The sequence below is a fragment of the Agathobaculum sp. Marseille-P7918 genome (assembly GCF_964248325.1).
GTDB lineage: Bacteria > Bacillota > Clostridia > Oscillospirales > Butyricicoccaceae > Agathobaculum.
Genome location: NZ_CAXTXI010000003.1, coordinates 56,504 through 114,174 on the forward strand (window position 1 = coordinate 56,504; position 57,671 = coordinate 114,174).

Here is a 57,671-nt window from a genome sequence, read left to right on the forward strand (position 1 = left end):
GGGGATGGTCTGCGTGCTGCCATCGGGCTGGATACGATTGACGGTTTCCGGCCGCAAATCGACCGCCTGCATGATCTGACGGCGCGAACGCTCGACCGCACGGTCCTCAAAATATTCGCCGATACGGTAGAACAGCATAACGCCGACTGCCTCGTCGGATGCGCCGATGGCCCATGCGCCGATGGTTGCCAGTGACATCAAAAAGTTTTCGTCAAAGATTCGGCCTTTGCCGATATTGCGCACAGCGGTCAGCAGCACGCGCCAGCCGAGCAGCAAATATGCTGCCAGCATAGCGACGACCTGCGGCACACCGTTCAGCACTAATTCGCCAAGCAGGAACAGTCCTGCGCCGATGAGCAGTTCGGCCAGCGTATGGCCGCCGGTTTCCTCTTCCTCCTCCTCAGGCGCGATGACCTTGGTCGCACTTTCGATGGAGGTGCAGATTTCACGGATGCGGGGCAGCAACGCGTCCGGATTGTCACCGGTCACGCGCAGCTGGCGGGTCTCAAACACCAGAGTGCAGTCGTGCACACCGTCCAGACGGCTGATTTGGTGCTGCATTTCAGCAGCGCAGTGCGCGCAGCCGAGGTTTTGCAATGTATACACGCGCTGCTTGCCGTGCTTGTGGAAAGCATGCGCTTCGGGATGGTGTTCGTGATGCTCCTGATGATGATGCTCGTACCCGCAGCCGCAGGCATCATCGTGATGGTGGTGCTCGTGCCCACAGTCACAGGCATCATCGTGGTGATGATGCTCGTGCCCACAGTCGCAGGCATCATCGTGGTGATGATGCTCATGCCCACAGTCGCAGGCGTCACCGTGATGGTGATGCTCGTGCCCGCAGTCGCAGGCATCATCGTGGTGGTGATGGTGCTCTTGTCCGCAATTACAAGCAATAGAGTGGGGATGCTCTATATAATTTTCAGTATTTTCTGCATGCGTGTGGGAGCGTAGAGTGCTTTTGGTTGCAGATGCAGCTCCGCAGGATTCTTCGAATGCCATAAAGACGGCCTCCTAATCTATATATGAATGATTGCTCATATGTTCATATATTCATATTATGACATGGCAGGAGGTTTGTCAATATGGGATGCGCAAAAAAATACACAAAAGAAAAGACCGTCATTTGACGGTCTTTGATGCAATTTGAAAGCAAACTCAGGCGGCGCTTTTATCCGGCAGCTGCGCTAAAATAATAGCGGCAAACATCAGTACGCAGCCCAGAATCTCTCGGCCGGACAATGTTTGGTGCAGGATAATCCAACCGGCAAGCACGGAGATAACCGACTCCAGGCTCATAATCAGCGAGGCCACGGTCGGGTTCATGCCCTTTTGCCCAATGATTTGCAGGGTATACGCTGCGCCGGAGGACAATGCGCCTGCGTACAGCACAGGCTTCCACGCGGCGAGCAGCGCACTCAGACTGGGTTGCTCAAAGAGCAGCATACCCGCGCCTGCAATCACAGCACAGACAAAAAACTGAATGCAGGACATTTTCACGCTGTCGGTCAGAGGAGAAAAATGGTCGATGACCATGATATGTACCGAAAACAGGATGGCACAGATAAAGGTGAGGAGGTCGCCGCGGTTCACGCTCAACCCGTCGGTCAGACAGAGGAAATACAGGCCGACGATTGCCAGCGCCACACCGCACCAGACCAGTCTGCCGCATTTGCGCCCGAACAGAAGGCCGAGCAGCGGTACAATCAGGATATAGCAGGCGGTCAGAAAACCGGATTTGCCGACTGTAGTGTACAGCAGGCCGATCTGCTGAAAAATACTCGCAAAGCACAGCGCCGTGCCGCAGCACACACCGCCAAGCACCAGCGTTTTGCGTGCGCGCCGTTTTTCTTCGGCGTTTTCGTGCGTATGGCTTGGACCGCTTTGATGCAGGATGACGACGACGGGCAGCAGAACAATACCGCCGATTACACTGCGCGCAAACAGAAAGGTGAATGGGCCGACATAGTCCATGCCGACGCTCTGCGCCACGAACGCCACGCCCCAGATGGCGGCGGTGAGCAGAAGAATCAGGGAGTTTCGGATTTTCAAGGCGAAACACTCCTTTTACAGAGGATTTGCACATTGCATAAAAAAACGAACCGCTTCAGGCGGTTCGCTTTTTGTGGAGCTGCTGACCGGATTTGAACCGGTGACCTCATCCTTACCAAGGATGCACTCTACCTACTGAGCTACAGCAGCAAGGTGGCAGGGGCAGTAGGGATCGAACCCACGGCACTCGGTTTTGGAGACCGATGCTCTACCAGCTGAGCTATACCCCTGTATGGCTCCTCAAGTTGGACTCGAACCAACGACCCTGCGGTTAACAGCCGCATGCTCTACCAACTGAGCTATTGAGGAATGTAAAAAGTGCTGGTATCAAACTGCAAGCATCTATTGCAGTTAGCCTAAACATTATAGCGCGCGAAGTGAAAAGTTGTCAAGAGAAAAATCAAAGAAAAAACGGAAAAATTCGTAAAAACCGTTGGCCCGTCTGCGGCGGACGCATGAAGACGTCCGTCGCAGACGGCAAGGGGGGTCATTCGGCCAAACGGTAAATAGCAAGGATGGCGTCTTTATCGAGCGGTGTATAGCTCTTGACCGGACCTTTTACGGTGCGAACGGTGTTGTTTGCAAGCGTTTCATAATCCGCAGGCTTGATGCCGAGCTGCGACAGGTGTACCGGCATGCCGATTTCCTCGAAAAAGCGCTTCATGGTCAGAATACCCTCGCGCGCGGTGCGCTCCGGGCAGGCAAAGTCCATTTCTACGCCGAACACGCGGTTTGCCAGCTGCGCGAAGCGCGGGATATCGTTTTTCATTTCGTACATCGCCCACGCCGGGAACAGAACGGAAAGACCTGCGCCGTGTGCGATCTCGTCGCGGAAGGCGCTCAGCTCATGCTCAAGCTTGTGCACCGGGAACAGGCGTGCGCGGCCGCAGCCGGTGTAATCGTTATGCGATACACTGCCCGCCCACATAAGAGTGGCGCGCGCTTCATAGTCGTTGGGGTTTGCGATGGCGCGGCGGCCTGCGTCGCGCGTTGCGATCATCAGACCCTCAGCAAGACGGTCGGTGATGTCGCTTTCGCCGCCTTCGGGGGTGAGATAGCGCTCGAGCGTGTGCATCAGGATATCCACGATGCCGCAGCCGGTCTGGAATTTGGACACGGAAAATGTGTTTTCCGGATTGAGAAAGCTGATGCGCGGACGGTTGGTCTGGCTGGTGATGCCGCGCTTTTCGCGGGTTTCCTCGTTGGTCAGCACGCATGAGTTGCTGCTTTCCGAACCGGAGGCGGCAAGCGTCAGCACGGTAGCGACAGGCAGGGTCTTGTCGGGTGCGGTGCCGGTCGAGGCAAATTCCCATGGGTCGCGCCCCGTGGCAACACCCATGCCGATACCCTTGGCCGAGTCGATTACCGAACCGCCGCCGACGGCAAGGATAAAGTCGATCCCCTCCCGCTGGCACAGTGCGATGCCCTTGCGCACCATGGATACCTTGGGATTGGGCTCGACGCCGCCCAACTCAATGAACGACAAGCCAGCATGGAACAGGCTCTGCTCCACGCGGTCGAGCAGGCCGGATGAGCGCGCGCTCGACCCTCCGAAATGCACCAACACGCGGTGCGCGCCGATTTCCTTGAGTTTCGGGCCGATTTGCTCTTCAATACCACGGCCAAAGATGATTTCGGTTGTTGTGTGGATGGTAAAATTCAGCATAGCGGCGACATCCTGCCCTTCTTTTTGAAATGAGTTAACTCTATTATACCTGTGCCCTTGCAAAAAGTCAAAAAATTAGATAGAATAATAAAACAGATATTAAGGAAAATTTGGTATTCGGTAGAAAGAGGGCCTGTCTCTTTGTTATATGATTATTCCGCTCCACAGTGGCTGCTGATTTTTTATCTGTATTGCTTTCTGGGCTGGTGCTTTGAATCCACAGTTGTATCCGTGCAGCAGCGTCGGTTTGTCAACCGCGGCTTTCTGCGGGGGCCGATGCTGCCGATCTACGGCTTTGGGGCGACGATTCTGCTGCATGTTTCGCTGCCGCTGTATGACCGGCCGGTGGAATTGTTTTTTGCCAGCATGCTGGCGGCAACGGTGTTTGAGTATGTCGTCGGCGTGGTGATGGAAAAACTGTTTAAGGTCAAATACTGGGACTACTCCACCCACCGGTTTCAGTTTCAGGGGCGCATCTGCTTGCAATCCTCCCTGTGCTGGGGCTTTTTGGGGCTGATCCTCGCGCGGGCGATTCATCCGCCGGTGGAAACCATTGTGGTGGCGCTGCCGTTCGGGCTGCTGATTGTCGTGGATGTGCTGCTTTCGGCGATGTTTGTCAGCGACGTTGCGGTATCCGTGCGCACGGCGCTCGATTTGGCCCGCATGCTGGAGGAACTGGACAAGCTGCGCGAACAGAGCGCGGAGCTGCGCCGGCAGCTTTCCGAGACCGCTTTGGTGCAGCTGACCCGGCTGTCCTACCGCGTGGACGAAGCGCGCGGCGAATGGTCGGAGAAGATGGACGATGCCCGCGAGCAGCTTTCCGAACGGATGGGTGGTGCGCGTGAGCAGATTTCCGAGCGGGTGGATGGCGCACGCGAACAGCTTGCTGATGCGAAGGAGCAGATTCTGGCACGGCTGGACGAGCTGCAAAACCGCTTTGATGAGCAGGCGGCGGGGCTTGGCCGCATCCGCAAGAGCATGCTGCGCGGCAACCCGACGGCCCGGTCGGCGCGGTATGACGCGGTGCTGCAGCGCCTGAAAAAGCGGATTGATACGCGTCGTCATGATTAAAACTACGCAAAATGCACAAAATGATGCAAAATGACGGTATTATATGCGCGCGTTTCGTCAGTTTTTCGCTTGCTAAAATGCGCGTTTCAGGTGTATATTAGTAGTACCCGGAGAACCTATCGTTTTAGTGGTGTATCCGTGATTTGTGTATCCCCTTTTTGGAGAGAAAGGCTTGAGATAAAATGAAAAGATTTGTTTATGCGGACAATGCGGCAACGACTCCGCTGTCCGAAACTGCATTTAACGCAATGAAGCCGTGGCTGACCGAGTTTTACGGCAACCCGTCCTCGCTGTACCGTATCGGCCGCGAGGCCAAGATGGCGCTTAACGAGGCGCGTACGACGGTCGGCAAGTGCCTGAACGCGGCCGCACCGGTCAACGAAGCGAACGATTACGCCCCGGGCGAAATTATCTTCACCGGCGGCGGATCACAGGCGGACAACCTCGCTATTCGCGGCTTTATGCACGGTCCGACGGCGAAGGGCCGCAAGCATCTGATTACCTCGAAGATTGAGCATCACGCGGTGCTGTACACCTGCGAAGCGCTGGAAAGAGAAGGCTTCCGCGTCACTTATCTGGATGTGGATAAGGAAGGCCATGTGGACCTCGAGCAGCTCAAGCGGGAGCTGAGCGAGGATACCGCGCTGGTATCTGTCATGGCGGCGAATAACGAAATCGGCACCATTCAGCCGCTGAAGGAGATTGCGGCGCTTGCCCATTCGGTCGGTGCAAAGTTCCACACGGATGCGGTGCAGGCAGTCGGCCATATGCACATCGATGTGCAGGAAATGGGCATTGATATGCTGTCGCTGTCCGGGCATAAGTTCCGCGGTCCGCGCGGCGTCGGTGCGCTGTATCTGAAGAAGGGCATTGCACTGGAACCGCTGGTGTACGGCGGCGGACAGGAGCGCGGTCTGTGCTCTGGTACCGAGAACACCGCGGGCTGCATTGGCCTTGCGGCGGCGATGAAGGAAGCCGTTGAGGGTCTGGATGAGAAGATGGGCTATGTAAAGCGTCTGACGGACAAGCTGGTCAAGGGTGTGATGGACAACATTCCCTATACGCACTTTACCGGCGATCCGGAAAATCGTCTGCCGGGCACAGCGTCGTTCGTGTTCGAGGCGATTGAGGGCGAGGGCCTGATTTTGATGCTGGACAACATGGGCATCTGCGGCTCGACCGGCTCGGCCTGCTCGACCGGTTCGCTCGACCCGTCTCACGTGCTCATGGCCATCGGCCTGCCGCACGAGATTGCGCACGGTTCGCTGCGCTTGACGCTGGGTGAGCAGAACACCGAAGAGGATGTGGATTACATCATCGAGACGGTGACGCAGGTGGTATCCACGCTGCGTTCGATGAGCCCGGTATGGGAGAACGGCAAGCCAAACTTGACCGCAGCAAGTGAGCTGCATGAACATCACTAAGATAGATTCAACCGAAAAAGGAGATTTTTTCTATGCAATACAGCGAAAAGGTACTCGACCACTTCACCCATCCGCGTAACGTGGGCGAGATTGAGGACGCCAACGGCGTCGGCGAAGTCGGCAACGCCAAGTGCGGCGATATCATGAAGATTTACCTCAAGGTATCGGACGACGGTGTCATTGAGGATGTGAAGTTTAAGACCTTCGGCTGCGGCGCGGCAATTGCGACCAGCTCGATGGCGACCGAGATGGTCAAGGGCAAGACGCTCGAAGAGGCGCTCAAGCTGACTAACAAGGCGGTTGCCGAGGCGCTGGACGGTCTACCGCCGGTCAAGATGCACTGCTCGGTGCTTGCGGAAGAGGCGCTGCGTTCGGCTATCGCGGACTATTACAAGCGTCTGGGCAAGGACCCCACCGAGATTCTCGGCTGTGACATGGATTGCGCCGCTTGCCATCACGAGCATGACGAACACGCGCATTAAGCGGTAAATAGATGCATACAATGAGGGCAGATTGCAAAATCTGCCCTCAGTTTGTCAAAATATTTCGTGCGAAGCGCGGGTTTGGTTAGAAAATAGCAGTATACTGCTGTTTTCATTAAAAGGTCCGGCTTTGCCGGGCGTTTTGATACGTGAATCCATTCGAACGGAAACGTGTTTCCGTTCGACAGCAGGGCAGATTGCAAAATCTGCCCTTTTGGCGTGTCTGAAGGAGGGTGACAGCCTGCCATGACGGAGATTACAAAAAGTATAACATTCTTGAATGAATACAAAATGTTGAAGGATGCGGTGCAGCAGGGCAAAACGCCGCTGCTTGCGGTCGGCCTGTCCGCCATCCACAAGGCGCATCTCGCGGCGGCGCTTGGGCTGGACACCGGCCGTCCAGTGTGCGTGCTGACCGATGACGATACGGCGGCGGCGCGTTTTGCGCTCGACCTGCAGGCTTTTGCCGAGCGCGAGGTGCTGACCCTGCCCGCACGCGAGCTGGTTATGGCGGATGTGGTGGGCGTGTCGCGCGGATATGAGCAAAAACGCCTTGCCGTGTTGGATGCACTGCCGGGTGCAGCTTTTTCGGTTGCATCTGTGCAGGCGGCTTTGCAGCGCACGCTGCCGCCCGACGCGCTGCAAAGCGCCGTGGTGCAGCTTGCCACTGGACAGACTGTGCCGCTGGAAACCCTGACGCAGCAGCTCACCCGTGCGGGTTACGAACGCTGCGTGCAGGTCGAAGGCATGGGGCAGTTCTCGGTGCGCGGCGGCATTTTGGACGTGTTTCCGCCGCAGTCGGCAAACCCGTATCGCGTGGAGTTCTGGGACGACGAAATCGATTCGATTGCGACCTTTGATGTTGGCAGTCAGCGACGGCTGGAAACTGCCGAAACACTGCGCTGCCTGCCGTGTATGGAAACACTGCCGCATCTTGCGCCGGGCGGTGCGAAAGGGCTGGCAAAGGCGGTGCGCGGCCTGCTTTCCACGCGTAAAAAGAAGCATCCCGACCTCGCGGCCCATATCGAGCGCGATGCGGAGCGGCTGGAGGAGACCGGTGCGCTGCCCGCGGCGGACAAATACCTGCCGCTGGTATATCCGGAGCTGGCAACCGCGCTTGATTATCTGCCGGAACATGCCATTGTGCTCATTGAGGATACCCCGCGCCTGCGCGATGCCGCGCGCGATTTTGCTGCCCGCATTGCGGACGACGTGACCGCACTGCTTGAGCGCGGTGAGATTGCACCCGGGCTGGACGGCTATGCGCTTGACTTCGCCGCGCTTGCCCGCACGCCGCATACGATTTTGCGGCTGGACAGCTTTTTGAACAATATTCCGGAGCTGGCCCCGCAGCATTTGGAGAACTTTGTCGCAAATCAGATGAACGCCTACGGCGGCAATCTGGATATGGCGGCAGCCGATATCCACGGTTATACCCAGCAGGGACGTGCGGTGGCCGTGCTGTGCGGCAGTGCGCTGCGCTGCCGCAATATGTGTGATGCATTGACTGAAGCCGGCTTGACGGCAACGGTCAGCGACCTGCTGCCCAAGGGCGGGCAGGTTTGTGTGATGGAGGGTACGCTGTCCGCGGGCTTCGAGTATCCCGACCTTGGTCTGGTGGTCATCACCGAGGGGCAGGTGCTGGCGCGGCGCAAAAAGACGCAGGTCAAAAAGTCGAGCCGCGACCGCGTCAAGTCGTTCACTGACCTGACACCGGGCGATTTGGTCGTGCACGAGCACCACGGCATCGGCCGCTTTGTCGGCATGGAGCGCATGACCGTGGACGGTGCGGAGCGCGATTTCATCAAGATTGCCTTTGCGGGCACGGATTTCCTGTATGTCCCAGCGACCAGTCTTGATTTGATTTCCAAGTACATCGGCGGCGGCGAGCCAGAAAAGGTGCGGCTCAACAAGCTCGGCGGCGCGGACTGGTCGCGCTCCAAGGCGCGGGCCAAGGCAGCGGCTAAGGAACTGGCGGAAGGGCTGATTAAGCTGTACGCGGAGCGCGCCAAGGTCAAGGGCTTTGCCTTCCCGCAGGACGACGCATGGCAGCGCGAGTTTGAGGAAGCCTTTCCTTATGAGGAAACCGATGACCAGCTGCGCTGCATTGCGGAAATCAAGATGGACATGGAATCCGACCGGCCGATGGACCGTCTGCTGTGCGGCGACGTGGGCTTCGGCAAGACCGAGGTTGCGCTGCGCGCGGTGATGAAGTGCGTGCTGGCGGGCAAACAGGCCGCCATCCTCGTACCGACCACTGTGCTGGCACGTCAGCATTACCTGACCGCCTTGCAGCGATTCCAGGGGCATCCGGTGACCATTGAGCTGCTGACACGCTATAAAACCGGGTCGGAGCAGACTCAGCTGCTCAAAAAGCTGGAGGCCGGTTCGGTCGATATCGTAATCGGTACGCATAAGCTGTTCAATAAAAAAATTAAATTTAAGGATTTGGGGCTGCTCGTCGTGGACGAGGAGCAGCGCTTCGGCGTATCCCACAAGGAGACGCTCAAGGAGCTGTCGAAGAATGTAGACGTGCTGACGCTGTCGGCCACGCCCATCCCGCGCACGCTTAACATGGCACTGTCCGGCATCCGGGACATGTCCTCGATTGAAGAGCCGCCGCTCGACCGTCATCCGGTGCAGACCTTCGTGCTGGAGCAAAACGACGGCGTACTGCTGGACGCGATTCGTCGTGAGCTTGCGCGCGGCGGGCAGGTGTACTACCTGCACAACCGCGTGGAATCCATCGCGCGGTGCGCCAATCTGCTCCAGCAGCGCTTGCCGGATGCGCGCATCGGTATCGTGCATGGCAAGATGACGCAAAAAGAAATCGCCGCCGCGATGAATGCCATGGCGGACGGCGAGACCGATATTCTGGTCTGCACGACCATCATCGAGACGGGCATCGATATTCCAAACGCCAACACACTCATCATCGAAAACGCGGACAATATGGGCCTTGCCCAGCTGCACCAGATTCGCGGGCGCGTCGGCCGGTCGAGCCGCCATGCCTATGCTTATCTGTGCTACCGGCGCGGCAAGGCACTCTCCGAGATTGCGCAGAAGCGTCTTTCGGCCATCCGCGAGTTCGCGGCGTTCGGCTCAGGCTTTAAGATTGCCATGCGTGACCTTGAGATTCGCGGCGCGGGCAACGTGCTCGGTCCTGAGCAGTCCGGCCACATGATGAGCGTCGGCTATGACCTGTATCTCAAGCTGCTCGAAGAGGCTGTGCAGGAGGAGAAGGGCGAAACACCCAAGCCGCGCGTGGATTGCGCGGCCGAGCTGCTGCTGTCGGCCAATCTGCCGTCGGACTATGTTCCGGATGCTGGTCAGCGTGTGGATTTGTACCGCCGTATTGCGCTCATCCGTACGGAGGAGCAGAAGAGTGATATGCTCGACGAGCTGATTGACCGCTTTGGTGAGCCGCCCCGCGAGGCGGTGGCGCTACTGGATATTGCGTTGCTGCGCAGCCGTGCGAGCGAGCAGGGGATTTCGGAAATCAAGGAGCAGGACGGCCGTCTGCTGCTCACCTTTGCGCAGACCGATTTTGCGCGCCTGTCCGCCCTGTGCGGGGACGAGTCGTTCCGCGGGCGGCTGCTGCTCAATGCGGGCTCAACGCCGTATCTGTCTCTGCGGCTGAACAAGGGCGAAGCGCCGCTTTCTATGGCGGAAACGCTGGTCGGCAAGTACGCACAGACCGCGTAACACAAAAAACACCCGATGGAACATGGTTTCCATCGGGTGTTGTATATTTTCAGCCGGCCCGGTTTATGGCGTCCAAGATGTCTGCCATCGTTTGGTTGAGTTCGTCCACACCGAGACCATAGCGTTTGCCGGAGAAGTAATAGGCCGTGTCGGAGGTGGCGCGGTACTTGACCCACTCTGTGATATCCACCGAATCCATGCCAACCGGGAAATCATAGGAAAGCCGCGACATAGAAAGCGTGTCTTGGGAGGCATCACGAATGGATGCGCTCATACAGGGAAGCACTGGTGTGATGTACATATCTCCCACTTTTCTTGCACCGCCCGCCAGCCAGCGGTCAGTCTCGGTCAGCGCACCCATATCGACGAGGTCCTGTAAAAAGGACTGGTATTCGTCATAGCTCATGTCGTCCGTGTCGTATTTTTCGCTGAGTTCCTTGAGCTGTTCATCGGTCAGTGCATCCAGACCCGCAGACGGCTCGCGCTGCTCCAGCTGCTCGAGCTTATTTTTTGTAAAGGCTGCAAATTCATCCTTATACTCGTCTTTGAGCGTCGCCATCGGCAATTTGTTGCCGTTTTCCATCGTATGCTCCGTGACATTGAACCAGTTGCTTTGGAAACCTCCGATTGTCATGAAATCTCTTCCTTCCTTTGGTGATTGTAAAAGGCAAAATGTCATATACTATACATATCGGCCGCAAAGTGTTGAGAGATAACAGGTGAGTAGAGCAGCGGCTTGACTTTTACACGGATTGTTGCTATACTGGCACTGTAATATAGAAACGTATGCAAAGACGCGGGAAAAGTAACCGTTTTTCCGGTGCGCGAAAGAGAGAAGCCCCTCGGCTGAAAGGGCTTTGCGCGCGGTACGGCGAAGTGCGCCCGCCGAGCATCGGGGTCAAACGCCCCGCGGGACGCACCCGTTATCCTGCATCCGAGTGAAAAACAGGAGTGGAACCGCGACATGAGTGCCGCCTCTTTGAGAAAAAGAGGCGGCTGTATTTTTTGTAAAATTATCCCGATAAGGAGAGTGTCATATGAAACTGTTCAACACCCTGACCCGCCAGAAGGAGGAGTTCGTCCCGATTACGCCGGGCGAGGTCAAAATGTATTCCTGCGGTCCGACCGTGTATAACTATTTCCACGTCGGCAACGCGCGCCCGTTTATTGTGTTCGACCTGCTGCGCCGCTACTTTGAGTATCGCGGCTATAAGGTGCAGTTTGTGCAGAATTTCACCGACATTGACGACAAGGTGATCAACAAGGCCAACGAAGAGGGCGTGGACTTCAACGTCATCGCCGACCGCTATATCAAGGAGTATTACACGGATGCGGAGGGTCTTGGCATCGGTAAGGCAACCGTGCATCCCCGTGCGACCGAGACGATGGACGCAATCATTGACATCGTGCAGAAGCTGCTCGACAACGGCCATGCCTATCTTGCACCGAACGGCGACGTATACTTCCGCACCAAATCCGACCCGGATTACGGCAAGCTGTGCCATCAGCCGATGGAAGAGCTGCAGGCGGGCGCGCGCATCAGCGTAGGCGAGCAGAAGGAGGACCCGATGGACTTTGCGGTCTGGAAGGCGGCGAAGCCGGGCGAGCCTGCATGGGATACGCCGTGGGGCAGTAAGGGACGTCCGGGCTGGCATATCGAGTGCTCCGCAATGGTCAACAAGTACCTCGGCCCCACCATCGACATTCACTCCGGCGGCCTTGACTTGATTTTCCCGCATCACGAGAACGAAATTGCCCAGTCCGAGTGCGCTAACGGCTGTGCCTTCGCGCATTACTGGCTGCACAACGGCTTTTTGACCATCGATAACGAGAAAATGTCCAAATCCAAGGGCAATTTCTTCATGGTGCGCGACGCGGCAAAGCAGTTCGGCTATGAAACCATCCGCATGTTCATGCTGTCCGCGCATTACCGCACGCCGCTCAACTACTCGGCCGAGTCGCTTGAGATGAACAAGGCGTCGCTGGCGCGCCTGTACGAGGCACGGAATAACATGGAGTTCCGCATCGAAAAGGCCGAGGGCGACGCGATGACCGCGGAAGAGGCGACCAAGATGGAAGCGCTTGCGGCATACAAGCAGAAGTTTATCGACGCGATGGACGACGACCTTAACACGGCGGACGCGCTTTCTGCAATCTTTGAGCTGACGCGCGAAATCAATGCGTGGATGGGCGCGCATCAGGACGCAAGCAAGGCGTTCCTGACCGCGGCGCACGACCTGTTCATGGAGCTGACCGGCGTTTTGAATCTCGTTCAGAAGCGTGATGATGCAGTGGATCCGGACGCAGAGAAGATCGAAGCGCTGATTGCGCAGCGCGCAGCGGCCAAGAAGGAGAAGAACTTCGCGGAAGCCGACCGCATCCGTGACGAGTTGGCTGCGATGGGCGTGACCATCAAGGATACTCGCCAGGGCACCCAGTGGAGCCGCGCATAAAACGAAAAATGAACGGCCACCCTGAGAAGAATGTTCTCTGGGTGGCCGTATTGCTTTGCCGGGGTTATCACGCGCCGGTGATGCGGGCGATGTGAAGCGTGAGGTACAGCAGCTCGTTTTTGCCGGCATCAAAGCCGTATTCCTGTAAAATTGCGTCGCAAATCGTCTGCGCACAGGCGAAGGCATCCGGGTATTTGTCCTGTACCGGAGGAAGAAGGTCGGCATCGCAGTCGCCGTAGCTCTGTCCTGCGGCGATACGGCGCGCCAAAAACTTCAGATGCGCTACAAACCGGTAAAAATCAGGCGAATCGCGGTCAGGCTCTACGCCGCATTGCTCCTGCACCAACCCGAATACCCGCTGCATCAGGCAGGTCATGTCGTAAACCTCGGGAAATTCACCGCCTCCCTCCGCGTTGACAAAGTGCATGGCGATAAAGCCTGCCTCATCCTCGCCAAAGTCGATGCCGGTTTCCTCCCGAATCAGGTCAACGGCGGCACAGCCAGCCCGGTATTCCTCCGGATAAAACTGCCGAATATCCCACAAAAGCGGGTTTGACAGCTCGATACCCTGTTTATGCCGCTCAAGTGCGGCTGAAATGTGGTCGGGCAGGGTAACATAAATACTGTCCGACAAGGTTGCGCCCAGTGTGCGCTTGGCATGGTCGATAATGCGCTCACTGAGCAAAAAATGCGGCAGGGGAATACTGGTCAGCAGCTGCTGGAAACGGTCGGACAGCTGTCCGGCATGCAGCGTGAAACGCTTTTCGATCAGATGGACGGGGGCGCTGTCGCCGGGGTGACGGCCAAAGCCCAGTCCGCGTCCCATCAGCACGGTTTCCTCGCCGGTTTCATCCAGTGCAATGACTACGTTGTTGTTCAGCACTTTTTCAATCTGCATGCCTTCACCTCCTTGTCAGCCACAGCCTGTATTCTTCGCCGGGAAACAGAGAAACTCTTCGAAACGTAGTCGCGGTGCTTTTCACTGATTCCAACGAATCAACGCACGTTTTCGGTGTCTGCGTTATGTCTGCCGTTCGTGCTTCCTTTCCGTATATTGAAACAAGTATACCATGTATTCGGCGCAGCGGTCAACGATACGCGGAACGGCACGCTAAAAAAACGCAAAGATTTGTTTTCGCTTGTCAGGGATATTGCTTTTTTGTTGCTAAAACGCTATAATCGCTATGTATATTATGTACCCTGTAAAAAGAGAGATCGGAGGCGCACCATGCGCATCATTATTGTAGGCTGCGGTAAGGTTGGTTCGGCATTGGCGGAACAGCTTTCCGCAGAAGGACACGACCTGACCCTCATCGACCTGTCCGAGCGTCGGCTCACCGAGCTGACCAACACGCTGGATTTAACTTCGGTTACCGGCAGCGGAACGAGCTATCACGTATTGGAGGAGGCGGGCGTGCGGGAAACCGACCTGTTGATCGCAGTCACTACGCATGACGAGATCAACCTTCTTTCCTGCCTGATTGCCAGCAAGGCGGCGGGCTGTCACACCATCGCGCGTGTGCGCGACCCGGAATATGTGTCGGAGGTCGGTTTTATTCGGGATGAGCTGGGCTTGTCCATGGTTATCAACCCGGAAATGTCCACAGCGCGTGTGGTTTCACGCCTGATTCGTTTCCCGTCGGCTATCGGCGTGAGCACCTTTGCGAAGGGGCGCATTGAGCTGCTCGATATCCGTATCCCCGACGGCTCCCGTTTGAACGGCATGGCGGTTTGTGAAGTCAATCCGTTGCTTCGCACCAATGCGCTGCTCTGCATGGTGCGCCGCGAGGGACAGACGTTCATTCCGAAGGGCGATTTTATTCTGCGTACGGATGACGACGTTACTGTGATCGTTCCGCCGAGCGAGCAGGCGGACTTTTTCCGCCAGATTGGTGTGGCGAACGACCATATTCGTTCGGCAATGCTGATTGGCGGTGGAAAAATCTCGTATTTCCTTGCGAAAATGCTGATTGATACCGGTATTTCGGTCAAAATCATTGAAAATCGTCTGGAGCGCTGCGAAGCCCTGTCTGAGATGCTGCCGGGTGCAACCATTATTCATGGTGACGGCACGGACCGCGATTTGCTCGATGAGGAAGGCCTGGCCAGCTGTGAGGCGTTTGCCGCACTGACCGGTATGGACGAGGAGAATATCCTGCTTGCGCTGCACGCAGGGCGGCATTCCAAGGCCAAGCTGTTCACCAAGGTCAACCGCGTGAACTTTGAAGAGGTTATTGAAAGTCTGCCCATCGGCACCGTGATTCGCCCTAAGCAGACAACGGCCGAACTGATTGGCCAGTATACCCGCGCGATGCAGAACTCCATGGGATCGAATGTGGAAACGCTGCACCAACTGGGCGGTGCGGAAGCGCTTGAATTCCGTGTAGCGGCGCATGATTTGATTGGCGTACCGCTGCAGGATATGCCCATCCGGCCGGATGTGCTGCTGTGCTGTATCAACCGCAAGGGACGCCGCATCATTCCGCGCGGCCGTGATGTGCTCCGGGAGGGCGATACGGTGATCGTGGTATCCACCCGGCGCGGCATGAATGATCTGCAGGATATTTTCCAGCCGGAGGCGGCGGAGGATACAGAGCGATGAACCATGCTATGGTACGCTACCTGATCGGCTGGATGCTGGGCGTGGAATCACTGTTCCTGCTCCTTCCCATGCTGACCGCCATCCTGTACCGCGAACCCGTTGTGATGGCTTATTTTGCGACTGCTGTGATTTGTCTGATGTTTTCCGCTTTGTTTTGTCACAAGCGGCCGGAAAACACCCGCTTTTACGCCCGTGAGGGCTTTGTCACCGTGGCGCTGTGCTGGATTGTGCTGGCGCTGACCGGCGCGCTGCCGTTTATGTTCAGCGGAGAAATTCCGTTTGTGGTGGATGCGCTGTTTGAAACGGTTTCCGGCTTTACCACCACCGGCGCCACCATCCTGAGCGATGTGGAAGCGCTTTCACATGCCTCGCTGCTTTGGCGCAGCCTGACCCATTGGGTCGGCGGCATGGGCGTGCTGGTGTTCATGCTGATTGTACTGCCGCTGGCCGGCGGGCAGACCATCCACTTGATGCGTGCGGAAAGCCCCGGTCCGTCGGTCAATAAGCTCTCACCGCATCTCCGTGATACCGCTATGTATCTGTACGGCATCTATTTCGGCATGACCGTGCTGGAAATTGTACTGCTGATGCTGGGAGGCATGCCGCTGTTCGACGCGGCCTGCACCTCGATGGCAACTGCAGGCACAGGTGGTTTCGGTATCTGGAACAGCTCGATTGCGTACTACGACAGCTATTATCTGCAAGGCGTTGTCACGATTTTCATGATTCTGTTCGGCATTAACTTCAGTGTTTATTTTCTGCTGCTTATGCGGCGCTGGAAGAATGCCTTTCGTATCGAAGAGGTACGCGTCTATCTGGGCGTGATCATTGCCTCCTCGGTGCTGATTGCCATCAATGTCCGGCCGATGTTTTCGAGCTTCTTCCAAAGTTTCCATCATGCCGCCTTCCAGGTGGCATCCATCATCACCACCACCGGTTTTTCTACGGTGGACTTTAACCAGTGGCCGGCATTCAGCAAGGCGCTGCTGGTGCTTTTGATGTTCATCGGTGCGTGCGCCGGTTCGACCGGCGGCGGCATGAAATGTTCGCGTATTCTGCTGATGTGCAAGAGCATTCGCAAGGAAATGCAGTTTCTCATCCATCCGCGCGCGGTGCGTGTCAACAAGATGGATGGCCGCCGCGTGCAGCATGAGGTCATGCGCTCGGTCAACGTGTTTATGATCGCCTATCTGCTGCTGTTTATCCTGTCGGTGCTGCTGCTGTCGATTACCAACGAAGAACTGATTACCAACTTCACTGCGGTTGCGGCGACGCTCAACAACGTCGGCCCGGGTCTGGAGTTGGTTGGTCCGGCGGCAAACTTTGGATTTTTCTCGCCCTTCAGCAAGATTGTTCTGATGTTCGATATGCTTGCGGGCCGTCTGGAAGTGTTCCCGATGCTGCTGCTGTTCGCCCCGGCGACATGGCGCAGAGAAAAGTAAACGATTCAACTGCAATATTACGCAAAAAGAGGGAAACCGATTGGTTTCCCTCTTTTTATGGCATTTTTTACTGGACAATTTCTTTGGCAGCAGCCACCAGCGCCTCTACCTTGGCGGCGGCATCTGCCTTGCTGTCGCCCTTGGCCATGATATAGACCTTGACCTTGGGCTCGGTGCCGGACGGACGGATGATGAACGTCGTGCCGCCCTCCAGCTCGTAGTACATGACATTCTGGCCTTTCAGCTCCATCTGTTCGACCTTGCCGTCTGCCATGCAGGTGCGTGTACCGGGCATATAGTCGCGGGTGTACTCGACCTTATCCGCGCCAACCATCGTCAGCGGCTTGTCGCGCAGTTCGGCCATCAGCTCTTTCATGCGCTGCAGGCCGGATACGCCGGGCATGGTGATCGAAACAGTCTGCTCGCAATAATAGCCGTACTTCTCGTACATCTCTTCCATTGCGTCGTACAGCGTTTTGCCCTGCGTGCGGTAGTAGGCCGCCATCTCTGCGATCAGCATAGAAGCGGTGACCGCATCTTTGTCGCGCGCATAATCGCCGCACAGGTAGCCATAGGACTCCTCGAAGGCGAAGATGTATTCATGCGAGCCGGTCGTTTCAAACTGCTTGATTTTTTCTGCCAGGAACTTGAAGCCGGTGAACGTATCAAAGCAGTCTACGCCGTTTTTGTTCGCAGCTGCGCGTGCCATTTCGGTGGTGACAATGCTCTTGAGCACCGCCGGATGCGCGGGCATGGTGCCCGTCAGCTTCTTGGCGGTGATGATATAGTCGGTCAGCAGCACGCCCACCTGATTGCCCGACAGGGTGACGTAGTCGCCGGTCTTGTCCTTGAGGACGATGCCGGTGCGGTCGGCGTCCGGGTCGGTGCCGATGATGAGGTCTACGTCGTTCTGCTTTGCCAGCTCGATGGCGAGATTGAAGCCCTCCTTGTACTCCGGGTTCGGATTTTTTACGGTCGGAAAGTCGCCGTCGATTTTCATCTGCTCAGGTTCGCAGATGATGTGCTTGTAGCCCAGACGGCGCAGAATTTCGGGTACCAGACGGTAGCCCGCGCCGTGGAACGGGGTGTAGACCAGCTTAAACTCGTCCGCAACCTGCTTGACACAGTCCGGATTGACCGCAACCTTGATGACTTCGCCGAGATATGCCTCGTCGGTTTCACGGCTCAGAATGCGGATCATGCCGTCCGCAACCGCCTTGTCATAGTCCATGGTCTTAACGCCGGTAAAGATATCGGTCGCCGCCATCTCCTTGGCAACTACATCGGCCTCAGCGGGCGGCAGCTGCGCGCCGTCCTCCCAATAGACCTTATAGCCGTTGTATTCCTTGGGGTTGTGGGACGCGGTGATGTTGATACCGGCAATGCAGCCGTAGTGGCGAATGGAAAAAGACAGCTCAGGGGTGGGGCGCAGCTCATCGAACAGCAGCGCCTTGATGCCGTTTGCCGCGAGGATGCAGGCGGACTGCTTGGCAAACTCGGGCGAGAAGTGGCGGCTGTCATAGGCAATGGCAACGCCGCGGTCCATCGCAGCCTGTCCGTTCGAGACAACGAGCTTGGCAAGACCCTGGGCAGCCTGTCCGACTGTGAAGCGGTTCATGCGGTTCAGTCCGATACCCAGCACGCCGCGCAGACCCGCGGTGCCAAATGACAGGGGCGCGAAAAAGCGGCTTTCGATTTCTTCGCTGTTATTCTCTACTGCGCGCAGCTCTGCGCGCTCCTCTTCTGAAAGCGCTTCGCTGTCCAGCCAGCGCTTGTATTCCGACATATAATCCATTGGAATTCACCTCATCCTGTTATTTGGCTAAAGCCACTATCTAAATTATATAATATCTGTCTGTCAATGCAAGGGGTTTTGCGCGAATTCGTACATATTACGATGCACTCCGGTATCTTTTCACAAATAAAATATTATTTTTTTGTGCATTTTATTCTTACAGGTTTTGCAGCAGCGCACGGCCAAACTGATAAAATTATTGCCCGGCTTTTGTGCAGAATGCCGTGGCCGATGGATTTCCATGCTTGTACTATGCGGGAAAATGCGGTATACTTCATTTATATGAAATTGACAGATAGAGGGGTTATTCTATGAAGCTGAAAACCCGGCTGGCCGTTGCGGTATGCAAGGCCTCGGGCGCGGTTTTGCGCAAACTCGGGCGCGGCGGTACCAATCTGCCCGGCAAGCTGGCGCTTAAAATCGACAAAAATATCCTCGGGGAGCTGTCGCGCGGTGTCAAGGTCACAGTCGTGACCGGTACCAACGGCAAAACCACAACCTCGCGCATGATTGAGCAGGCGTTTGCCGATGCGGGACTGAAATACTTTTCCAACAAGTCGGGCGCAAATCTGCTGACCGGTATCATTGCGGTGTTCGCGCAGCATTGCACGATTTCAGGCAAATGCCCGTATACGCACGCGCTGATTGAGTGCGACGAGGCAGCATTCCGTAAAACAAGCGAGTTTTTGCCGGTTGAGTGTCTTGTTGTCAACAACATTTTCCGCGACCAGCTCGACCGCTATGGCGAAATTACGCATACCTTAAACGCCATTCGCGAGGGCATCACCCATGTGCCGAACGCGAAGCTGTGCCTCAACGCGGACTGCTCGCTGACCGCCTCGCTTGCGGAGAAAATCCCCAACAAGGTTCTGTGGTTTGGCGTTAACGTTCCGATTTATGAAAATGCGGCGCATGAGCTGTCTGATGCGCCCTACTGCATTCACTGCAAGACCGAATATCAGTACGACTATATCACCTACGGCCATCTGGGTGGCTTCCGTTGCCCAAAGTGCGGCTATCATCGGCATGAGCCGGATGTGGCGGTGACGAAAATTCTGTCTTCGGGCGCGGATTCGTCCGATATTGAGCTGTCCATCTGCGGACGAGTACACGAGGTGCATGTCAATTTGCCGGGCGGCTACAACATCTATAACGCGGCGGCAGCGGCGGCAGTATCACATGTCGTCGGCATCGACGAGGAAACTGCGGTCAGCGCGCTCGGTCAGTTTGAGTGCGGCTTTGGCCGCGCCGAGCAGTTTACGCTGGGTAAGGCGCAGGCGCGCATGATGCTGGTGAAAAACCCGGCGGGCTTTAATCAGGTCATCAACCTTATCGCGCACGACAAGGGCACCTGTAAGCTGGCTTTTCTGCTCAATGACCGCTTTGCGGACGGCACGGACATCAGCTGGATTTGGGACGTGGATTTTGAGACGCTGGCGGAGCAGGAGGCGCGTTTTACGCGTATTTTGGTCTCAGGTGTGCGTGCAGATGATATGGCGCTGCGCCTAAAATACGCAGGCTTTACGACCGACCGCATTGAGGTGATCCGGGAGTACGATGCGCTGCTCGAGCAGGTCGGTGCGGATGAGACGCCCGCGTTCCTGATGCCGACCTATACGGCGATGTTTGATTTGCGCGGCGAGATTGCCAAGCACACCGATGTTAAGGCGTTTTACGAATAAGGGGGGGGAGGGGACGACATGCAACTGAATATCTGCCACCTGTACCCTGATATTCTGAATCTGTACGGCGACCGGGGCAACATCATTACCATGAAGCGGCGGCTGGAAGCCCGCGGCATTGGAGTCACGGTTGAAGAGTGCTCTATCGGCCAGCCGATCGACATTGACAAATATGATATCTTTTTCATCGGCGGCGGGCAGGACTTCGAGCAGGAGGTGCTGCTGCGCGACCTTGCATCGGGCAAGGGACGCGATATCTGTACGGCGGTTGAAGAGGGCAAGGTGTTTCTTGCCATCTGCGGCGGCTACCAGATGCTGGGTCAATACTACAAAACATGGGACGGCAACCAGCTGGACTTTATCGGCGCCATCAATGTGCATACGATTGGCGCAAAAGAGCGCATGATTGGCAACTATATGTACCGCACCACGCCTGAAAGCGGCGGTACTATTGTAGTTGGCTTTGAGAATCACTCGGGCAAGACCTATCTGGGTGAGGATGTGGCCCCGCTGGGCATGATGCTCAAGGGGTATGGCAACAACGGCGAGGACCAGACCGAGGGCGCGCGCTACAAAAACGTGTTTGCGACCTATTCGCACGGTTCGCTTTTGCCCAAGAATCCCGTGCTGTGCGACTTCATCCTGCACACTGCACTGCGTTACAAATATGGCAACGACGAACCGCTCACGCCGCTCGACGATACGCTGGAAAACCGCGCGCATGACTATATGGAGGAACGGCTGCGCCGGGGATAAGCCCTGCGCGCCGATTTCCCCGGGTGATATTGACTTTATTCGCCGCATATGGTATCATAGGCGGTAATAAGGGAGTAGTCGGCGCGGATTTGTTCCATCCCGCGCGGCAGGGCCAACATACTGAGGAGGACGTCCTCTGGTTCTGCATGAAATGACGAGACTTATCTGTTTTACGGCGGATGGGTCTCTTTTTTTATGCCCGTTCGGCGCTGCTAACGACAAGGAGGACAAGAAAAATGGGATTACTGGAGTTATTTATCATTGCCGTCGGGCTGTCGATGGATGCCTTTGCGGTTTCCATCTGCAAGGGTCTGAGCGTGCGCACGCTGCGCCCGCGGCATGCACTCATTACAGGTGCGTATTTCGGCGGGTTTCAGGCACTGATGCCGCTTGTGGGGTTTGTGTTGGGTGTGCGCTTCCAGACGCTGATTACCAGCGTGGACCACTGGATTGCGTTCGTGCTGCTGGCGCTTATCGGCGGCAATATGGTGCGCGAGTCGCGCGACACCGACGAGGAAAACCTCAGCGATTCGTTTTCCTTTGCCACGATGCTGCCGCTTGCGGTGGCGACCAGTATCGACGCATTGGCCGTCGGTGTGACATTTGCCTTTTTGCAGGTGGAGATTGTGCCTGCGGTCTGCTTCATCGGTGTGACGACCTTTGTACTCTCTTGCGTGGGCGTCAAGGTTGGGAATGTGTTCGGCGCAAAGTATAAGGCGCGTGCCGAGCTGTTTGGCGGCGTAGTACTCATTCTGATGGGTCTGAAAATTCTGCTGGAGCATCTGGGGTTGCTGGGCTGAGAATAAGGGAAAAGGACGCTGTGAAGCGTCCTTTTTTTGCGCCGTGAGGCGCACATGCAATGGATTTTCGGGCAATGCCGCCCGAAAATCATAAAAAGCCCGGCTAAGCCGGGCTTTTTATACAAGGAAGTGATTTTGTGTGCCGTATACGGCGCGCAAATATCACGCGGTTGGCTTTGTCCGGGCAGATGCCCGGCAAAGCTTTTCTCGTTTGAAAGCGTGCTTTCAAACGAAGAAATTAAAATGCAAAGTTGGTCTTGACGCGCCAGATGTTCTGCGCATACTCGGCAACCGAGCGGTCTGCCGCAAAACGGCCGGAATTAGCAATGTTCATCAGCGACATATAGTTCCAGTTCTCCGCATGGCGGTACATTTCGCTGACGCGCTCCTGCGCGATTGCGTAGGAGGAGAAGTCCTTCAGGCTCATGTAGCGGTCAGCCGGACCGCCGTTGCCGCCGTGCAGCAGCAGGTTAGCCAAATCGGTGTAGTCGACACCGTCACCAAAGCCGTGGATCATATGGTCAAGTACGCGCTTGATGACCGGATCGTTCTGGTAGATCAGCATCGGCTCGTAGTTGCCGGATGCCGCCAGCGCCTCTGCCTCGGGGGTCTCCATGCCGAAGATAAAAATGTTCTCACGGCCGACCGCCTCACAGATTTCAACGTTTGCGCCGTCCATCGTGCCGATGGTGAGCGCGCCGTTCATCATGAACTTCATGTTACCCGTACCGGATGCTTCCTTGCCTGCGATGGAGATCTGTTCGGAAACCTCGGCTGCCGGCATGATCATTTCGGCCAGAGATACCTTGTAGTCCTCGATGAACACGACCTTGAGTTTGTCGCCGATATCCGGATCGTTGTTGATCATATTGGCGATGGAGTTAATCAGGCGAATGGTCTTTTTCGCTACCGCATAGCCTGGCGCGGCCTTGGAGCCGAAGATGAAGGTGCGCGGCACGAAGTCCATGCTCGGATTATCCTTCAGCTTGTGGTACAGCGAAATGATATGCAGGATGTTGAGCATCTGACGCTTGTACTCGTGCAGACGCTTGACCTGTACGTCAAAGATCGAGTCCATGTTGACTTCGATATCGTTATGCGCCTTGATATAGTCAGCCAAACGCTGCTTGTTGTCGCGCTTGATTTCGCCCAGACGCTGGAGCAGCGCTTTGTCGTTGCCATAATTGGCAAGCACCTGCAATTCGGACGGATGCTTGCGATAGCCCTTGCCAATCTTGCTCTCAATCAGCTCGGCAAGCTCCGGGTTTGCCTCGCACAGCCAGCGGCGGTGTGCAATACCGTTGGTGACATTGCAGAACTTGGAGGAGTAAATCTTATAGAAATCGTTGAATACACGATCCTTGAGGATTTCAGAGTGCAGCGCGGAAACGCCGTTAATTGAGAACGAGCCGGCAATTGCCAGATGTGCCATGCGGACAATGTTATCCGCTACGATGGCCAGCTTAGAGATCTTCTGGAAATCGTTCGGGAAGTAGTTCCACAACTCCTTGCAGAAGCGCTCGTTGATCTCATAAATGATTTGCATGATACGGGGCATCAGCTCCTGCACCAGCGATACCGGCCAGCACTCGAGTGCTTCGGGCATAACCGTATGGTTGGTGTAGGCAACCGACTGACTGGTGATGTTCCATGCATTCTCCCAGCTCATGTCGTTCTCGTCCATCAGGATGCGCATGAGTTCGGGGATAACCAGCGTCGGGTGGGTATCATTGATATGCAGCACATGCTTGTGCGCGAAGTTTGCCAGCGTACCGTACTTGGCTTTGTGCTTGGCGCAGATATCCTGCAGGGTGGCAGACACAAGGAAATACTGCTGCTTGAGACGCAGGGACTGGCCCTCGCGGTGGTTATCTTCCGGATACAGTACCATCGAGATGGTTTCCGCCATGGCGTGTTTCTCGAGTGCCTTGAGGTATTCGCCCGAGGAGAACAGCTTCATGTCCAGTGCAATCGGGCTTTTGGCTTCCCACAAGCGCAGGCAGGCAATGTTGTTGGTGTCGTAGCCCGAAATCGGCATGTCGTACGGGACAGCCAGTACCGGCGTATAGTCATGATACTCGACAACCAGCTTGCCCTGGTCATTGAAATAGGTGTTGACCGTACCGCCGATTTTGACTTCGCGCGTATCGTCCATCGCGGGAATGTGCCAAACGTCGCCCGAAGCCAGCCAGGAGTCCGGCAGCTCGACCTGCTGACCGTCCTCGATCTTCTGCTTGAAGATACCGTGTTCATAACGGATGGAATAGCCGGTGCCGCGCACGCCGATGGTCGCCATGCCGTCCATATAGCAGGCTGCCAGACGGCCCAGACCGCCGTTACCCAGACCGGGGTCGGCTTCCTCTTCGAAAATATCGGCCATTTCATAGCCCATATCCTTCAGCGCCTCGGTCAGTGCGGGCAGAATGCCCAGATTGTAGGCGTTGTTGCGCAGGCTGCGGCCCACAAGAAATTCCATGCACAGATAGTGGACCTGTCGCTCTCCGTATTTTTCAACCTCGTTCTGGGTTTCAATCATATGCTCGGTGAGCGCGTCGCGCACGACGAGCGCGCATGCCTCATAAACCTGTTCCTTCGAGGCATCTGCAACCTCGCGGCCGAAGTGGCGCTGCAGCTTACCTGCAATAGCCTCCTTCAAAGCAGTCTTTGTGTACTGATTCTTTGACATGGTCTCTCTTGTCTCCTCACTTAATTTGCTGAATTGGTCTTACCAACCAAGGGCAGAATGATAAACCTCGATATATTTATCTGCCGAGCTGCCCCAGCTGAAATCACTTTGCATGCCCTGCAGCATTAGCTTTTTCCATGCGGGCTTGTTGTAGCGGAATACGCCGCAGGCTTCGCGGATGACGTGCAGCATGTCATGTGCATTATAGCTGGCAAAAGTAAAGCCGTTGCCCGTACCTGCGTAATCGACGAAGGCCTGTACCGTGTCCTTCAGGCCACCGGTTTCGCGGACAATCGGAATCGTGCCGTAGCGCAGCGCAATCATCTGCGCCAGACCGCACGGCTCGAATTTGGACGGCATCAGGAACATATCTGCGCCCGCGTAAATGCGGTTTGCCAGATCGCCCGAGAACATGATGGATGCCGAAATATTGTTCGGATAGCGGCGCTTGGCTTCGAGGAACATCTGCTCGTAGCGCCAGTCGCCCTTGCCCAGTACAATCAGACGCAGGTCGTCTGAAAGAATGTCGTGCAGCACGGCTTCAATCAAATCCAGGCCCTTCTGGTCGACAAAGCGGGTGACCATACCGATAACCGGCGTATTTTCGTCGCCCTCGATACCGCATAGCTTCAAAAGCTCGAGCTTGTTAACCTTTTTATCATCCGGATTATTCGGACCGTAGTTCTTGAAAATCTTGGGATCGGTCTGCGGATTGAAGGCGTCCATATCAATGCCGTTTAGGATGCCGTGCAGTTTGTAGCTGTTCATGCGCAGCACGGAATCGAGCCGGTAGCCATAGTATTCGGTCTGGATTTCATTTGCGTAGGTGGGTGAAACTGTAGTGACCGCGGTGGAGGCCACGATGGCGGCCTTCATCAGGTTGACGTCGCCGTCCATCGCCATAAAGCCTGAACGGAAATGCGCGTCGTCGATACCGAGCACATATTCGAGGATTTCACGGCCATAGCGACCTTGATACTGGATGTTATGGATGGTGAATACGGTCTTGATGTTCTCGTAGAACGGGCGGGAGGAGAACATCAGGTTATAGTAAACCGGTACGAGTGCGGTCTGCCAGTCGTTGCAGTTGATAACGTCCGGACGCCAGTCCAGATCGGGCAGCACCTCAAGCACCGCCTTGGAGTAGTAGGCAAAGCGTTCCGCATCGTCATACTCGCCGTAAACCTGGCCGCGGGAAAAATAATATTCGTTGTCGATGAAGTAATAGGTTACGCCGTCCGCTTCATAGCGGAAAATGCCGCAGTACTGGTTGCGCCAGCCCAGACGGACATAGGCATTCTTTAAGTAGTAGAATTTCTCGCGCCACTCCTGCCCGATAGCGGAATACAGCGGGCAGAATACGCGCACATCGTGTCCCTTTGCAGCAAGGGCCTTGGGCAGTGAGCCGGCAACGTCGCCCAGACCGCCGGTTTTGACGAACGGGGCACATTCGCTGGTAACATACATAATTTTCATAACAACCGAGCCTCCCCAGTAGGAGGCGCGGAAACAGAGCCTCCGCTTCCGCACCTGCATATCTTTATTATACTAGATTCTTCCTTCCTGCAAAATAGGGAATTTCCACGAACATCTCATGCTTTTAGTCCGTGTTTTTCGCTCATTTGCAGCGAATTTAACGTATTTTTATCAAACGGTTGCGTTTTTGGCGATCGTAATGGGGTAGTTCTCGTGGCCCATCATGGTGCGTCCGTCTCGAATGACAACGTTGCGGTCGGTGATGACATGGCGCAGCGATGCATCCGACAGGATACGACCGCCTTCCATGATGATGCAGTCGCAGATTTCCGCGCCCTTTTCGACGACGACATCGCGGAACAGCACACAGTTTTTCACCGTGCCCTCGATGCGGCAGCCGTCTGCGATAAGGCTGTCCTCCACAACGGCTTTGTCGCCGTAGTAGGCGGGTGCTTCGTCCTTGATACGGGTCAGAATCGGACGGGTGCGCAGGAATACTTCGTCGCGCACATCCTTGTCCAGCATATCCATATTGGAGCGGAAGTAATCGAAAGTATCCTCGATTTTGATGGCGTATTCGTTGAACAGGTAGCCTGCCACGGTACCGTCAATCAGTGCACGGGACAGGAATTCACGCTCGAAATGAATACAGTTGTGTGTGACGCAGTCGGACAGCATATGGATGAGGTACTGACGGCTCATGACATACACGCCCAGTGCAATGTGTTTGCATTTTCCCTCGTTGGAATCGCCGACACGGATGTCGACCGCTTCCTTCTTGCGGTTGAGCTCTACGTAAGTGGTGAACGGAGAGTCCTTCTGTTTCTTGGTGCAGACCATGGTCAGGTCGGCGCCGGACTTGACGTGGCGATCGATAACGTCGTCCAGCGGAATGTTGCCGACGATGTCGCCGTCCGCCACAACCACAAAATCCGCCTTGTTCTTCTGCAAAAAGTCGACCGCGCCGGCCAGTGCGTCGATTTTGCCGCGGTATTCGCCGGTTACGAGTGCAGACGCTTTCTTCGAGTAGGAGTACGGCGGCAGCAGCGTAACGCCGGAGTTCTTGCGGGACAGATCCCAGTCCTTGGCGTTGCCGATATGGTCGATAAGGGACTGGTATTTGTCCTTCATCAGCACGCCTACACGGTAAATGCCGCTGTTTACCATGTTCGACAGCATGAAGTCGATGATGCGGTAGCGTCCGCCCCACTGCACCGCGCCGACCGTGCGGTGCTCGGTGATCTCACGGAGATCGTTGTCGTTATCAAATGCGATGATGATGCCTAAAACACTGTTCATCAATTTCGCCCCCCTTACTTTACGTCCGGCAGGTCTTCGTCTGCCATTTCTTTTGCGGCCAGCTTCGCGCCGCGGCCGATGCGCACACCTTCCGCGACAACGGCCACGCCCCACTTATCCACGTCGCCGTCCGACGGGCTGCCGCCGACGACCGCATCCTTGGCGATGACGGCATTTTCCGCAATAATGGAGTAACGCACGGTAGCGCCTTCCTCGATGACCGCGCCCGGCATCAGGATGGAGTATTCCACCTTGGCACCCTTTCCGATCCGGACATCCGAGAACAGGACGGACTCGGAAACGTCGCCCGCGATCTCGCAGCCCTCGGAAAGCAGGGTGTGCTTGACCGACGCGCCCTTTGCGGTGAAGTGCGGGGGCGAACCGGTGGTGCGGCCGTAGATCTTCCAGCTGTCGTCCGACAGGTTCAGACCGGAGTTCGGGCTGAGCAGATCCATATTGGCCTCCCACAGGCTTTCGATTGTGCCGACATCCTTCCAGTAGCCCTCGAAACGGTAGGATACCAGCTTTTCGCCGTTGCTCAGCATTGCCGGGATGATGTCTTTGCCGAAGTCGTTGGAGGACTTGGAGTTATCTTCGTCGTCAATCAGGTACTGGCGCAGCTTCTTCCAGGAGAAGATGTAGATGCCCATGGATGCAAGCGTGGACTTCGGGTTCTTGGGCTTCTCTTCAAATTCGTAGATGGTGCCGTCTGGCTTGCAGTTCATAATGCCGAAACGGGATGCTTCCGTAAGCGGAACGTCCAGCACGGCGATGGTTGCGTCCGCACCGGTTTCCTTATGCTGCTGGAGCATTTTGTTATAGTTCATCTTGTAGATATGGTCGCCCGACAGAATCAGAACATATTCCGGGTCGTAATCGTCGATAAACTGGATGTTCTGATAAATGGCGTTAGCGGTTCCCTTGTACCACTCGGAGGTTTTGCCTTTCTGGTACGGCGGCAGGACGTATACGCCGCCGCGCAGGCGGTCGAGGTCCCAGGTCTGGCCCGAGCCGATATAAGCGTTGAGCACATGCGGCTCGTACTGAGTCAGTACGCCGACCGTGTCAATGCCGGAGTTGACGCAATTGGAAAGCGGGAAGTCGATGATGCGGTACTTGCCGCCGAACGGCACCGCGGGCTTGGCGACCTTTTTGGTCAGTACATAAAGGCGGCTGCCCTGACCGCCTGCGAGCAGCATGGCTACGCATTCTTTTTTCCGATACATTGATGAACTCTCCTTTTTGCCGTTTACGTATTTTTTACGCCGTTTTCGGCGTGTCCCCTTTTAAGAATCCTGCTTGCCGGCATCGCTTGCCTTGACCACCGCCTTTTCTCCGGTCTTGGTTACTGCTTTCGTGCCGGTTTTTGCGACCGCCTTTTCCCCGGTTTTGGCCACGGCCTTTGAACCGGTCTTGGCTACTGCGCGTGTTCCTGTTTTGGAAACGGCCTTGGAGGACGCGCGAGTCCCCTTGGCAGACTTGGCCGCTTTGGCGGCCGCTGCTTTTTTCGCGGCTTCGATTTCGGCCTTGGTGCGGCGCTTGGCACGCGGTTTGCCTTTGAAGAACAATACGCCGAAGCGCGGAATGTGAATGCTGATGGATTGCTCCTGCCCGTGCATGGGCTTTTTGCTGTCGGTCCTTACCTTGCCGTTTGCAATGCCGCTGCCGCCGAACTCGGCCTTATCCGAGGAGAATACCTCCTCATAGGTTCCGGCGAGCGGTACGCCGATGCGGTAATTTTCCTGTATCTCCGGAGAAAAGTTGACAACAACTACGATATCGCTGCCGTCCTTGGCGATGCGGCGGAAGGCAATGATGTTATTGCGGTTATCCTCGTGGCTGATCCACTCGAAGCCGCGCCAGTCGGTGTCCTGCTCCCACAGCTGCGGGGTTTCCAGATAGAAATGGTTGAGCGCCTTGACATAGGTCTGCATCTGCTTATGTGCGGGATAGTCGAGCAGCATCCAGTCCAGTCCGCGCTGGTAGGCCCATTCGGAGAACTGGGCGAACTCGCCGCCCATGAACAGCATCTTTTTGCCCGGATGGGCGGTCATGTAACCGTACAGTGCGCGCAGGCCGCCGAACTGATTTTCGTACGGAGGCGGCATCTTGGCGATCAGCGAACACTTGCCATGCACGACCTCGTCATGCGAAAGCGGAAGTATGTAATTTTCCGAGAATGCATACATGAACGAGAAGGTGATTTTGTCATGCATGTCCTTGCGGAAGAATGGGTCGGCCGAGCAGTAGCACAGCATATCGTTCATCCAGCCCATGTTCCACTTGAAGTTGAAGCCGAGACCGCCGTCGTAGCCGGGCTTGGTTACCATCGGCCATGCGGTGGATTCCTCCGCTATCATCATGACGTCCGGATGGTCGGTCAGGATATACTCGTTGAGCAGACGCAGAAAGTCGATTGCCTCAAGATTTTCGCGTCCGCCGTGGATATTGGGCCGCCATTCGTTCTGGCGGTTGTAGTCGAGGTAGAGCATGGAGGCGACCGCGTCCACGCGCAGTCCGTCCATATGGAACTTTTCAATCCAGAACATGGCCGACGAGAACAGCAGGTTGCGGGTTGAGGTTTTGCCGTAGTCGAATACGCGCGTACCCCATTCCTTATGCTCCATCTTGAGCGGGTCGGCATATTCGTAGAGGTAAGAACCGTCGAACTCGACCAGACCACAGCCGTCCTTGGGGAAGTGCGCGGGCACCCAGTCCATGATGACGCCGAGACCCGCCTGATGCGCCTTGTCGATGAAGTACATCAGGTCCTTGGGGGTACCGTAGCGGCTGGTTGCGGCAAAGTAACCGATGACCTGATAGCCCCACGAGCCGTCGAACGGATACTCGGTCAGCGGCATGACCTCGATGTGCGTGTAGCCCATTTCCTTGACATAGGGTACCAGCTCGTCCGCGAGCTGACGGTAGGAATAGAAGTTGCCGTCCTCGTGGATTTTCCACGAACCGAGATGGCATTCATAGATGTTGACCGGGTTGGAATAGGGCAGATGGCTCTTGCGCCAATCCAGCCACGATGCATCGTTCCATTCGTACCCCTCAATGTCATATACCTTGGAGGCGTTGCCGGGACGGGTTTCGCTGTGGAAGCCGTACGGGTCGGACTTGTCGAACACATCGCCCGATTTTGCCCATACGCTATACTTATATGCAGCGTATTCGGAAACATGCGGAATGAATTTTTCCCAGATGCCCTGCTCGTCCCGCGTCATGTAGTCCACATCGCGGTTCCAGCCGTTGAATTCGCCCATGACCGAAACCTTCTCTGCTTCGGGGGCATATACCCGGAACAGGTAACCGGGCTCGCCGTCCTGTTCAAAGGGATGGGCGCCCATATAATCAAAGGCGCGGCAGTCCCTGCCCGAATAGAAAAGCTGGCTGCGCTTTTCACAGGCCGGCGCTGCAGGTGTTTTCTTCATATCGCATCTCTCCCTTTTATACTTCTTACACTTCTAAACTGCCAAAATAAAGCGTCTTTGCGAAAATTTTCCAACTGTTTGTACATTTCGCCCTGATTAAGGCAGATACCTCTCACTTTAGTTAGATATAGTATACATCAAGGGGAAACAAAAGTCCAGCAATTTTACACAATTGCTGGACTTTTTTGATGAAAATTTTGTTTGGTTTCCACAGGGAATGACTGGAAATGTCGAGAAAACATACAAAATGTAGACTATTTGTTCAGAAAATATTTCGGCGAATCATATCGAGCGCAGTGGATGCCGCCTGCATGCGCACGCGGTCGCGGCCGTTGGTGGACTTCATCTTGCGGGTGAAGTGCTGGCCCTTACACCAGATGCTGATATACACCAGTCCAACCGGCTTGTCATCCGTGCCGCCGCCCGGTCCGGCTACGCCCGTAATGCCCACGCCGACATCTGCGCCGAGCGCCTTCGCCACGCCCTCGGCCATCTGCTCGGCTACCTCGGGCGATACCGCGCCGACCGTGTCGAGCGTCTCTTTTTTCACGCCCAGCACCTTCATTTTCACTTCGTTGGCGTACGAGCATATGCCGCCCAGGTAGTAATCCGAGCAGCCGGGTACATCGGTGATGCGCTTGCTCAGCAGGCCGCCCGTGCAGCTCTCCGCCACAGCGAGGGTCATGCCGCGCGCGCGAAGTCCGTCGCCCACGACCTGCTCCAGCGAGTCCACGTCCACGCCGTACACGTCATCGCCCAGCAGGCCGCAGATTTTCTCCACGACCGGCTCAAGCAGCTTTTCGCACTCCTCCGGGGTGTCCGCTTTGGCGGTCACGCGCGCAAAGCACTCCGAGGTTTTGGCGTAGGGCGCGATGGTCGGATTGGTGCTTTCCGCCATCATATCGTGCAGAATGGTTTCCATGTTGCTTTCGCCCAGACCGAACACGCGGACGTTGCGCGAGACGATGCAGCCGCCCGCGAGCTTATAGAGATAGGGCATCGCACATTCCTTCCACATCGGATTGCACTCGCGCGGCGGGCCGGGCAGCATGAGAACGTGCTTGCCGTAGGCTTCAAACGCACAGCCGGGCGCAGTGCCCCATTCGTTGACAAATACCGTGCAGCCTTCGGGCAGCCACGCCTGCTTTTCGTTGTTTGGGGTCATTTCGCGGCCGATGGTCTGGAAAAAGCCCTTGATACGGTCGAGCGAGGGCTGATGCAGCGCCATTTTGCGGCCGAACACGGTCGCAAGCGTCTCCTTGGTCAGGTCGTCGAGCGTGGGGCCAAGGCCGCCGGTCGTGATGATGATGTCCGCACGGTCGCGCGCGGTTTCGATGACGTGGCGCAGGCGGGCTGGGTTGTCACCCACGACGGTCTGGTAAAATACGTTGATGCCAAGCTCGCTCAGGCCCTGCGAGATGACCTGCGCATCCGTGTTGACAATGTCGCCCAGCAGGATTTCGGTGCCGACGGCAATGAGTTCTGCGTTCATAATTGCGTTCCTCCCAATGGTTTAATTGCTTGGCTGCCCTGACAGCCCCTTGGGGCGGCAGCGGTCTTGTCTGTTCGCGGGCGCAGCCGGGCGGTTTGTGGAAACCGTCACACGCTTTTGCGCGCGCAGCGCGCCCTTATTTGCGGCAGCAAATTGGGTGTTTCGGTGCATTCGTGCGGTGGCGGCACATACCCAAAGGGAAAGGGGATGATTCGCAAGAAGGGGGAAAACCGCAGGTTGTCGCCTTCTTGTGCGCCTGCCGCGCGTAGCGGCGCCGTTCCCGTCGCCCGCAGGCGGCGTTAGCTTAGTGTTTATGGTAAGTGAATAATCTCTACGCCCGCGACAGCCTCATCGACCAGCGCATCCACATCCAGATGGCTCTCCGCTTCGAGGATTTTGGGCATTTTGGGCTTGGTGTTCGGGTGCTTGGGGGTGAACACCGTGCAGCAGTCCTCGTAGGGCAGAATAGAGGTTTCAAATGTGTCGATTTTACGGGCGATGGTGACAATTTCCTCCTTGTCCATGCCGATGCACGGCCGGAAGATGGGCAGCTCGCATACCGCGCCGGTCACGCCCATGGCGGGCATGGTCTGGCTGGCGACCTGACCGAGCGATTCGCCGGTAATCAGCGCGCCGCAGCCGTATTCTACCGCTACGCGCTCGGCAATGCGCATCATAAAACGCCGCATGATGAGCGTGAACAGCTCTTCGTGGCACTTTTCGCGGATTTCCTCCTGAATCTTGGTGAACGGCACGACCATGACGCTCATGCGGCCACACCATGCGGTCAGCTTACGGCCCAGCTCGAGCACCTTTTCCTTGGCGCGCTCGGAGGTATAGGGATAGCTGAAAAAGTGCACGCCGACCAGCTCCAAACCGCGTTTTGCCATCATCCAGCCTGCGACCGGACTGTCAATGCCGCCCGAAAGCAGCAGCGCCGCGCGCCCGTTCGAGCCGATGGGCATGCCGCCCGCGCCCGGCTCGGGGCCTGCGTGCACAAAGGCGTACTTTTCACGGATTTCGACGTGTACGGTCAGGTCGGGGCCGTGCATGTAAGGGCGAACCTCCGGAAAGCGGTCGGCCAGCTCACCGCCGACGTGCTGGCTGATTTCGGTCGAGGTCATGGGGAACTTTTTATCTCCGCGCTTGGTCTCGACTTTGAAGGTCTTTGCCTGTGCAAAGCGCGGCGCAAGATAGCTTTGCGCAGTGTCGATGACGCTTTCGAGCGTCTTTTCCGGGCAGACTGCCGCACGCGAGATGGTTGCAAAGCCGAACACATGGCGCGCGCAGTCCATGACCGCGTCTGCGTCTGCGTTCTCGGGCACTTCGACGTACACGACCGACTGGCGCATCGTGATATTGCAGTCCGCCACGTGCTTCATGCGGCGGGACAGGTTTTTGAGCAGGCGGTCTTCAAAGGTTTTGCGGTTGAGTCCCTTCAGGACAATCTCTCCGCACTTGAGCAGCAATACTTCTTTCATAACGTCTCCTTTATAATAAGGTTATCGAACCAACATCTTCCGGCCTTTTTGCACAGCAGCAATAAAAGCGTCCACGTCTTGTGTGGTATTGGACGGGCAGAAGGACACACGCAGCGCGCTGTCCGTGCGTGTTTTGGGCAGACCAAGCGCTTTCAAAACGCCGCTCTGCTTGCCCTTGGAGCAGGCCGAGCCGCTTGAAACATAGACCTCGTCGCTCTCCAGCACGCGCAGCATGACCTCGCTTTTGCAGCCGGGGAGGGACAGGTTGACCACATGCGGGATGTCCCCCGCGCCGTTGAAGGCTGCATCCGGCAGCTGCGCCGCAACCTGTTCCCGCAGATAGGCAGCAAGGCTTTGCACATGCTGAAAATCTTCGTCAAAGTGCACCATGCGGATTTCACATGCCTTGGCAAAAGCTGCGATGTTCGGCAGCGGCTCGGTGCCCGGACGCATGCCCTTTTCCTGTCCGCCACCGAACATGAGGGGCGGCAAGCGCAGGCCTTTTTTGACATACAGTGCGCCGATGCCCTTTGGCGCGCCGATTTTGTGGCCGGACACGCTCATCAAATCGCAGTTCCACTTCTTGGGCGTGAGCTTGACCCGTGCAAGCCCTTGCACTGCGTCGATGTGGAACAGTGCGCGCGGCGCTTTGGCTTTGAGCAGTGCGCCGAGTTCGGCGACCGGCTGCACCGTGCCGATCTCGTTGTTGACCAATTGGCAGGACAGCAGCACCGTGTCCTCGGTCAGCGCGTTTTCAAGCGCGTCGGGTGTTATGTGCCCGGTCTCGTTCGGCGCGAGAAACACCACGTCAAAGCCTTCGGCAGCAAGCTGCTTGCAGGTGTTGAGCGTCGCCGCGTGTTCGATTTCGGTGGTGATGATGCGCCCCTTCTGATGGCGGTTTAAGTGCGCGGCGCCGCGCAGACTGATGTTCGTGCTCTCTGTGCCGCAGGAGGTGAAATATGTCTCCTCCGGCAGGCAGCCGAGCGCGGAAGCCACCGCTTTCCGACTGTTCTCCAGCAGATGCGAGGCATCTATTCCCATTTTATGCAGGCTCGACGGGTTGCCGAAGCAGGTGCGCATGGCGTGCATGGCTGCCTCGGCTGCTTCGGGCAGTACTGCCGTCGTTGCCGCATTGTCCAGATAGTGCATGTCCTTCCAGTCTCCTTTTATCCATTACACGGATATTTTACAACGGCCCAGGGGCTTTTACAAGTCAAAAGGCGCAAATCAGGATTGAAAAGCGCGCACTGCTATGCTATACTTTAGCTGTATGACATGCTGAAAGCATGTCCGAGAGCAGAAAGGAAGGAAATCCTATGCCAGGTAAGGTAATTCTCGGCGCCCAGTGGGGCGACGAAGGCAAGGGCAAGTTTATTGATATTTTCGCGGGCAAAGCTGACTTGGTTGTCCGCAGTCAGGGCGGCAATAATGCCGGCCACACGGTCGTGGCAAACGGTGTCAAATACAAGCTGCAGCTCATTCCTTCGGGCATTTTGTATCCGGACTGCACAAATGTGATAGGTCCGGGCGTGGTGGTCAACCCCAAGGCCGTGCTGGGCGAAATCGACGGCCTGCACGAAAAGGGCGTTTCGACCGACAAGCTGCACATCGACGCGCGCTGCCACTGTATCCTGCCGTGGCATCTCGAGCTGGACGCACTGAGCGAGGCGGAAAAGGCCAAGGAAGGCACTGCCATCGGTACAACCAAGAAAGGCATTGGACCCACTTACATGGATAAGTCCGAGCGCAGCGGTGTGCGTATGCATGATTTTGTCGACGCAAAGCGCTTTGAAACCGTCATCCGCGAGGCGTGCGCACACAAGAATCGCGTCATCACGGGCGTGTACGGGGGCGAGGCTATCGACGCGGATGCGGTCATCGCGGAGTACCGCGAGTATGCCGACCGGCTGCGTCCCTATGTGTGCGACACCTCCATCCTGACCTGGAACGCGGTCAAGGAGGGCAAGGAAGTGCTGTTCGAGGGCGCGCAGGGCACACTGCTCGATCTGGATATGGGTACTTATCCGTTCGTTACCTCCTCGCATCCGGTGGCGGGCGGCTGCTGCATCGGTTCGGGCGTTGGTCCGACGGCTATCGACAGCATCATGGGCATCTTTAAGTCGTATACCACCCGCGTGGGCGAAGGCCCGTTCCCGACCGAGCTGTTCGACGACACGGGCGACTATATCCGCAATGCCGGCGGTGAGTTCGGCACGGTCACCGGACGTCCGCGCCGCACCGGCTGGTTTGACGCGGTAGTTGCGCGCTATGCCGTGCGCGTCAACGGCCTGACTGAGGTCGTTATCAACAAGATCGACCCGCTGCGCGGTCTGCCCAAACTCAAGGTCTGTGTGGCCTACAAGCTGAAAAACGGCCAGACCGTCACGGAGTTTCCGGCAAACTTCATGGATCTGGTGGACTGCGAGCCGGTTTACGAAGAATTCCCCGGCTTTGACGAGGATATCACGGGCTGCCGCTCGTTTGGCGAACTGCCGCAGACGGTGCAGAACTATATCCGAGAGCTTGAGCGCATCATTGACTGCCCGATCACCATGCTGGGTGTCGGTCCGGCGCGCGATCAGGTGATGACCATTAAGTAACGCAGAAAAGGCGCAAAGCGACTGCTTTGCGCCCTTTATTCTTTTGCTGATGAAAAGGAGAGAACACATGACTCTGACGACCGAACGATTGACGCTGCGCCCCTTCCGAGAGGACGACGCAGAGGGGCTTTATGCCTATTCCAAGGATGAAGCAGTTGGTCGGAATGCAGGCTGGAAGCCGCATGAGAGTCTGCTCGAGTCGAGCGATATCCTGCATCTGGTTTTTCTGAACCAGTCGAGCGTATGGGCAATCGAGCGTCGGGAGGATCGTCGGCTGATGGGATCGATCGGACTGATTACCGATTCGACGCGGCAATACGGTTCGGCGCGCTCACTCGGTTATTCGTTGGGCGTGGATTACTGGGGACAGGGTTACATGACCGAGGCTGTGCGTGCAGCGCTGCGCTTCGGCTTTGGGCAGATGGGGATGGATCTCATCAGCGCAACCTGTTATCCGGACAACCCCGCTTCGCGTCGTGTGCTGGAAAAATGCGGGTTCCAATATGAGGGAACACTGCACCGCGCGGAGCTGCTGTACAACGGACAGATAAAGGATCATCTATGCTTTTATCTGCCGCATGAAATTGCGGAAAATCTGGACTGGTATGCGGAAAAATAAAAATTTTCCTTACATTTTCCTGTAAAATGTGCTATAATTATCCTATCAGGGAGCAGCGGGCGGCAGCGTGTAAACGCTGCCTGCCGTCGCGTTTCGGCACAGTAAGGAGGAGTACCATGTATCATACCGGGGAATTTATCGTTTACGGAACCAGCGGCGTCTGCCGGGTGGAGGCGGTCGGTAAACCGCCTTTCGATACGGAGGAGGATAAGCCGTATTACACGCTCGTACCCGTTTCCGGAACGGAAACCATTTATGTCCCGGTTGATTCATCGGTGTTTACGCGGCCGGTCATTTCGCGTGCACAGGCGGAGCAGTTGATTCAGACCATTCCGACCATCGAGGCGGATGGATTTACTTCGCACAGCATGCGCATGTCCAGTGAACATTATCAGGAGGTGCTGCAGAGCCATGACTGCCGGGAGCTGGTGCAGCTGATTAAGGCGGTTTACGCGAAATCCCGCCGCAATGGGCGCAGGGTCAGTCAGGTTGACCAGCGCTACCGCAAGCGCGCGGAGGATTTGCTGCATGGAGAGCTGGCGGTGGCGCTGGGCATTCCGCTCGGTGAAGTGCAGCCGTATATTGCGCATACCATTGCGCAGTATAAAAAGCAAGCGAAAAAGGCTTAACAAAAGAGGGGCGCGGACCAAATCCGCGTCCCTCTTTTGACCTTTTGAGCGGGTTTTTCTACTTTTCCAGCGGTTTTTCATACTGCTTGACGCGGTCGGAATCGGTCAGACCGCTTGTGGTCGGGTCGTTGAGCGCGTTCCAGACGTTGGACGCGACCAGGAACAGGCAGTACGGGTTGGTCAGGGCCTGCCTGACAACATCCCATACTGCGCCCCAACTGGTCATATCCGCGGCGGTCAGACCGGCATAGGCCAGTACGGTAGCGCATATGCCCAGTAAGAGCTGCACCCAGAACACCGGGTTTTTGATGCGGACACGCAGATTCATGGACGAAAACCTCCTTTCCTCAACGCGGGCCGCCGCCGGCGGGGAAGCGGCCTCTCATAGACACCGCGTGCAGCGCCGCTTTTTGACCACAAAAGGGCAAACGGCGCGCCGGCGGCTGCTATCATAATATGAAAGGGCGGGTGTAAATGCCTGTGGTGCGTTATGACCGCATAACCAAGGAAACAGTTCAGAAAAACCGTTTTTTGTTTACCTTGCGGACAGTTCGTGCTATACTATATAAAGAGTTTTTATGTTTGGGGGAAATTATTTGAATACCATTCCCGATTGTATGTTTCACTCCCGCAGTCTGGCCTGTAAAGCGCCGTATGGCGCGGTGCCCGCCGGACAGACGGTTGAGTTTTCCACCTATCCCAAGCGTGAACACGGCACCGAGCATATCACCCTATGGGTGGAGGAGGACGGTAAGGAACCGGAGGCGTTCCCGATGCGATGGTATGGCCTTGTCGGTGCGCGCGACCACTATACCACCAGCTTTACACCGCCGCATCCGGGTCTGTACTGGTACTATTTCACCGTGGACACTGCGGACGGTCCACGCTACTGTGCACGCGGCTATGCCGGGCGCGCAGAGATTATCGATACGCTGGGTGATAAATATCAGCTGACCGTATACGACCCCAACTATCAGCCGCCGCGCTGGTTCGGACGGGGCATCACCTACAATATCTTCCCCGACCGCTTCTGCCGGGATAAAATGCCCGTCCAGCCGGAAGGAGAAGGGATTGCGCCGCGTGTGCTGCACGAAAACTGGGACGATATCCCGGTTTATCGGCCGAATGAGAACGGCGAGATTCTCAATAATGACTTTTTCGGCGGTACGCTGCGCGGGGTCATCAGCAAGCTGGACTATCTGGAAAGCCTGCATGTGACCACGATTTATTTCAATCCGATGTTTCAGGCGTATTCCAACCATCGCTATGACACGGGCGATTACAAGCGTATCGACCCGCTGTTCGGCAGCGAGGAGGATTTCCGCAGGCTGTGTGAGCAAGCCGCCGCGCGCGGCATGCGCGTTGTGCTGGACGGCGTGTTCAACCACACCGGCTATGACAGCCGCTATTTTAACGCACGCGGACGATACAACAGTGTCGGTGCGCACCAGTCCAAGGACTCGCCCTATTATCGTTGGTACGATTTTCAGGAGTGGCCGGACAAATACGGCTCGTGGTGGGGCATCTATACCCTGCCGCAGGTGCGTGAGATGGACGAAAGCTATCTCGACTATATCATCGAGAGCGAGGACAGCGTCGTGCGCCGCTGGCTGCGGCTGGGCGCGTCCGGCTGGCGGCTGGATGTGGCAGACGAGCTGCCTGACGCCTTCATTCAAAAACTCAACGCCGCGGCCAAGCGGGAAAAGCCGGATGCGCTGGTCATCGGTGAGGTTTGGGAGGATGCATCCAATAAAATCGCCTATTCCGAGCGCCGTAAGTATTTTCAGGGCGGCGAGCTGGACAGCGTAATGAATTATCCGCTGCGCGACGCGATTTTGTCGTTCCTAAACGGCGGCACAGCTGAACATTTCGCGGAAACCATGGAATGCATCCGTGAAAATTATCCGCGCGATGTGTTTTATAACCTGATGAACGTCATCGGCACGCATGATACGGCGCGTGCGCTGACTCTGCTGGGCGTATCCGATGAGGAATGGAAGATGGACCGCGACGGACGCGCGCAGTATGAGCTGCCGCCCGACCGGCTGGCAAATGCGCTGCGCAAGCTGCGTCTGGCGGCGGTCATTCAGTTTACCATGCCGGGTTCGCCCACCATCTATTATGGCGATGAGGCCGGAAGGCAGGGGTTTGAGGACCCGTTCAACCGCCGGACCTATCCGTGGGGACAGGAGGACCGCGAGCTGCTCGCGTTCTACCGCCGCCTGTGCGCGCTGCGCGCGGACAGTCACACGCTGGCGGATGGGGAACTGCATTTTGTGCGCTGCCACGGCGCGCTGCTGCAATATGAGCGCGTGAGCGAAACCTCCCGCCTGATGATAGTCATCAATCGCGGTCATCATCATATCCGTACCTGTGTGGAGGCCGTTTACGCAGTGGATATGATGAGCGGAGAGGGCTTTGAGGATGCGGACAGTCATGGCGTGCACATCTCGGTGCCGCCTGAGACCGCCTATGTACTGCGCTGCTTTGGCACGCCGTAGAAAAGAGGGATAACATAATGAATATGCGGGAAAAACAGCTTTCGCATCGGTATTTTTTTGAAGGGAAAATCATGAAGGCGCGGCTGGACGAGGCTCTGCTCCCCAACGGCAAGACCGCGCTGCGCGAGGTGTGTGAGCATGTCGGCGGCGTAGGCGTGCTGCCTATCGACCGGAACGGCAACGTGCTTCTGGTGCGGCAGTTCCGCTATCCGTATGATACAGAGATGCTGGAAATCCCGGCGGGCAAGCTGGATCACGGCGAAGGGGAGAGCATTGCCGACTGCGGTGCGCGTGAGCTGAAGGAGGAAACCGGCTGCACGGCGGCGCGCATGGTGCCGCTCGGCTGCGTCTATCCGTCCCCCGGTTTTCTGACCGAGGTCGTGCATTTGTTTGCCGCGCTCGACCTGACCGACGGCGAAATGCAGCCGGATGAGGATGAATTTGTTGAACTGGTGCGGCTGCCGCTGGCCGAGGTGGAGGCCATGGTCGAACGCGACGAGATTCGCGACGCCAAGACGGTGGTTGCGCTGTACCGTGCCAAGCTCAAGGGACTGTATTAACCGGAAACAGTTCCCGTTCCTCTTTTGGGAAGGAGGCAATTATGGAGAAGAAAAAAATTCTGGTCGTTGAGGATGAAAAGGCAATCGCGGACATTCTGGTGTTTAACCTTCAACGCGAGGGATATGACACGCTGGTCGCCTATGACGGCGCGGATGGTTTGCGTGCCGCGCTGGATCAGACGCCTGATTTGATTTTACTGGACGTGATGCTGCCCTCGATGGACGGTTTTGAAGTGCTGGGGCATATCCGCGAAAAGCAGGATACCCCGATCATCATGCTGACCGCCCGCGAGGAGGAGACTGACAAGGTGCTCGGCCTGGAGTTGGGCGCAGATGACTATATCACCAAGCCGTTTTCCATGCGCGAGCTGATGGCGCGCGTCAAGGCGAACATGCGGCGTACGCTGTCCGGCGAGGAGCGGGAAAAGCCTGTCGTACCGTCGGGCGGCGGCCTTCGCATTTCACGCGACAACGGCATGGTGTACAAAAACGGGCGGGCGCTCGAGCTGTCCGCGCGCGAGTTTGACATTCTGTGTTTCCTGTCCGCGTCTCCCGGCCGCGTGTTCTCGCGCGAGGAGCTGATGGAGCAGGTATGGGGCTACGACTATTACGGCGATCTGCGCGCAGTCGATGTGGCGATTCGCCGCCTGCGCGAAAAGGTCGAGGACCAGCCCGCCAGTCCGCGCTACATCATGACCAAGCGCGGCATGGGCTATTATTTCAGCGGCGAATGACGAATGAATCCGTGCATTGCGCACGGAATACAGAGAAAAACGGCGCGGCTGCGCTCCGCACGCCGGAGGTGTTTGTTTGTTTCGTTCCTTACACATGAAGCTGGTGCTGATTCTGGTGCTCATGATCATATCGGTCATGGCAGTGGTTGGTACGTTCCTCATCAACAGTGTCAACACGTTTTATCTGGACAGCTTCTATGAGCAAATGCAGAACGTGTTCAACCAGTCGAGCACGATGGATTCCCTCAAGGACGCGGCGGCCGAGCAGGGTGCGCCCGGCTTGCAAACCGTCATTGAGGCGCGGGAAAGCGCACTGGGAATCGACGATTACCGCAACTACTATATTCTGGATGCCGAGGGACGGTATCTGGAAGGCTCCAACCCGAACATCACGCTGACCCGGACGAGCAACATCGTCGCCGCGATGGCCGGCGAGCTTGGCGCACGCTCGTCCGTGTCCGACAGCATGATGGATATTGCCGTGCCCATCGACAAGGACGGGGACGGCGGCGTGGACTATATCGTGTACATTACGGATGATAAAAGCGAAATTTCCGACCTGTCATGGCGCTTTTTCCAGATTGTCATGCAGGCAATGATGTTCGGCCTGCTCGCGGCGATTCTGCTGTCCTTTTTGCTCAGTAAAACCATCACCACCCCGATTGAACGCATCACCGAGGGTGCGCGGTCGGTTGCGGAGGGTAATTTCGATCAGGATTTGGGCGTGCAGTCGTCCGACGAAATCGGTGAGCTGACGCGCTCGTTCAACTACATGGCGCGGCGGCTCAAAAGCACGGTGGGCGAGGTGCAGGGCGAACGCGACAAGCTGAGCACCCTGTTCCTGCATATGACGGATGGCGTTGCCGCATTTACGACCGAGGGGCGGCTCATCCACATGAACCCGGCAACCGAAAATCTGCTGGGCGTGCGCATGGAGGATCATCTGACCTTCGACGAGATGTTTGCCGATCTGGACATGCCCAATTCGGATGAGACGGCCATGCGCAGCTTTCTGACCAGCGAAATCACGCGGCGCGACCGTGTGCTGTCGGTCACGCTCGCGCCGTATGGTGCGCTCGACGGGGAGGGCGGTGTAATCGCGGTCATTCACGATATCACTGAGCAGCGCCGTTTGGATGATGCACGGCGCGAATTTGTCGCCAATGTGTCGCATGAGCTGCGCACACCGCTGACCAACATCCGTTCCTATACCGAAACCCTGCTGGATGCCGCGGGAGATATTCCGATTGACACGGAAAAGCAGTTTTTGGGCGTTATTTCGAGTGAGTCCGAGCGCATGGCGCGCATCGTGACCGATCTTCTGACGCTGTCCAAGCTGGACTACGGCCGCATGGAGCTGCGCATGACGCGCTTTTCGCTGTCCGAGCTGCTCAAAAAGGTAGCCAACGCCATGAAGCTGACCGCACAGAATAACGGCCATGAGATGATTGTGGACGCACCGGATACGCTGCCGTCCATCGTCGGCGACCGTGAGCGCATCGAGCAGGTGGTGGTCAATATCCTGTCCAACGCGGTCAAATATACGCCGTCGGGCGGGCATATTCGTCTGTCGGCCTGTGTGCCGGCGGAAAACCGCGTGCGCATCACGGTGCAGGATGACGGCGTGGGGATTCCGGCCGCTGATGTGCCGCGTCTGTTTGAGCGCTTTTATCGTGTGGACAAGGCGCGCAGCCGCGCCGCTGGCGGCACGGGTCTCGGCTTGGCGATAGCCAAGGAGATTGTCGAACAGCATGAGGGCAAGATTGCGCTGGCCAGTGAGTACGGCAAAGGCACGACGGTCACTATTACACTGCCGACCAACCTGACCCCGAACAGGGAGGAGGGGCCGGTATGAGAGGCGCGCAGCGTTCGGTCAAAAACACGGCGAAAAATGTGTCGCTGATTGTGCTGGTGGTGCTGCTTTTGACGCTGTGCGCCGCCAATTGGCTGACCGGGCTGAATGTGGCTCAGATGCCGGCGGACAGCCTCATGCGGCGTGCGCACGACCATCTGTTTGGCGGTGCGGTGGGCTATGAGCTGCGCTCGTCAGGCGTAGCCGCAGCTGAACCGGTGCAGCTTGCGCTGACAGTAGACGGGCAGCTGTACGGTGTGCAGTATAACGTGACGGATATTGATGCGGCGGTCGCCGCTGTGCGCGACCTGTGGGCGCAGGTGCTGACGGGCGGTGAGTTGGTCCCTGCCGGAGAAGATGAGCTGAACGCTGCACTGCGCGCAGGCGACTGTGCGGAATTGCGCTATCACGGCGCGATTCCGCTGGGCGCGGTCGCGGGCTGGATGGGCGGCACATGGAAGGACGGCAGCGAGACGTATGTGGAGACGCTGATCTATGCGGCGGGCGCAGAGCGTCTGTTTGTGCGCACTTCGGACGGCGCGTTGTATGCGGCTGCGGCAAAAACGGACAAAAACGTGCTGGAAAGCGCGCAGGATGCTTTCCGCGGCCTGCCCTGTAAGTTTTCGGGCGAGGCGTATGCGGTGTATCCGGAAACGCTGCTGTTTGACAGCGAAGCGCTGGCCCTTCCGCTGCTGAACAACGAGCAAATCGACCTGTTTTCCACGCAGAACGGCACCGGATTGGAAGAATTACTGCAAGCGTTCGGATTTACGGCATATGCGGATTTTTATGCTGAGCAAAACGATCAGGTGCGTGTGTTCGTTGATAATGTCAGCACGCTGCGCGTGAGCGCAGCAGGCTTGCTGCAGTATGCGGCCTCTGCGGAAAATACCGCAGTGCGCGCGTATGAAGAGGGCGAGGTCAGCGGTCAGTCCGCGATTGACGCGCAGATGGACTGCGCCCGACTGATTCTGGATGCGGCGCTGCGCGTAGGCGAGACGAATACCCATGCGTCCCTGTATGCGGTCGGACAGGAAAACGGACAGACGATACTGGTCTTTTTGCAGATGTACGGCGGTGTGCCGGTGCTGGGTGAGAATGATTTTGCCACCTTTGTGTTTGATGGCGGCGCGCTGGTTTCCGCAACGGTCCGCCTGCAGCGTTTTGCTGCGCAGGATACAAGCCGTATCGTCCTGCCCGCGAGACAGGCGGCTGCGGGCGCGATGGGAGAGGCGAGCGGTCTGATGGTCGCGTACCGCGCACAGGAGGAAGGGACATACGTCCCTGCACGTTTCTATCTGAAAAGCGCAGATTGACGGGAGGTGAGGCTGCTTGCAATGGGATAAAGTAAAGAATGTGCTGATCGTCATTCTGCTGGTGGTCAACCTGTTTCTTATCGGCAACTTCGGCGCCAAAATATGGCAGAATTATCAGAGAAGCGAAGAATTGGAGGCCGATCTGCGCACGCTGACGCAGGAATACGGCAGGCAGCTGGATGACAGTTTCCGGCTGCCCAAGGACAAAGTGCTGCCGATACTGTCAATTGACCGAAGCCGCACGGATGAGGAAACGGTGGCACAGGCGATGCTGGGCGAAGCGGTCGAGCGGACCGAGCAGGAGGACGGCACTGTGCTGTTCCAAAGCGACAGCGGCAAGGTCGAGTGGCACGCGGACGGTACGGTACAAGCGGAATGCACGACCGGTGAGGCCGCGCCGGAGGATGCCTCGGCGGCCCTGCGCCTGGCGCGGCGGCTGCTTTCCGACTGGGGCCTGCAGGCGGAGGACGAATCGCTGCACGCAGATGGCCTGACGGTCACGATGACCGGTACGGTTGCGGGGCAGCCGGTACACAACCGCCGGTTAACGCTGCAATTTGATGAGGACGGCGGCGTTGCTTTAACCGGTTTGTGGAGCTTTGGCACACCGTATACCACCGTGCAGGGCAGCGGCGTATCCTGCAATGCGGCGGATGCTTTGCTGGAATTTGCCGCGCGCGCGCAGGAGGTTGGGAGGATTGACTCGATGACGGCCGGCTATCGTATGGAGATGGACAGCAATCGCCGACTGCAGCTTACGCCGACTTGGAAGATTTCGACGGATTCTGGTGAATATTTGGTGGATTGTGCCAAAAAAACGATTGTAGACCAGGAAAATTGAAAAAAAACTTTCCTTTATCGAAAATTGTGGTACAATAGATTGGTGAGAAAATTTGCGGGTGCACGCATGTGTGCGCCCGGTCATAGAATACAGTAGCAAGACAGTTCACGCGGCGGTTACGCGTATTGCAACAGTGAGGAGTAGGTAGGTTTGACCAAATATGTAATCAACGGCGGTAAAACGCTCAATGGAGAGGTCACGATCTCCGGCGCAAAGAACGCGGCGGTTGCGATCGTCCCGGCAGCGCTGCTGGCGGACGGCCCGGTTCGCATTGAGAATGTGCCCAAGATTATTGATGTGACGCTGCAGCTGGAGATCATGCGCGAATTGGGCGCGCAGATTCGGCTGCTCAACGCAACAACGGTGGAAATCCAGAATACACAGCATCCCAGCCTGAAGCCGCATGAGCTGGAGCGCAAGCTGCGCGCTTCGTATTATTTGCTCGGCGTGCTGCTGGGTAAATACGGCTATGCCGAAGTCGCCATGCCGGGCGGCTGTAACTTCGGTGGCGTGCGTCCGATCGACCAGCATATCAAGGGCTTTGAAGCGCTGGGCGCCAGAGTGACGCTGCCCAAGGGCGGATACATTCGTGCCGAGGCACCCGAAGAGGGGCTGCACGGTGCACATATCTATTTCGATGTGGTGTCGGTCGGCGCGACCATGAACATCATGCTCGCAGCAGTGCTGGCCAAGGGCCAGACTGTCATGGAAAACTGCGCCAAGGAGCCGCATATCGTCGACTTGGCCAATTTCCTTAACGCGATGGGTGCGAACGTTAAGGGTGCAGGTACGGACGTCATCAAAATTCGCGGCGTCGAGCGTCTGCACGGAGGCACCTATTCCATCATCCCCGATCAGATCGAAGCCGGTACGTTCATGGCGGCGGTTGCAGCCTGCGGCGGTTCGGTGCTGGTTAAGAACGTTATCCCGAAGCACCTCGAATGCATCACGGCAAAGCTCAAGGAGATGAACGTCGAGGTCACCGAGTTTGACGACGCGGTGCTGGTGCGCCGCGAGGGTCGCCTGACCAAGACCAACATCAAGACCATGCCTTATCCGGGCTTCCCGACTGATATGCAGCCGCAGATGACCACTGCACTGTGCCTTGCCGAAGGTACGAGCATCGTCACCGAGGGCGTGTGGGACAGCCGTTACCGTTATACCGAAGAGCTGGCGCGCATGGGTGCGAACATCCATGTCGACGGAAAGATTGCGGTTATTGAGGGTGTAGAAGAATTTAAGGGCGCACCGGTGCGCGCGCACGACCTGCGCGCGGGCGCGGCCATGGTTATCGCGGGTCTTGCGGCCAAGGGCGTGACCGAGGTTGAGCAGGTGCAGAACATTGAACGCGGCTATGAGACGCTGGTGGAAAAATTCGTGGCGTTGGGTGCGGATATGTACCGCTCCGAAATCCCGGATTCCATGGGTGCGGCTGAGCGCGCGTAAAAAAGGAACACAAACAGCGGAGGGGGCAACCTCTCCGCTGTTTTGGAAAGTAAAGGAGTTTCAGCATTGGCGGAGCGGTATTATTTCAGTATTGCAAGCGGGTCGACGGGCAACTGCGGCTTGTACATGGCGGACGGGACGGCGATTCTGATTGATTTGGGCGTTTCTCTGCGCAAGATAACCACGGCATTGGCTGAGCTGGGCCTTGGACTTACAGACGTTTCCGCCGTGTTGCTTACGCATGAGCATATCGACCATGTCAAGGGCCTGCCGATGTTTTTGAAAAAGGCGAAAGCGCCGGTGTTTGCCTCGCGCGGCACGGCTGAAGCATTGGCGGCAAAAGACCCGTCTTGCGCCGACCGCTTAAACGAATTTGACAGCGGTGAGGGCTTCTGGGTGCGCAATGTGGATATTGCAACCTTTGCCACGCCGCACGATGCGGCGGAGAGCGTCGGATACATACTCGAACACGGCAACCATCGTTTCGGTTTTGCCACCGATTTGGGCTTTGTGCCGCGCGAAGCGGCGGAATTACTGCGCGGCTGCGAGACGGTCGTGCTGGAGAGCAACCATGACCCGCATATGCTGCAGGCAGGACCATATCCGTATCCGCTCAAAATGCGTGTGGCCGGACCGGCGGGCCATCTGTCCAATCCGGACTGCGCAGTGTTTGCAGCTGATTTGGTGCGGCACGGCACGCGCAATCTGGTGCTGGCGCATCTGAGTGAAAAGAACAACATGCCGGCGCTTGCGCTGCAGCAGACGGTCAGCGCGCTGCACGGCCTGCCGGACTGCACGGTGCAGGTTGCGCCGCGGGAGCGCATGGAAACACCGGTTGTGTTTGGGGAGGAAGCAGTATGCTCTCTGTCCGGCTGATTTGCGTGGGAAAGCTCGGAGAAAAATTCTGGGCGGACGCTGTGCGCGAATATGTCAAGCGCCTTGGCGCATATTGTAAATTAGAAATTATAGAGCTGCCTGAGCAGCGCTTGCCGCAGACGCCCTCGGAGGGCGAGACCCGGCAGGCGTTGGACAAGGAGGCGGCGCTCATTGAGGACAAAATCCCACAGGGCGCGTCGGTGATTGCGCTGTGTGTGGAGGGCAAGGAAATGTCCTCCGAGCAGCTGGCAGCCTATCTCGGCCGCCTGACCGTGAGCGGTACAAGCCGCCTGTGTCTGGTGATTGGCGGGTCGTGCGGCCTGTCTGACAAAATCAAGACACGGGCTGCGCTGCGGCTTTCCATGTCACCCATGACCTTCCCGCACCACCTTGCGCGCGTGATGGTGCTCGAGCAGTTATACCGCGCGCTGAACATTGCCTCAGGCGGGAAATATCACAAATGAGTCGGAAACAGGATTGCAAAACCCGTTATCCCATCCTTCTGGCGCACGGCTTGGGCGTCACCGAGCGCGGCGGGCTGTATGTGCCGTGGGGCCGCGTGCCGGACGTGCTGCGTGCACATGGCGCGGAGGTCTGCTTCGGCGGGCAGGATGCTTGGGGCAGCATCGAAACCGGCGCGGCGCAGCTGGCCGAAACGGTGCGCAAAATGCTGCGTTTATACGGCTGTGAGCGCGTCAACATTATCGCCCACTCTAAGGGCGGACTGGAAGCGCGGCATCTGATTTCCGCGATGGGATATGGAAAACATGTTGCATCGCTGACGATGCTGTCCACCCCCAACCGCGGTTCGCGTGTGGCGGAGCTGTTGCTGTGTGCGCGGCCGGGCGTTGCGGTCTGGGCGCGCGGCAACGACGCATGGTGGCGGCGCGGCGGAGACCAAAATCCGGACGCGCTGCGTGCGGGCGAGCAGCTCACGCCTGCCTATCTGGAGGAATTTAACCGCACCCATCCGGATGCGAACTGCGTTTATTATCAAAGCTGGGGCGCACGGCTGGGCAAAAACAACACGGATGCTGCAATGCGGCTGACGCATGGCCTATTTTATCCCGCGCACGGCGACAGCGACGGGCTGGTAACACCGCAGTCTGCCCGCTGGGGCCGCTACCGCGGCACGCTGGAGGGCGTCAGCCATCAGCAGCTGGTGGATGCGCAAGGCGTGGAGGGGGGCTTTGATGTACGCGGCTTTTATGTGCGGCTTGTGCAGGAATTGGTATACCAGGGGTTCTGAGACAGCGTGTGCAGAGCTTTTCCATGAAACTTTACAAAAAGCATTTACATTACGCGCGCGATTCGGTAAAATAAAAAGTAAGAGTAAAATAAATAACAGGAGGGGCGCCCCATGATTATCACGATAACGCTCAATGCTGCGCTGGACCGTACTCTGCGAATTGAGCATCCGCTGGTGGTCGGCAAGCTCAATCGTGCAGTATCCAGCCAACTGGAGCCGGGCGGCAAGGGCATCAATGTATCCCGTGCAATTAAGGCCCTTGGCGGCAACAGTGTTGCGCTGGGCTTTTGCGGAGGAACAAACGGCCGTATCGTCAAGGATATGCTGACATCCGGCGATATCCACCATGATTTTGTCGATATTTCGGGCCAGATGCGTGTGAATACGCAGATTATTGACGCGCAAGGCGGGCACACCGAAGTAAATGAACCGGGCAGCAAAATTGAGGACGCGGATTTCCTGCGTCTGCTCGATCGCATGGAAATGTACCTGCATGAGGGGAACATTTTCGTTTTGGCCGGTTCTACACCGCCGGATTTCCCGCTTAAGAATTATCGCAAGCTGTGCAAGCTCATCAAAAAGCGCGGCTGCAAGCTGATTATCGATGCACAGGGCGATTTGCTGCTCGAAGCGCTGAAATGTGAGCCGGACTTTGTTAAGCCGAATATCTTTGAGCTGGCAGAGGCCGTGGGTGACAAGCCCTCCGCCGACCCCGAGGTGGTCGTGATTTCCGCGCGCAAGATGCTTGACATGGGCGCGCGTGCGGTGTGCGTATCGATGAGTCAGGAGGGCGCGGTGCTGGTATCCAAGGACGAGTCCGAGGCGCTCTATGTCAACACCAATCCCAAGATTTACGACGAGGGTTCGGTCGGTACGGGCGATGCGATGGTGGGCGCGATTGCAAACTCGATGAACAACAAACTCAAGTTTGACGAGATGGCGCGCTATGCGGTGGCAACCGCGCGTGCGTGCAGCCGCCTTGCGGGTACGGAAATGGCATCTCTGAAAAAGGTATACGAAGTGTACGAGACCACGCAGGTCTACATACTGTAAGAAAAAGCAAAAGCCGGACGGTTCAGCCGTCCGGCTTTTCGATTTTATCGAGAATTTTTTTGTCCTGCTTATCGCGCGGCACAAAATGCGCGTACAGGTCGGGCCGGTCGGCCTTAGTGCGGCGCAGGCTCATTTCACGCCGCCATGCCTCGATGTTGGCGTGATGGCCGGAGAGCAGTACCTCGGGTACCGCGCGGCCGCGCCAGACCTCCGGACGGGTGTACTGCGGATGCTCGAGCAGTCCGTCCCAGTGGCTTTCTGCGGTGAACGCCTCCTCGTCAGGCAATACGCCCGGCACCATGCGGCACACCGCATCCGCGACCGCCATCGCAGGAATTTCGCCGCCGGTCAACACAAAGTCGCCGATGGAGATTTCCTCATCCACACAGGCGTCGATAAATCTCTGGTCGATGCCCTCGTAATGTCCGCAGACCAGAATAAAGTGTTCGTGTGCGAGCAGTTCGCGCGCCTTTTGCTGGTTAAACGGCCGTCCCTGCGCGGACAGGAACACCGTGTGCACATGTTCACCCGCACACAGCGCTTCATGGCACAGATAGAGTGGCTCGGCCAGCATGACCTGACCGCGGCCGCCGCCATAGGGCGCGTCGTCCGCCTTGTGGTGCTTGTCGAGCGCATAGTCACGGATGTTAGTCGCGCGCACCTCAACCAGCCCCTTTTCCTGCGCGCGGCCGATGATGCTCTCCCGCATGACCGCGTTGATCATTTCGGGAAACAGCGTCATGATATCGATTTTCATTCCAGCAATCCCTCGATGCTTTCGATATAAATCACGCCCGCCTGCATGTCGATCTCCTGTAAAAAGGGCTTTGCAGCAGGCACATAGACCAGACGGCCTTCGGGGGTTTTGATTTCGTACATGTCGTGCGCGGGGTTGGTCGTCAGCACATCGCGCAGCTTGCCGACTTCGCAGTCCGTGCGGCGGTCGTGTACGGTAAAGCCGAGAATATCCTGAATGAACACCAAATCGTCCGGCAGGTCCACGTCCTCCCGATCGAGATGCAGCACGCGGCCGCGCAGCGCCTCGGCAGCCTCGACCGTGTCGATGCCGTTGAGATGCATCAGCACGACATTTTTATGCACCTGCGCTTTTTCCACGTTCACGGGCGTATTCTCGTCCAGATACAGGGTGTCGAAGTCGCAGAGCACCTCGGGACTGTCGCACCAGCTCTGCACCTTCAGGTCGCCGCGCACGCCGTGCGTGCCGACGATTTTTCCGGCCTCTAAAAATTGTTTTGGCATGTTGCCTCCTCCGCTTTCATTGGGGGAATGGCGCGCGGAAAACGCGCGCAGATAACAAAAAATCGCCGCAGCGCGGCGATTTTTATACGGCGTTATTCGACGGAAATCGTATTCCTGTCGATTCAGTCAAGAATGTCGACTGTTACACGCTTGTTTTCACGATTGCCTGCCGCTTTCATGAGTGTGCGGATTTCCTTTGCGATGCGGCCGTGACGACCGATGACGCGGCCCATGTCCCCAGGCGCTACGCGCAGGGAAAAGGTGACATTATCGCCGTCGATCTCCTCGGTGATGGCAATCGCATCCGGCTCGGAAACCAGATTTTTGACAATATAGGTCAATAACTCTTTCATTTCGTTAGCCTCACTCAATTCAGCACACCGGCCTTCTTCAGGATGCCGCGGACCGTATCGGTCGGCTGAGCGCCCTTCTTGATCCACTCCTGAGCACGGTCAGCGTCAACATTGACGGTAGCCGGGTCGGTCAGCGGGTTGTAGGTGCCGATCTCCTCGATGAAACGACCGTCACGCGGGTAACGGGAATCAGCGACAACGATGCGGTAGAACGGAGCCTTCTTCGCGCCCAGACGGCGCAGTCTGATCTTTACCATGGATGATTCACCTCCTCTGAAATAGAAATTGATCTATTGTAAATTTCTTTACAAACAAACGGGGGGTCAGAACGGCAGCTTGAGACCGCCGAGACCGGGGAAACCGCGGCGCTTTTTGCCCTTGCCGCCGCGGGCAAGGCCGGAAAGCTGCTTAGTCATCTTCTGCATGGCCTCGAACTGCTTGAGCAGCTTGTTGACCTGCTCGACCGACAGGCCGCAGCCCGCCGCGATGCGCTTTTTGCGCGAGAAATTGATGATGGAGGGGTTATCCCGCTCCTTGGGGGTCATGGACTGGATAATGGCTTCGGTGTGCGCCATCTGCTTTTCGTCGATTTTGGCACCGGCGAGGGCTTTTGCGTCAATACCCGGCAGCATGCCGAGCATTTCCTCCATCGAGCCCATGTTTTTCATCTGTTGCAGTTGATCGTAAAAGTCGGTCAGCGTCAGCTTTCCGGCCATCATTTTCTTTGCGGTTTCGGCGGCTTGCTTCTGATCGAAGGACTCCTGCGCCTTTTCGATCAGCGTCAGCACGTCGCCCATGCCGAGGATGCGGCTTGCCATGCGGTCGGGATGGAACGGCTCGATGTTATCGAGCTTTTCACCCGTGCCAATGAATTTAATCGGTTTGCCGGTGACCGCCTTGACCGAGAGGGCTGCGCCGCCGCGGGCGTCGCCATCCATCTTGCTCATCAGCACGCCGTCGATGCCGAGCGCCTCGTCAAAGGTCTGCGCAACGGTGACTGCGTCCTGACCGGTCATCGCATCGACAACCAGAATGATTTCGGTGGGTTTGACCTCAGCCTTGATGGTTTTGAGTTCGTCCATCAGCTTTTCGTCGATATGCAGACGGCCTGCGGTGTCAAGGAACACCAAATCAAAGCCGTTTCTGCGAGCGTAGTCCACGCCGTGCTTTGCAATCTCGACCGGGTCGCCCTGTCCTTCATCGAACACCGGGATGTCCAGCTGCTTGCCGACCACCTTTAACTGGTCGATTGCCGCGGGGCGGTATACGTCGCAGGCGACGAGCAGCGGACGCCGCTGCTGCTGCTTGCGCAGAAGCGCGGCGAGCTTGGCGCAGTTGGTGGTTTTGCCCGCGCCCTGAAGTCCTGCCATCATCACGATGGTGGGCGGGTTGGGCGAGATGGTCAGACGGGTGGTCTGGCCGCCCAAAAGCGCGACCAGCTCTTCGTCTACAATTTTGATGACCTGCTGGGTCGGGGACAGACTTTCGAGGATTTCTGCGTCGGTCGCCTTTTCGGTGACCGCCTTGATGAAGTCCTTGGCAACCTTAAAGTTGACGTCGGCCTCGAGGAGCGCCATGCGGATTTCGCGCATCGCTTCCTTGATGTCCGACTCGGTCAGCCGTCCTTTGCTGCGCAGGTGCTTGAATGCGGATGAAATTTTTTCGGTAAGGCCTTCAAATGCCATATTAAGCCTCCTGCCTGAGCTGTTCGAGCAGCGCCGTCATACGGGAGAGAATTTCCTCCGCTTCGCGGCTGTGCAGTTTGTCGGCGTTGAGCGCGGAAAGCAATGCGACCTGACGGGAAAGCTCTTCCGCGCACCGTTCAGTGCCGCCGTAGCGGGCAACCAGACCGAGCTTTTCCTCCATCTCGCGCAGCGCGTGTTCCGCGCGCTTGATGCTGTCGCGCACCCCCTGACGGGTGATGCCCGCGTGCTCGGCAATTTCGGCCAGCGAAAGGTCTTCATTATAATACAGGTCGAACAGTTCGCGCTGTTTTTCCGTGAGCGTCTCGCCGTAAAAGTCGAACAGCAGGCTCATTTCGAGCGGTTTGCCTTTCATCGGCGGGCCTCCCTGAATAGTGTAAAGTGTTTCGCCTTTACATCGAACGTGACTATTCTACCGTATATTTGGCGCGGTGTCAAGGGAAAAATAGGGGAGAACACGAATTTTGTTCACATAATCTTCGTTTGCTTCACACCTTCAATGATGCTATAATAATGCCCATGGAAAAATTTTTCCGGAAATGAGGGAAATCATGCAACAAGTGACGCGGAAAAAGCTGGCCGCAGGGGTGAATCTCACCTGTGTGACCACGCCGAAATTCAAGCGTGCGGTTTTGCGTGCGGTGCTGCTGCTGCCGCTGGGCGGACCGGACGCGGCGCTGCGCGCCTGTCTGCCGCATGTGCTGCGGCGCGGTACAAAGAGCTTGCCCGATCTGCGGGCCATTGGCGCAGAGCTGGACGAGCTGTACGGCGCGCGCATCGAAGCGGTGGTGCGCAAGGAAGGCGAACATTTGGCGGTGGGCTTTTTGTCCGACTGCATTGATGAAAGCTGCGCGCCGGGCGCGGACGGTCTGACCGCTGGGGTCATCCGCCTGCTGGCCGAGCTGCTGTGCGACCCGTATACGCAGGACGGCGTATTCTGTCCGGATTATACGGCGGGCGAACGCGAAAATCTAATCGACCGCATCGCGGCGCAGAAAAACGACCCGCGCGCGTGGGCGCCGCTGCGTCTGACGCAGTTGATGTGTGCGGACGAGGCATACGGACAACCGGTGTATGGCACCAAGGAGCAGGCCGAGAAAATCACCGAGAAAAAGCTGTACGCGGCCTACCGCCGCGCGTTGGACGAAGCGCAGCTCGAGCTGTTTTACTGCGGGCCGCTTGCGCCGGAAACCGTCGGGCAGATGTTTGCGGAAACACCGTTGACGGAGCCGCGCACCGGTGCGGGAGCGCTGCCTGCGACCTGTGTGCTTGCACAGCCCAAAGAAGCGGCGCGAGAAATCATTGAGGAAGAAGCGGTCACGCAGGGCAAGCTGTCGCTTGGTTTCCGCACAGGCGGCGCGAGCCTGACCGGCGGAGACGCGGCCGCTTACTGGATGTTTCAAACGCTGTACGGCGGTTCAACCAGCTCCAAGCTGTTCTTGAACGTGCGTGAAAAGCAGTCGCTCTGCTATTATGCGAGCGCGCAGTTTGTTGCGTCCAAGGGACTGATGCTGGTCAATTCCGGCATTGAAAACGATAAATTCGCGGTCGCGCGGGATGAAATCCTGCGGCAGCTGGATGTCTGCCGAGAAGGGGACATCACGGACGCGGAAATCGACAGCGCGCGCCGCACGCTGTCCGGCGGCTGGCGCGCCATGCTGGACGACCCGCTGACACTTGAGCGGTACTGGATGGGACAGGCCGCGGCGGGTACGCTTACGTCGCCCGAAGAGCGCATCGCGCAGCTCGAGACAGTCGACCGTGCGCGTATTGTCGCCGCGGCGCAGGCTACCGCACTTGACACGGTATATTTTATGAAGGGGGCGGCGCAATGAGCAAGGTTTGGACCGCCCTGCGCGAGCGCGCAGAGGAGCGCACGCTGGAAAACGGCTTGCGTGTGTGCTATCTGCCCAAGGAGGGCTTCGGAAAGACGTTTGCGATCCTCGCAACCAACTTCGGTTCGGTTGATGCGTCCTTCACGTTTGAGGGGACGCGCTATGACACGCCTGCGGGTGTGGCGCATTTTCTCGAGCACAAGATGTTCGAGGACGAGGACGGCAACGCGCTGCAAAAGTTTGCGCGCACGGGGGCCAGCCCCAACGCCTTCACCAGCCACACGATGACGGCTTATCACTTTTCCTGCACCGAGCGGTTTGAGGAAAATTTGGAAATTTTGCTGAAATTCGTGTTTACACCGTATTTCACCGAGGAAAACGTCGCCAAGGAGCGCGGTATCATCGGGCAGGAAATCGGCATGATGGACGACACCCCCGGTTGGCAGCTGTTCTGCGGCGTGCTCGAAGGGCTGTATCGCAGCCATCCGGTGCGCGTGCCGATCGCAGGCAGCGTGGAGAGCATCGCGCGCATCACGCCCGAGGTGCTGTACACCTGTCACCGCGCGTTTTACAGCCCGAAAAACATGGCGCTTATCGTCTGCGGCACGGCGGACTTTGACGAGGTCTGCCGCATGGCGGCGCAGTATTCGCCTGCTGATGCGCCCGAAATCGGGGAGCGGCATTACGGTGAGCGCCGTGAGGCGGTCAGTGAGCTGACGGTCACGCGGCGGATGCCGGTGTCGCGGCCGCAGTTCATGCTGGGCTTTAAGGATACGCCGCTGGAGACGGGCGAGAGTCGTCTGCGCCGTTCGCTGCTGGGTGAGCTGGCGGTGCGCATCCTGTGCGGCGACACTGCGCCGCTGTATGCCGAGCTATATGAAAAACGCTTGATTGGCCGCGATTTCGACACGGATTATACGCTGATTCCGGAGGGCGCAATGGCGCTGCTGGGCGGCGAGAGCCGCGACCCGGAAGCCGCGCGTGCGGCAATCGAGCGGGAAGTTGCGCGTCTGGCACGCGAAGGTGTGGAAAAGCCGCTGTTTGACCGCATGAAAAAGGCGCTTTACGGTCTGCGTCTGCGCGTGCTGGATGTGCCGGAGGCCTATGCACGGCAGGAGGCGACGGCTTTGTTCGCGGGCGAGCACTACGCGGATTTTGCCGCGCTGTTCGACACCCTCGCACCTGAGGATGTGCAGGCGGTATTTGCACGCTGGGCGCAGCGCGACCGGTCGAGTCTGTCGGTCGTTTTGCCAGGATAACTCATTTCTGACAGCAAAGGAAGCAAAACATCATGGAACATGCAATTTCTTTCCCGGCGCTCGGATTGGATTTTCAGATTAACCGTGTCGCCGCGAACGTATTCGGCAAGGATATCTACTGGTACGGTATCATTATTTGCATTGGCTTTGTGCTGGCGGCGCTGTATGTAAACGCACGCGTCAAAGAATTCGGCTGCACCTCGGATAATCTGATGGATTGTCTGATTATTTGTGTGCCGGTTGGCATCATCTGCGCACGCATCTATTATGTGGCGTTTGAATGGGGGTACTACAGCCAGCACCCGAATGAGATCATCGCGGTCTGGAACGGCGGCATCGCCATTTACGGCGCGGTAATCGGCGTGGTGATTGCGCTGTATGTATACAGCCGCGTCAAAAAACTCTCGTTTGCCAACCTATGCGATTTAGCGGCCTTTGGCCTGCTGATCGGCCAGTGCATCGGGCGCTGGGGCAATTTCGTCAACGGCGAGGCGCACGGCGGTCCAACCGACCTGCCCTGGGGTATGTCGATTGACGGCGCAGCGGCGGTGCATCCAACCTTTTTATACGAATCGGTTTGGAATCTGGTGGGTTTTATTGCGCTGCATTTCTACTCGAAAAAGCGCAAATTCCCGGGCGAGATGGCGCTACTGTACGTCGCGTGGTATGGCCTTGGCCGTGCGTGGATCGAAGGCCTGCGCACGGACAGCCTGTATATCGGCACGATGCGTGTTTCGCAGGGACTTGCAGCGGTCAGCTGCATCGTGGCAATCGCGCTGCTGGCGCGTGGGTACAATCGTTTGAAGGTTGCCAAGGCATTCTATGTGCCGCCTGTGGCGGAACCGGAGCAGACGGCATCCGACACAGCAGAGGAAAAAACGGCGGAAACGACGGAAAAAAGTGTGGATAGCGCACAACCCGTGACAACCGAATCGGAAAAAAAGACAGAAAACTAAGGGGGAACGCAGTATGAGTGCAGTAAGAATGGACGGTAAGGCGTTGTCGGCCAAGGTGCGCGGCAGCATTCTGGAGGAAACCGAAGAGCTGAAAAAGCAGGGCATCACGCCCGGCCTCGCGGTTATCATTGTGGGCAACGACCCGGCCAGCGAAATCTATGTCCGCAACAAGGAAAAAGCGTGCGCGGAGTGCGGTTTTTACAGTGAAAAGTATGCGCTTCCGGCGGA

50 protein-coding genes and 3 tRNA genes (2 of these 53 running past the window's edge) are annotated in these 57,671 nt (G+C 57.1%); 28 read left to right on the forward strand and 25 right to left on the reverse strand.

Going from position 1 to position 57,671, the window contains the following annotated elements; translation table 11 throughout:
• The 7 genes from ACESSO_RS05500 to ACESSO_RS05530 form a co-directional block, all read right to left on the reverse strand.
• Positions 1-561, reverse strand: partial view of a heavy metal translocating P-type ATPase gene (locus ACESSO_RS05500; protein WP_373164053.1) — the start only. The gene continues 1,449 nt to the left of window position 1, outside the view; only the first 561 of its 2,010 coding nucleotides appear in the window; its start codon is at positions 559-561; the stop codon falls past the left edge of the window.
• On the reverse strand, positions 486-896 hold the full coding sequence (locus ACESSO_RS05505; RefSeq protein WP_373164054.1) for a hypothetical protein: 411 nt from the start codon (positions 894-896) through the stop codon (positions 486-488). The genes ACESSO_RS05500 and ACESSO_RS05505 overlap by 76 nt, the downstream gene beginning before the upstream one ends.
• 262 nt (positions 897-1,158) lie before the next feature.
• Positions 1,159-2,052 (reverse strand): DMT family transporter, encoded by an 894-nt coding sequence (locus ACESSO_RS05510; protein ID WP_373164055.1) that lies wholly within the window; start codon positions 2,050-2,052, stop codon positions 1,159-1,161.
• Positions 2,053-2,126: 74 nt separating this feature from the next.
• Positions 2,127-2,202 (reverse strand) — tRNA-Thr (locus tag ACESSO_RS05515).
• Between the two features lie 4 nt (positions 2,203-2,206).
• A tRNA-Trp gene (locus ACESSO_RS05520) sits at positions 2,207-2,282 on the reverse strand.
• A gap of 3 nt (positions 2,283-2,285) precedes the next feature.
• Positions 2,286-2,361: transfer RNA gene (locus tag ACESSO_RS05525), tRNA-Asn, on the reverse strand.
• Positions 2,362-2,539: 178 nt separating this feature from the next.
• Positions 2,540-3,718 carry an iron-containing alcohol dehydrogenase gene (locus ACESSO_RS05530; protein WP_373164057.1) on the reverse strand — a complete coding sequence of 393 codons (1,179 nt, stop codon included), beginning with the start codon at positions 3,716-3,718 and terminating at the stop codon, positions 2,540-2,542.
• Between the two features lie 141 nt (positions 3,719-3,859).
• Here ACESSO_RS05530 and ACESSO_RS05535 point away from each other — a divergent pair, with 141 nt between their 5' ends.
• The 4 genes from ACESSO_RS05535 (at position 3,860) to mfd (ending at position 10,400) form a co-directional block, all read left to right on the forward strand.
• A complete protein-coding gene (locus ACESSO_RS05535; RefSeq protein ID WP_373164058.1) occupies positions 3,860-4,789 on the forward strand; it encodes a hypothetical protein in 930 nt (309 codons plus the stop codon).
• Between the two features lie 182 nt (positions 4,790-4,971).
• A complete protein-coding gene (locus ACESSO_RS05540; RefSeq protein ID WP_373164059.1) occupies positions 4,972-6,213 on the forward strand; it encodes a cysteine desulfurase family protein in 1,242 nt (413 codons plus the stop codon).
• A 32-nt stretch (positions 6,214-6,245) separates the two neighbouring features.
• Entirely contained in the window at positions 6,246-6,695 is a 450-nt protein-coding gene (gene nifU / locus ACESSO_RS05545; RefSeq protein ID WP_373164060.1) for a Fe-S cluster assembly scaffold protein NifU, read from the forward strand.
• A 246-nt stretch (positions 6,696-6,941) separates the two neighbouring features.
• Complete coding sequence (gene mfd / locus ACESSO_RS05550; protein WP_373164061.1) at positions 6,942-10,400, forward strand: transcription-repair coupling factor; 3,459 nt, start codon at positions 6,942-6,944, stop codon at positions 10,398-10,400.
• 49 nt (positions 10,401-10,449) lie between these two features.
• Here the strand turns inward: mfd and ACESSO_RS05555 are convergent, their stop codons facing one another.
• Positions 10,450-11,034, reverse strand: a complete 585-nt coding sequence (locus ACESSO_RS05555; protein ID WP_373164062.1) for a hypothetical protein — start codon at positions 11,032-11,034, stop codon at positions 10,450-10,452.
• Between the two features lie 403 nt (positions 11,035-11,437).
• On the opposite strand from ACESSO_RS05555, the gene cysS reads away from it, so the two are divergent.
• Entirely contained in the window at positions 11,438-12,853 is a 1,416-nt protein-coding gene (gene cysS / locus ACESSO_RS05560; RefSeq protein ID WP_373164063.1) for a cysteine--tRNA ligase, read from the forward strand.
• A 67-nt stretch (positions 12,854-12,920) separates the two neighbouring features.
• Here cysS and licT read toward each other — a convergent pair whose 3' ends face one another.
• On the reverse strand, positions 12,921-13,751 hold the full coding sequence (gene licT / locus ACESSO_RS05565) for a BglG family transcription antiterminator LicT (protein ID WP_373164064.1): 831 nt from the start codon (positions 13,749-13,751) through the stop codon (positions 12,921-12,923).
• A gap of 330 nt (positions 13,752-14,081) precedes the next feature.
• Between licT and trkA the strand changes: the two genes are divergently transcribed.
• The gene (trkA, locus tag ACESSO_RS05570) at positions 14,082-15,455 is read left to right on the forward strand and encodes a Trk system potassium transporter TrkA (RefSeq protein WP_373164065.1); all 1,374 of its coding nucleotides are present in this window, start codon (positions 14,082-14,084) and stop codon (positions 15,453-15,455) included.
• Positions 15,452-16,897: a TrkH family potassium uptake protein gene (locus ACESSO_RS05575; protein WP_373164066.1), complete on the forward strand. Its 1,446-nt coding sequence runs from the start codon at positions 15,452-15,454 to the stop codon at positions 16,895-16,897. The genes trkA and ACESSO_RS05575 overlap by 4 nt, the downstream gene beginning before the upstream one ends.
• A gap of 67 nt (positions 16,898-16,964) precedes the next feature.
• On the opposite strand, the gene ACESSO_RS05580 is transcribed toward ACESSO_RS05575, so the two are convergent.
• Entirely contained in the window at positions 16,965-18,692 is a 1,728-nt protein-coding gene (locus ACESSO_RS05580) for a phospho-sugar mutase (RefSeq protein ID WP_373164067.1), read from the reverse strand.
• A 311-nt stretch (positions 18,693-19,003) separates the two neighbouring features.
• Here ACESSO_RS05580 and ACESSO_RS05585 point away from each other — a divergent pair, with 311 nt between their 5' ends.
• From ACESSO_RS05585 to ACESSO_RS05595, 3 genes are all read left to right on the forward strand, one after another.
• Positions 19,004-20,374 (forward strand): MurT ligase domain-containing protein, encoded by a 1,371-nt coding sequence (locus ACESSO_RS05585; RefSeq protein ID WP_373164068.1) that lies wholly within the window; start codon positions 19,004-19,006, stop codon positions 20,372-20,374.
• Positions 20,375-20,392: 18 nt separating this feature from the next.
• Complete coding sequence (locus ACESSO_RS05590) at positions 20,393-21,130, forward strand: type 1 glutamine amidotransferase (protein ID WP_373164069.1); 738 nt, start codon at positions 20,393-20,395, stop codon at positions 21,128-21,130.
• A 236-nt stretch (positions 21,131-21,366) separates the two neighbouring features.
• A complete protein-coding gene (locus ACESSO_RS05595) occupies positions 21,367-21,930 on the forward strand; it encodes a manganese efflux pump MntP family protein (RefSeq protein ID WP_373164070.1) in 564 nt (187 codons plus the stop codon).
• A gap of 238 nt (positions 21,931-22,168) precedes the next feature.
• Here the strand turns inward: ACESSO_RS05595 and ACESSO_RS05600 are convergent, their stop codons facing one another.
• The 8 genes from ACESSO_RS05600 to ACESSO_RS05635 form a co-directional block, all read right to left on the reverse strand.
• Positions 22,169-24,616, reverse strand: coding sequence for a glycogen/starch/alpha-glucan phosphorylase (locus ACESSO_RS05600; RefSeq protein WP_373164071.1), 2,448 nt, complete (start codon positions 24,614-24,616; stop codon positions 22,169-22,171).
• 39 nt (positions 24,617-24,655) lie between these two features.
• Complete coding sequence (gene glgA, locus ACESSO_RS05605) at positions 24,656-26,092, reverse strand: glycogen synthase GlgA (protein WP_373164072.1); 1,437 nt, start codon at positions 26,090-26,092, stop codon at positions 24,656-24,658.
• A 171-nt stretch (positions 26,093-26,263) separates the two neighbouring features.
• Complete coding sequence (gene glgD / locus ACESSO_RS05610; protein WP_373164073.1) at positions 26,264-27,391, reverse strand: glucose-1-phosphate adenylyltransferase subunit GlgD; 1,128 nt, start codon at positions 27,389-27,391, stop codon at positions 26,264-26,266.
• Between the two features lie 14 nt (positions 27,392-27,405).
• The gene (locus tag ACESSO_RS05615) at positions 27,406-28,617 is read right to left on the reverse strand and encodes a glucose-1-phosphate adenylyltransferase (RefSeq protein ID WP_373164074.1); all 1,212 of its coding nucleotides are present in this window, start codon (positions 28,615-28,617) and stop codon (positions 27,406-27,408) included.
• A 60-nt stretch (positions 28,618-28,677) separates the two neighbouring features.
• Positions 28,678-30,828: a 1,4-alpha-glucan branching protein GlgB gene (gene glgB, locus ACESSO_RS05620; protein ID WP_373164075.1), complete on the reverse strand. Its 2,151-nt coding sequence runs from the start codon at positions 30,826-30,828 to the stop codon at positions 28,678-28,680.
• A 262-nt stretch (positions 30,829-31,090) separates the two neighbouring features.
• Positions 31,091-32,320: a competence/damage-inducible protein A gene (locus ACESSO_RS05625; protein ID WP_373164076.1), complete on the reverse strand. Its 1,230-nt coding sequence runs from the start codon at positions 32,318-32,320 to the stop codon at positions 31,091-31,093.
• 311 nt (positions 32,321-32,631) lie between these two features.
• Complete coding sequence (gene thiI, locus ACESSO_RS05630; RefSeq protein ID WP_373164077.1) at positions 32,632-33,801, reverse strand: tRNA uracil 4-sulfurtransferase ThiI; 1,170 nt, start codon at positions 33,799-33,801, stop codon at positions 32,632-32,634.
• A 21-nt stretch (positions 33,802-33,822) separates the two neighbouring features.
• Complete coding sequence (locus ACESSO_RS05635) at positions 33,823-34,950, reverse strand: cysteine desulfurase family protein (protein ID WP_373164078.1); 1,128 nt, start codon at positions 34,948-34,950, stop codon at positions 33,823-33,825.
• Positions 34,951-35,117: 167 nt separating this feature from the next.
• On the opposite strand from ACESSO_RS05635, the gene ACESSO_RS05640 reads away from it, so the two are divergent.
• The 3 genes from ACESSO_RS05640 (at position 35,118) to ACESSO_RS05650 (ending at position 37,649) form a co-directional block, all read left to right on the forward strand.
• On the forward strand, positions 35,118-36,401 hold the full coding sequence (locus ACESSO_RS05640) for an adenylosuccinate synthase (RefSeq protein ID WP_373164079.1): 1,284 nt from the start codon (positions 35,118-35,120) through the stop codon (positions 36,399-36,401).
• A gap of 67 nt (positions 36,402-36,468) precedes the next feature.
• Positions 36,469-37,020, forward strand: coding sequence for a GNAT family N-acetyltransferase (locus ACESSO_RS05645; RefSeq protein WP_373164080.1), 552 nt, complete (start codon positions 36,469-36,471; stop codon positions 37,018-37,020).
• A 116-nt stretch (positions 37,021-37,136) separates the two neighbouring features.
• Complete coding sequence (locus tag ACESSO_RS05650; RefSeq protein WP_373164081.1) at positions 37,137-37,649, forward strand: CarD family transcriptional regulator; 513 nt, start codon at positions 37,137-37,139, stop codon at positions 37,647-37,649.
• Positions 37,650-37,707: 58 nt separating this feature from the next.
• Here ACESSO_RS05650 and ACESSO_RS05655 read toward each other — a convergent pair whose 3' ends face one another.
• Positions 37,708-37,977 carry a phage holin gene (locus ACESSO_RS05655; protein ID WP_373164082.1) on the reverse strand — a complete coding sequence of 90 codons (270 nt, stop codon included), beginning with the start codon at positions 37,975-37,977 and terminating at the stop codon, positions 37,708-37,710.
• A gap of 268 nt (positions 37,978-38,245) precedes the next feature.
• On the opposite strand from ACESSO_RS05655, the gene ACESSO_RS05660 reads away from it, so the two are divergent.
• The 11 genes from ACESSO_RS05660 to ACESSO_RS05710 all read left to right on the forward strand — a co-directional run bounded on the left by ACESSO_RS05660 (position 38,246) and on the right by ACESSO_RS05710 (position 50,077).
• A complete protein-coding gene (locus tag ACESSO_RS05660) occupies positions 38,246-40,150 on the forward strand; it encodes a glycoside hydrolase family 13 protein (protein ID WP_373164083.1) in 1,905 nt (634 codons plus the stop codon).
• A 17-nt stretch (positions 40,151-40,167) separates the two neighbouring features.
• The gene (locus ACESSO_RS05665) at positions 40,168-40,710 is read left to right on the forward strand and encodes an NUDIX hydrolase (RefSeq protein ID WP_373164084.1); all 543 of its coding nucleotides are present in this window, start codon (positions 40,168-40,170) and stop codon (positions 40,708-40,710) included.
• 41 nt (positions 40,711-40,751) lie between these two features.
• Positions 40,752-41,444: a response regulator gene (locus ACESSO_RS05670; protein ID WP_373164085.1), complete on the forward strand. Its 693-nt coding sequence runs from the start codon at positions 40,752-40,754 to the stop codon at positions 41,442-41,444.
• A gap of 76 nt (positions 41,445-41,520) precedes the next feature.
• Complete coding sequence (locus ACESSO_RS05675) at positions 41,521-43,299, forward strand: ATP-binding protein (RefSeq protein ID WP_373164086.1); 1,779 nt, start codon at positions 41,521-41,523, stop codon at positions 43,297-43,299.
• Entirely contained in the window at positions 43,296-44,612 is a 1,317-nt protein-coding gene (locus ACESSO_RS05680; protein ID WP_373164087.1) for a hypothetical protein, read from the forward strand. Before ACESSO_RS05675 ends, ACESSO_RS05680 begins: the two co-directional genes overlap by 4 nt.
• A gap of 16 nt (positions 44,613-44,628) precedes the next feature.
• Entirely contained in the window at positions 44,629-45,453 is an 825-nt protein-coding gene (locus tag ACESSO_RS05685; protein ID WP_373164088.1) for a hypothetical protein, read from the forward strand.
• Between the two features lie 150 nt (positions 45,454-45,603).
• Positions 45,604-46,899, forward strand: a complete 1,296-nt coding sequence (locus ACESSO_RS05690) for a UDP-N-acetylglucosamine 1-carboxyvinyltransferase (RefSeq protein WP_373164090.1) — start codon at positions 45,604-45,606, stop codon at positions 46,897-46,899.
• 66 nt (positions 46,900-46,965) lie between these two features.
• Entirely contained in the window at positions 46,966-47,775 is an 810-nt protein-coding gene (locus tag ACESSO_RS05695; RefSeq protein WP_373164092.1) for an MBL fold metallo-hydrolase, read from the forward strand.
• Positions 47,757-48,239 (forward strand): 23S rRNA (pseudouridine(1915)-N(3))-methyltransferase RlmH, encoded by a 483-nt coding sequence (rlmH, locus tag ACESSO_RS05700; protein ID WP_373164094.1) that lies wholly within the window; start codon positions 47,757-47,759, stop codon positions 48,237-48,239. The genes ACESSO_RS05695 and rlmH overlap by 19 nt, the downstream gene beginning before the upstream one ends.
• Complete coding sequence (locus tag ACESSO_RS05705; protein WP_373164096.1) at positions 48,236-49,024, forward strand: lipase family alpha/beta hydrolase; 789 nt, start codon at positions 48,236-48,238, stop codon at positions 49,022-49,024. Before rlmH ends, ACESSO_RS05705 begins: the two co-directional genes overlap by 4 nt.
• Positions 49,025-49,135: 111 nt before the next feature.
• Complete coding sequence (locus ACESSO_RS05710; protein WP_373164098.1) at positions 49,136-50,077, forward strand: 1-phosphofructokinase family hexose kinase; 942 nt, start codon at positions 49,136-49,138, stop codon at positions 50,075-50,077.
• Between the two features lie 22 nt (positions 50,078-50,099).
• On the opposite strand, the gene trmD is transcribed toward ACESSO_RS05710, so the two are convergent.
• The 6 genes from trmD to ylxM all read right to left on the reverse strand — a co-directional run bounded on the left by trmD (position 50,100) and on the right by ylxM (position 53,748).
• Positions 50,100-50,834 (reverse strand): tRNA (guanosine(37)-N1)-methyltransferase TrmD, encoded by a 735-nt coding sequence (trmD, locus tag ACESSO_RS05715; RefSeq protein ID WP_373164100.1) that lies wholly within the window; start codon positions 50,832-50,834, stop codon positions 50,100-50,102.
• Positions 50,831-51,337, reverse strand: coding sequence for a ribosome maturation factor RimM (gene rimM, locus ACESSO_RS05720; RefSeq protein ID WP_373164101.1), 507 nt, complete (start codon positions 51,335-51,337; stop codon positions 50,831-50,833). Before rimM ends, trmD begins: the two co-directional genes overlap by 4 nt.
• 122 nt (positions 51,338-51,459) lie before the next feature.
• Positions 51,460-51,690 (reverse strand): KH domain-containing protein, encoded by a 231-nt coding sequence (locus tag ACESSO_RS05725; RefSeq protein ID WP_031476974.1) that lies wholly within the window; start codon positions 51,688-51,690, stop codon positions 51,460-51,462.
• Positions 51,691-51,704: 14 nt separating this feature from the next.
• Positions 51,705-51,947, reverse strand: coding sequence for a 30S ribosomal protein S16 (gene rpsP / locus ACESSO_RS05730; protein ID WP_054327417.1), 243 nt, complete (start codon positions 51,945-51,947; stop codon positions 51,705-51,707).
• Between the two features lie 66 nt (positions 51,948-52,013).
• Complete coding sequence (ffh, locus tag ACESSO_RS05735; RefSeq protein WP_373164102.1) at positions 52,014-53,375, reverse strand: signal recognition particle protein; 1,362 nt, start codon at positions 53,373-53,375, stop codon at positions 52,014-52,016.
• A 1-nt stretch (position 53,376) separates the two neighbouring features.
• Positions 53,377-53,748: a YlxM family DNA-binding protein gene (ylxM, locus tag ACESSO_RS05740; protein WP_373164103.1), complete on the reverse strand. Its 372-nt coding sequence runs from the start codon at positions 53,746-53,748 to the stop codon at positions 53,377-53,379.
• Between the two features lie 196 nt (positions 53,749-53,944).
• Here ylxM and yfmF point away from each other — a divergent pair, with 196 nt between their 5' ends.
• The 4 genes in view from yfmF to folD are tightly spaced (at most 32 nt apart) and all read left to right on the forward strand, a layout consistent with a single transcriptional unit that may run on beyond the window.
• Positions 53,945-55,228 carry an EF-P 5-aminopentanol modification-associated protein YfmF gene (gene yfmF, locus ACESSO_RS05745; protein WP_373164104.1) on the forward strand — a complete coding sequence of 428 codons (1,284 nt, stop codon included), beginning with the start codon at positions 53,945-53,947 and terminating at the stop codon, positions 55,226-55,228.
• Positions 55,225-56,487, forward strand: coding sequence for an EF-P 5-aminopentanol modification-associated protein YfmH (gene yfmH / locus ACESSO_RS05750; RefSeq protein WP_373164105.1), 1,263 nt, complete (start codon positions 55,225-55,227; stop codon positions 56,485-56,487). The genes yfmF and yfmH overlap by 4 nt, the downstream gene beginning before the upstream one ends.
• A gap of 32 nt (positions 56,488-56,519) precedes the next feature.
• Positions 56,520-57,443, forward strand: coding sequence for a prolipoprotein diacylglyceryl transferase (gene lgt, locus ACESSO_RS05755; RefSeq protein WP_373164106.1), 924 nt, complete (start codon positions 56,520-56,522; stop codon positions 57,441-57,443).
• A gap of 13 nt (positions 57,444-57,456) precedes the next feature.
• Positions 57,457-57,671, forward strand: partial view of a bifunctional methylenetetrahydrofolate dehydrogenase/methenyltetrahydrofolate cyclohydrolase FolD gene (folD, locus tag ACESSO_RS05760; protein ID WP_373164107.1) — the 5' portion only. The gene runs 637 nt beyond the window's last position; 215 of the gene's 852 nt are visible here — the first part of the coding sequence; its start codon is at positions 57,457-57,459; the stop codon falls past the right edge of the window.

What these genes read in the sequence shown, in the direction of transcription:
- glgA (WP_373164072.1), bottom strand. Translation starts at nt 26,092, where the DNA reads ATGAAAATTATGTATGTTACCAGCGAATGTGCCCCGTTCGTCAAAACC.
- ACESSO_RS05655 (WP_373164082.1), bottom strand. Translation starts at nt 37,977, where the DNA reads ATGAATCTGCGTGTCCGCATCAAAAACCCGGTGTTCTGGGTGCAGCTC.
- rlmH (WP_373164094.1), top strand. Translation starts at nt 47,757, where the DNA reads ATGCTCTCTGTCCGGCTGATTTGCGTGGGAAAGCTCGGAGAAAAATTC.
- ACESSO_RS05625 (WP_373164076.1), bottom strand. Translation starts at nt 32,320, where the DNA reads ATGAACGCAGAACTCATTGCCGTCGGCACCGAAATCCTGCTGGGCGAC.
- rpsP (WP_054327417.1), bottom strand. Translation starts at nt 51,947, where the DNA reads ATGGTAAAGATCAGACTGCGCCGTCTGGGCGCGAAGAAGGCTCCGTTC.
- ACESSO_RS05665 (WP_373164084.1), top strand. Translation starts at nt 40,168, where the DNA reads ATGAATATGCGGGAAAAACAGCTTTCGCATCGGTATTTTTTTGAAGGG.
- ACESSO_RS05575 (WP_373164066.1), top strand. Translation starts at nt 15,452, where the DNA reads ATGAACCATGCTATGGTACGCTACCTGATCGGCTGGATGCTGGGCGTG.
- glgB (WP_373164075.1), bottom strand. Translation starts at nt 30,828, where the DNA reads ATGAAGAAAACACCTGCAGCGCCGGCCTGTGAAAAGCGCAGCCAGCTT.
- mfd (WP_373164061.1), top strand. Translation starts at nt 6,942, where the DNA reads ATGACGGAGATTACAAAAAGTATAACATTCTTGAATGAATACAAAATG.
- ffh (WP_373164102.1), bottom strand. Translation starts at nt 53,375, where the DNA reads ATGGCATTTGAAGGCCTTACCGAAAAAATTTCATCCGCATTCAAGCAC.
- ACESSO_RS05725 (WP_031476974.1), bottom strand. Translation starts at nt 51,690, where the DNA reads ATGAAAGAGTTATTGACCTATATTGTCAAAAATCTGGTTTCCGAGCCG.
- ACESSO_RS05555 (WP_373164062.1), bottom strand. Translation starts at nt 11,034, where the DNA reads ATGACAATCGGAGGTTTCCAAAGCAACTGGTTCAATGTCACGGAGCAT.
- ACESSO_RS05635 (WP_373164078.1), bottom strand. Translation starts at nt 34,950, where the DNA reads ATGCACTATCTGGACAATGCGGCAACGACGGCAGTACTGCCCGAAGCA.
- ACESSO_RS05600 (WP_373164071.1), bottom strand. Translation starts at nt 24,616, where the DNA reads ATGTCAAAGAATCAGTACACAAAGACTGCTTTGAAGGAGGCTATTGCA.
- ACESSO_RS05595 (WP_373164070.1), top strand. Translation starts at nt 21,367, where the DNA reads ATGGGATTACTGGAGTTATTTATCATTGCCGTCGGGCTGTCGATGGAT.
- thiI (WP_373164077.1), bottom strand. Translation starts at nt 33,801, where the DNA reads ATGAAAGAAGTATTGCTGCTCAAGTGCGGAGAGATTGTCCTGAAGGGA.
- ACESSO_RS05580 (WP_373164067.1), bottom strand. Translation starts at nt 18,692, where the DNA reads ATGGATTATATGTCGGAATACAAGCGCTGGCTGGACAGCGAAGCGCTT.
- ACESSO_RS05650 (WP_373164081.1), top strand. Translation starts at nt 37,137, where the DNA reads ATGTATCATACCGGGGAATTTATCGTTTACGGAACCAGCGGCGTCTGC.
- nifU (WP_373164060.1), top strand. Translation starts at nt 6,246, where the DNA reads ATGCAATACAGCGAAAAGGTACTCGACCACTTCACCCATCCGCGTAAC.
- trkA (WP_373164065.1), top strand. Translation starts at nt 14,082, where the DNA reads ATGCGCATCATTATTGTAGGCTGCGGTAAGGTTGGTTCGGCATTGGCG.
- ACESSO_RS05530 (WP_373164057.1), bottom strand. Translation starts at nt 3,718, where the DNA reads ATGCTGAATTTTACCATCCACACAACAACCGAAATCATCTTTGGCCGT.
- ACESSO_RS05590 (WP_373164069.1), top strand. Translation starts at nt 20,393, where the DNA reads ATGCAACTGAATATCTGCCACCTGTACCCTGATATTCTGAATCTGTAC.
- yfmF (WP_373164104.1), top strand. Translation starts at nt 53,945, where the DNA reads ATGCAACAAGTGACGCGGAAAAAGCTGGCCGCAGGGGTGAATCTCACC.
- ACESSO_RS05710 (WP_373164098.1), top strand. Translation starts at nt 49,136, where the DNA reads ATGATTATCACGATAACGCTCAATGCTGCGCTGGACCGTACTCTGCGA.
- ACESSO_RS05585 (WP_373164068.1), top strand. Translation starts at nt 19,004, where the DNA reads ATGAAGCTGAAAACCCGGCTGGCCGTTGCGGTATGCAAGGCCTCGGGC.
- lgt (WP_373164106.1), top strand. Translation starts at nt 56,520, where the DNA reads ATGGAACATGCAATTTCTTTCCCGGCGCTCGGATTGGATTTTCAGATT.
- yfmH (WP_373164105.1), top strand. Translation starts at nt 55,225, where the DNA reads ATGAGCAAGGTTTGGACCGCCCTGCGCGAGCGCGCAGAGGAGCGCACG.
- glgD (WP_373164073.1), bottom strand. Translation starts at nt 27,391, where the DNA reads ATGAACAGTGTTTTAGGCATCATCATCGCATTTGATAACGACAACGAT.
- licT (WP_373164064.1), bottom strand. Translation starts at nt 13,751, where the DNA reads ATGCAGATTGAAAAAGTGCTGAACAACAACGTAGTCATTGCACTGGAT.
- ACESSO_RS05540 (WP_373164059.1), top strand. Translation starts at nt 4,972, where the DNA reads ATGAAAAGATTTGTTTATGCGGACAATGCGGCAACGACTCCGCTGTCC.
- cysS (WP_373164063.1), top strand. Translation starts at nt 11,438, where the DNA reads ATGAAACTGTTCAACACCCTGACCCGCCAGAAGGAGGAGTTCGTCCCG.
- ACESSO_RS05645 (WP_373164080.1), top strand. Translation starts at nt 36,469, where the DNA reads ATGACTCTGACGACCGAACGATTGACGCTGCGCCCCTTCCGAGAGGAC.
- ACESSO_RS05705 (WP_373164096.1), top strand. Translation starts at nt 48,236, where the DNA reads ATGAGTCGGAAACAGGATTGCAAAACCCGTTATCCCATCCTTCTGGCG.
- trmD (WP_373164100.1), bottom strand. Translation starts at nt 50,834, where the DNA reads ATGAAAATCGATATCATGACGCTGTTTCCCGAAATGATCAACGCGGTC.
- ACESSO_RS05670 (WP_373164085.1), top strand. Translation starts at nt 40,752, where the DNA reads ATGGAGAAGAAAAAAATTCTGGTCGTTGAGGATGAAAAGGCAATCGCG.
- ACESSO_RS05680 (WP_373164087.1), top strand. Translation starts at nt 43,296, where the DNA reads ATGAGAGGCGCGCAGCGTTCGGTCAAAAACACGGCGAAAAATGTGTCG.
- ACESSO_RS05615 (WP_373164074.1), bottom strand. Translation starts at nt 28,617, where the DNA reads ATGTATCGGAAAAAAGAATGCGTAGCCATGCTGCTCGCAGGCGGTCAG.
- ylxM (WP_373164103.1), bottom strand. Translation starts at nt 53,748, where the DNA reads ATGAAAGGCAAACCGCTCGAAATGAGCCTGCTGTTCGACTTTTACGGC.
- rimM (WP_373164101.1), bottom strand. Translation starts at nt 51,337, where the DNA reads ATGCCAAAACAATTTTTAGAGGCCGGAAAAATCGTCGGCACGCACGGC.
- ACESSO_RS05640 (WP_373164079.1), top strand. Translation starts at nt 35,118, where the DNA reads ATGCCAGGTAAGGTAATTCTCGGCGCCCAGTGGGGCGACGAAGGCAAG.